The organism is Providencia sp. PROV202 (assembly GCF_028479565.1).
GTDB classification, from domain to species: Bacteria; Pseudomonadota; Gammaproteobacteria; order Enterobacterales; family Enterobacteriaceae; genus Providencia; species Providencia zhijiangensis.
Window position 1 is genome coordinate 230,686 of sequence record NZ_JAMPNV010000005.1, and the last position, 57,671, is coordinate 288,356.

At 43.5% G+C, this 57,671-nt stretch carries 52 protein-coding genes and 3 tRNA genes (2 of these 55 only partly in view); 14 read left to right on the top strand and 41 right to left on the bottom strand.

Annotation, left to right across the window (positions count from 1 at the left end; genetic code table 11):
* Positions 1–758, bottom strand: the beginning of a protein-coding gene (pgtB, locus tag PR799_RS03875) for a two-component system sensor histidine kinase PgtB (protein WP_154628655.1). 1,249 nt of this gene lie to the left of the window's left edge; only the first 758 of its 2,007 coding nucleotides appear in the window; its start codon is at positions 756–758; the stop codon falls past the left edge of the window.
* A complete protein-coding gene (locus PR799_RS03880; protein WP_272521326.1) occupies positions 755–1,984 on the bottom strand; it encodes an ABC transporter substrate-binding protein in 1,230 nt (409 codons plus the stop codon). The genes pgtB and PR799_RS03880 overlap by 4 nt, the downstream gene beginning before the upstream one ends.
* A 400-nt stretch (positions 1,985–2,384) precedes the next feature.
* On the opposite strand from PR799_RS03880, the gene pgtP reads away from it, so the two are divergent.
* On the top strand, positions 2,385–3,764 hold the full coding sequence (pgtP, locus tag PR799_RS03885; RefSeq protein WP_132494322.1) for a phosphoglycerate transporter PgtP: 1,380 nt from the start codon (positions 2,385–2,387) through the stop codon (positions 3,762–3,764).
* Between the two features lie 69 nt (positions 3,765–3,833).
* Here the strand turns inward: pgtP and uvrB are convergent, their stop codons facing one another.
* From uvrB to bioB, 5 genes are all read right to left on the bottom strand, one after another.
* A complete protein-coding gene (gene uvrB / locus PR799_RS03890) occupies positions 3,834–5,852 on the bottom strand; it encodes an excinuclease ABC subunit UvrB (protein ID WP_272521296.1) in 2,019 nt (672 codons plus the stop codon).
* Positions 5,853–6,476: 624 nt separating this feature from the next.
* Positions 6,477–7,151: a dethiobiotin synthase gene (bioD, locus tag PR799_RS03895; protein ID WP_272521297.1), complete on the bottom strand. Its 675-nt coding sequence runs from the start codon at positions 7,149–7,151 to the stop codon at positions 6,477–6,479.
* A complete protein-coding gene (gene bioC, locus PR799_RS03900; protein WP_272521298.1) occupies positions 7,144–7,959 on the bottom strand; it encodes a malonyl-ACP O-methyltransferase BioC in 816 nt (271 codons plus the stop codon). The genes bioD and bioC overlap by 8 nt, the downstream gene beginning before the upstream one ends.
* Positions 7,937–9,094 (bottom strand): 8-amino-7-oxononanoate synthase, encoded by a 1,158-nt coding sequence (gene bioF / locus PR799_RS03905; protein WP_272521299.1) that lies wholly within the window; start codon positions 9,092–9,094, stop codon positions 7,937–7,939. The genes bioC and bioF overlap by 23 nt, the downstream gene beginning before the upstream one ends.
* Entirely contained in the window at positions 9,094–10,131 is a 1,038-nt protein-coding gene (gene bioB / locus PR799_RS03910) for a biotin synthase BioB (RefSeq protein WP_272521300.1), read from the bottom strand. The genes bioF and bioB overlap by 1 nt, the downstream gene beginning before the upstream one ends.
* Positions 10,132–10,224: 93 nt before the next feature.
* Here bioB and bioA point away from each other — a divergent pair, with 93 nt between their 5' ends.
* Entirely contained in the window at positions 10,225–11,496 is a 1,272-nt protein-coding gene (bioA, locus tag PR799_RS03915) for an adenosylmethionine--8-amino-7-oxononanoate transaminase (RefSeq protein WP_272521301.1), read from the top strand.
* 47 nt (positions 11,497–11,543) lie between these two features.
* Here bioA and pgl read toward each other — a convergent pair whose 3' ends face one another.
* Positions 11,544–12,524 carry a 6-phosphogluconolactonase gene (gene pgl / locus PR799_RS03920; RefSeq protein ID WP_272521302.1) on the bottom strand — a complete coding sequence of 327 codons (981 nt, stop codon included), beginning with the start codon at positions 12,522–12,524 and terminating at the stop codon, positions 11,544–11,546.
* A gap of 213 nt (positions 12,525–12,737) precedes the next feature.
* Here pgl and PR799_RS03925 point away from each other — a divergent pair, with 213 nt between their 5' ends.
* A complete protein-coding gene (locus PR799_RS03925; RefSeq protein WP_154628661.1) occupies positions 12,738–13,556 on the top strand; it encodes a pyridoxal phosphatase in 819 nt (272 codons plus the stop codon).
* A gap of 162 nt (positions 13,557–13,718) precedes the next feature.
* On the opposite strand, the gene modC is transcribed toward PR799_RS03925, so the two are convergent.
* Genes modC through modA form a run of 3 tightly spaced genes read right to left on the bottom strand, consistent with a single transcriptional unit; the run spans position 13,719 to position 16,276 of the window.
* Positions 13,719–14,786: a molybdenum ABC transporter ATP-binding protein ModC gene (modC, locus tag PR799_RS03930; protein WP_154628663.1), complete on the bottom strand. Its 1,068-nt coding sequence runs from the start codon at positions 14,784–14,786 to the stop codon at positions 13,719–13,721.
* A gap of 1 nt (position 14,787) precedes the next feature.
* Positions 14,788–15,477: a molybdate ABC transporter permease subunit gene (gene modB, locus PR799_RS03935; protein ID WP_272521327.1), complete on the bottom strand. Its 690-nt coding sequence runs from the start codon at positions 15,475–15,477 to the stop codon at positions 14,788–14,790.
* A gap of 22 nt (positions 15,478–15,499) precedes the next feature.
* On the bottom strand, positions 15,500–16,276 hold the full coding sequence (modA, locus tag PR799_RS03940) for a molybdate ABC transporter substrate-binding protein (protein WP_036950547.1): 777 nt from the start codon (positions 16,274–16,276) through the stop codon (positions 15,500–15,502).
* Positions 16,277–16,539: 263 nt separating this feature from the next.
* Between modA and PR799_RS03945 the strand changes: the two genes are divergently transcribed.
* Positions 16,540–17,595: an ElaD/SseL family deubiquitinase gene (locus PR799_RS03945; protein ID WP_272521303.1), complete on the top strand. Its 1,056-nt coding sequence runs from the start codon at positions 16,540–16,542 to the stop codon at positions 17,593–17,595.
* 82 nt (positions 17,596–17,677) lie between these two features.
* Here PR799_RS03945 and PR799_RS03950 read toward each other — a convergent pair whose 3' ends face one another.
* Positions 17,678–17,830 carry an AcrZ family multidrug efflux pump-associated protein gene (locus PR799_RS03950; RefSeq protein WP_036950553.1) on the bottom strand — a complete coding sequence of 51 codons (153 nt, stop codon included), beginning with the start codon at positions 17,828–17,830 and terminating at the stop codon, positions 17,678–17,680.
* A 190-nt stretch (positions 17,831–18,020) separates the two neighbouring features.
* On the opposite strand from PR799_RS03950, the gene modE reads away from it, so the two are divergent.
* The 4 genes from modE to PR799_RS03970 all read left to right on the top strand — a co-directional run bounded on the left by modE (position 18,021) and on the right by PR799_RS03970 (position 22,464).
* On the top strand, positions 18,021–18,809 hold the full coding sequence (gene modE, locus PR799_RS03955) for a molybdenum-dependent transcriptional regulator (RefSeq protein ID WP_272521304.1): 789 nt from the start codon (positions 18,021–18,023) through the stop codon (positions 18,807–18,809).
* Positions 18,810–18,942: 133 nt separating this feature from the next.
* On the top strand, positions 18,943–20,421 hold the full coding sequence (gene modF, locus PR799_RS03960) for a molybdate ABC transporter ATP-binding protein ModF (RefSeq protein ID WP_272521305.1): 1,479 nt from the start codon (positions 18,943–18,945) through the stop codon (positions 20,419–20,421).
* A 373-nt stretch (positions 20,422–20,794) separates the two neighbouring features.
* Complete coding sequence (gene gpmA, locus PR799_RS03965) at positions 20,795–21,547, top strand: 2,3-diphosphoglycerate-dependent phosphoglycerate mutase (RefSeq protein ID WP_006660200.1); 753 nt, start codon at positions 20,795–20,797, stop codon at positions 21,545–21,547.
* Between the two features lie 176 nt (positions 21,548–21,723).
* A complete protein-coding gene (locus PR799_RS03970) occupies positions 21,724–22,464 on the top strand; it encodes a hypothetical protein (protein ID WP_272521306.1) in 741 nt (246 codons plus the stop codon).
* Between the two features lie 69 nt (positions 22,465–22,533).
* Here PR799_RS03970 and aroG read toward each other — a convergent pair whose 3' ends face one another.
* The 3 genes from aroG to nadA form a co-directional block, all read right to left on the bottom strand.
* On the bottom strand, positions 22,534–23,589 hold the full coding sequence (gene aroG, locus PR799_RS03975; protein WP_272521307.1) for a 3-deoxy-7-phosphoheptulonate synthase AroG: 1,056 nt from the start codon (positions 23,587–23,589) through the stop codon (positions 22,534–22,536).
* 332 nt (positions 23,590–23,921) lie between these two features.
* Entirely contained in the window at positions 23,922–24,644 is a 723-nt protein-coding gene (pnuC, locus tag PR799_RS03980) for a nicotinamide riboside transporter PnuC (RefSeq protein ID WP_272521308.1), read from the bottom strand.
* Positions 24,645–24,739: 95 nt separating this feature from the next.
* Positions 24,740–25,780 carry a quinolinate synthase NadA gene (gene nadA / locus PR799_RS03985; protein WP_272521309.1) on the bottom strand — a complete coding sequence of 347 codons (1,041 nt, stop codon included), beginning with the start codon at positions 25,778–25,780 and terminating at the stop codon, positions 24,740–24,742.
* 239 nt (positions 25,781–26,019) lie between these two features.
* On the opposite strand from nadA, the gene PR799_RS03990 reads away from it, so the two are divergent.
* Positions 26,020–26,895 (top strand): aminoglycoside 6-adenylyltransferase, encoded by an 876-nt coding sequence (locus tag PR799_RS03990; RefSeq protein WP_272521310.1) that lies wholly within the window; start codon positions 26,020–26,022, stop codon positions 26,893–26,895.
* A gap of 146 nt (positions 26,896–27,041) precedes the next feature.
* Here the strand turns inward: PR799_RS03990 and PR799_RS03995 are convergent.
* The 22 genes from PR799_RS03995 to sdhC all read right to left on the bottom strand — a co-directional run bounded on the left by PR799_RS03995 (position 27,042) and on the right by sdhC (position 47,134).
* A tRNA-Lys gene (locus tag PR799_RS03995) sits at positions 27,042–27,117 on the bottom strand.
* A 34-nt stretch (positions 27,118–27,151) separates the two neighbouring features.
* Positions 27,152–27,227 (bottom strand) — tRNA-Lys (locus tag PR799_RS04000).
* A 171-nt stretch (positions 27,228–27,398) separates the two neighbouring features.
* Positions 27,399–27,474, bottom strand: a tRNA-Lys gene (locus tag PR799_RS04005).
* 205 nt (positions 27,475–27,679) lie between these two features.
* The gene (cpoB, locus tag PR799_RS04010; protein WP_154628673.1) at positions 27,680–28,462 is read right to left on the bottom strand and encodes a cell division protein CpoB; all 783 of its coding nucleotides are present in this window, start codon (positions 28,460–28,462) and stop codon (positions 27,680–27,682) included.
* Between the two features lie 22 nt (positions 28,463–28,484).
* Positions 28,485–28,982, bottom strand: a complete 498-nt coding sequence (gene pal / locus PR799_RS04015) for a peptidoglycan-associated lipoprotein Pal (RefSeq protein ID WP_006660438.1) — start codon at positions 28,980–28,982, stop codon at positions 28,485–28,487.
* Between the two features lie 43 nt (positions 28,983–29,025).
* Positions 29,026–30,318 (bottom strand): Tol-Pal system beta propeller repeat protein TolB, encoded by a 1,293-nt coding sequence (tolB, locus tag PR799_RS04020; RefSeq protein ID WP_036947763.1) that lies wholly within the window; start codon positions 30,316–30,318, stop codon positions 29,026–29,028.
* 144 nt (positions 30,319–30,462) lie between these two features.
* A complete protein-coding gene (tolA, locus tag PR799_RS04025; RefSeq protein ID WP_272521311.1) occupies positions 30,463–31,605 on the bottom strand; it encodes a cell envelope integrity protein TolA in 1,143 nt (380 codons plus the stop codon).
* Positions 31,606–31,675: 70 nt separating this feature from the next.
* The gene (gene tolR, locus PR799_RS04030) at positions 31,676–32,101 is read right to left on the bottom strand and encodes a colicin uptake protein TolR (RefSeq protein WP_154628674.1); all 426 of its coding nucleotides are present in this window, start codon (positions 32,099–32,101) and stop codon (positions 31,676–31,678) included.
* A gap of 18 nt (positions 32,102–32,119) precedes the next feature.
* Positions 32,120–32,803: a Tol-Pal system protein TolQ gene (tolQ, locus tag PR799_RS04035; protein WP_036947783.1), complete on the bottom strand. Its 684-nt coding sequence runs from the start codon at positions 32,801–32,803 to the stop codon at positions 32,120–32,122.
* On the bottom strand, positions 32,800–33,195 hold the full coding sequence (ybgC, locus tag PR799_RS04040; RefSeq protein WP_154628675.1) for a tol-pal system-associated acyl-CoA thioesterase: 396 nt from the start codon (positions 33,193–33,195) through the stop codon (positions 32,800–32,802). Before ybgC ends, tolQ begins: the two co-directional genes overlap by 4 nt.
* A 134-nt stretch (positions 33,196–33,329) precedes the next feature.
* A complete protein-coding gene (gene ybgE, locus PR799_RS04045) occupies positions 33,330–33,617 on the bottom strand; it encodes a cyd operon protein YbgE (protein ID WP_132494279.1) in 288 nt (95 codons plus the stop codon).
* Between the two features lie 5 nt (positions 33,618–33,622).
* Complete coding sequence (gene cydX, locus PR799_RS04050; protein WP_006660445.1) at positions 33,623–33,745, bottom strand: cytochrome bd-I oxidase subunit CydX; 123 nt, start codon at positions 33,743–33,745, stop codon at positions 33,623–33,625.
* Between the two features lie 12 nt (positions 33,746–33,757).
* Positions 33,758–34,897 (bottom strand): cytochrome d ubiquinol oxidase subunit II, encoded by a 1,140-nt coding sequence (gene cydB, locus PR799_RS04055; RefSeq protein WP_154604645.1) that lies wholly within the window; start codon positions 34,895–34,897, stop codon positions 33,758–33,760.
* Positions 34,898–34,911: 14 nt separating this feature from the next.
* Complete coding sequence (gene cydA, locus PR799_RS04060; RefSeq protein WP_154604644.1) at positions 34,912–36,480, bottom strand: cytochrome ubiquinol oxidase subunit I; 1,569 nt, start codon at positions 36,478–36,480, stop codon at positions 34,912–34,914.
* An 826-nt stretch (positions 36,481–37,306) separates the two neighbouring features.
* Positions 37,307–38,179, bottom strand: coding sequence for a succinate--CoA ligase subunit alpha (sucD, locus tag PR799_RS04065; RefSeq protein WP_036947794.1), 873 nt, complete (start codon positions 38,177–38,179; stop codon positions 37,307–37,309).
* Positions 38,179–39,345 carry an ADP-forming succinate--CoA ligase subunit beta gene (gene sucC / locus PR799_RS04070; RefSeq protein ID WP_154604643.1) on the bottom strand — a complete coding sequence of 389 codons (1,167 nt, stop codon included), beginning with the start codon at positions 39,343–39,345 and terminating at the stop codon, positions 38,179–38,181. The genes sucD and sucC overlap by 1 nt, the downstream gene beginning before the upstream one ends.
* A gap of 132 nt (positions 39,346–39,477) precedes the next feature.
* Positions 39,478–40,686, bottom strand: a complete 1,209-nt coding sequence (odhB, locus tag PR799_RS04075; RefSeq protein ID WP_036947796.1) for a 2-oxoglutarate dehydrogenase complex dihydrolipoyllysine-residue succinyltransferase — start codon at positions 40,684–40,686, stop codon at positions 39,478–39,480.
* Positions 40,687–40,700: 14 nt separating this feature from the next.
* Positions 40,701–43,508, bottom strand: coding sequence for a 2-oxoglutarate dehydrogenase E1 component (gene sucA / locus PR799_RS04080; protein ID WP_154639005.1), 2,808 nt, complete (start codon positions 43,506–43,508; stop codon positions 40,701–40,703).
* Positions 43,509–43,886: 378 nt separating this feature from the next.
* Positions 43,887–44,603 (bottom strand): succinate dehydrogenase iron-sulfur subunit, encoded by a 717-nt coding sequence (locus tag PR799_RS04085; RefSeq protein ID WP_036947808.1) that lies wholly within the window; start codon positions 44,601–44,603, stop codon positions 43,887–43,889.
* Positions 44,604–44,638: 35 nt separating this feature from the next.
* Positions 44,639–46,405 carry a succinate dehydrogenase flavoprotein subunit gene (gene sdhA, locus PR799_RS04090; RefSeq protein ID WP_108479381.1) on the bottom strand — a complete coding sequence of 589 codons (1,767 nt, stop codon included), beginning with the start codon at positions 46,403–46,405 and terminating at the stop codon, positions 44,639–44,641.
* A gap of 1 nt (position 46,406) precedes the next feature.
* Complete coding sequence (sdhD, locus tag PR799_RS04095) at positions 46,407–46,751, bottom strand: succinate dehydrogenase membrane anchor subunit (RefSeq protein WP_036947812.1); 345 nt, start codon at positions 46,749–46,751, stop codon at positions 46,407–46,409.
* Positions 46,745–47,134 carry a succinate dehydrogenase cytochrome b556 subunit gene (sdhC, locus tag PR799_RS04100; protein ID WP_004909059.1) on the bottom strand — a complete coding sequence of 130 codons (390 nt, stop codon included), beginning with the start codon at positions 47,132–47,134 and terminating at the stop codon, positions 46,745–46,747. The genes sdhD and sdhC overlap by 7 nt, the downstream gene beginning before the upstream one ends.
* Before the next feature lie 652 nt (positions 47,135–47,786).
* On the opposite strand from sdhC, the gene PR799_RS04105 reads away from it, so the two are divergent.
* Positions 47,787–49,073, top strand: coding sequence for a citrate synthase (locus PR799_RS04105; protein ID WP_224060449.1), 1,287 nt, complete (start codon positions 47,787–47,789; stop codon positions 49,071–49,073).
* A gap of 68 nt (positions 49,074–49,141) precedes the next feature.
* On the opposite strand, the gene PR799_RS04110 is transcribed toward PR799_RS04105, so the two are convergent.
* Positions 49,142–49,918: an AraC family transcriptional regulator gene (locus tag PR799_RS04110; protein ID WP_154628678.1), complete on the bottom strand. Its 777-nt coding sequence runs from the start codon at positions 49,916–49,918 to the stop codon at positions 49,142–49,144.
* Between the two features lie 110 nt (positions 49,919–50,028).
* Between PR799_RS04110 and PR799_RS04115 the strand changes: the two genes are divergently transcribed.
* Positions 50,029–51,153, top strand: a complete 1,125-nt coding sequence (locus PR799_RS04115; RefSeq protein WP_154628679.1) for an MFS transporter — start codon at positions 50,029–50,031, stop codon at positions 51,151–51,153.
* 207 nt (positions 51,154–51,360) lie between these two features.
* Here the strand turns inward: PR799_RS04115 and PR799_RS04120 are convergent, their stop codons facing one another.
* The 3 genes from PR799_RS04120 to PR799_RS04130 all read right to left on the bottom strand — a co-directional run bounded on the left by PR799_RS04120 (position 51,361) and on the right by PR799_RS04130 (position 54,281).
* On the bottom strand, positions 51,361–52,104 hold the full coding sequence (locus PR799_RS04120) for a type 2 GTP cyclohydrolase I (RefSeq protein ID WP_154628680.1): 744 nt from the start codon (positions 52,102–52,104) through the stop codon (positions 51,361–51,363).
* A gap of 193 nt (positions 52,105–52,297) precedes the next feature.
* A complete protein-coding gene (locus PR799_RS04125; protein ID WP_272521312.1) occupies positions 52,298–53,794 on the bottom strand; it encodes a C69 family dipeptidase in 1,497 nt (498 codons plus the stop codon).
* 280 nt (positions 53,795–54,074) lie between these two features.
* Positions 54,075–54,281 (bottom strand): YbfA family protein, encoded by a 207-nt coding sequence (locus tag PR799_RS04130; protein WP_006660462.1) that lies wholly within the window; start codon positions 54,279–54,281, stop codon positions 54,075–54,077.
* A 451-nt stretch (positions 54,282–54,732) separates the two neighbouring features.
* Here PR799_RS04130 and kdpF point away from each other — a divergent pair, with 451 nt between their 5' ends.
* The 3 genes in view from kdpF to kdpB are tightly spaced (at most 13 nt apart) and all read left to right on the top strand, a layout consistent with a single transcriptional unit that may run on beyond the window.
* The gene (gene kdpF, locus PR799_RS04135; protein WP_071524944.1) at positions 54,733–54,822 is read left to right on the top strand and encodes a K(+)-transporting ATPase subunit F; all 90 of its coding nucleotides are present in this window, start codon (positions 54,733–54,735) and stop codon (positions 54,820–54,822) included.
* A 1-nt stretch (position 54,823) separates the two neighbouring features.
* Complete coding sequence (kdpA, locus tag PR799_RS04140; RefSeq protein WP_272521313.1) at positions 54,824–56,527, top strand: potassium-transporting ATPase subunit KdpA; 1,704 nt, start codon at positions 54,824–54,826, stop codon at positions 56,525–56,527.
* Between the two features lie 13 nt (positions 56,528–56,540).
* Positions 56,541–57,671 carry the 5' portion of a potassium-transporting ATPase subunit KdpB gene (gene kdpB / locus PR799_RS04145; protein WP_154628684.1) on the top strand. It continues 933 nt past the right edge of the window, so 1,131 of the gene's 2,064 nt are visible here — the first part of the coding sequence; it begins with the start codon at positions 56,541–56,543; the stop codon falls past the right edge of the window.

The following is a 57,671-nucleotide window of genomic DNA, read 5'->3' on the forward strand; positions in this document are numbered from 1 at the left end:
GTGGCTAAGTTCGTTTTTAAGTATCCTAAATAGCGGGCATAACCGTTAACATCGATGGGGTCATCAAAAGCATTATCCCCTTGAATATCCTTCAAGCGCCCCGTCAAAATATTGGTGATCTGCTCTTCCAAACGCGCCAATGTATAAATAAGCTGCAACTCTCCTTGCACGTTACGTAACCGACTTTGTAACCCTTTCGCTTGAAGAGGATCTTGCTCAATTTTATCCAGTAAAGAGCCTTGTTGTAGGCTGATATCTTGCGATAATGAGTTGAGTTCCGTACTAAAATCGTCATGTAACCAGTTGATCCGAGAAGATAATGTATTAATTTTTTCCCGTGCTAAAAACAGGGCATACAGTGCCTTATCCAATCGCTGCAAAAGATCCTGGCTTTGCGACAAAATCAAGGAAATCTGCTGTTGATCCTGCCCATTTAATTGTTGGTTAAACGCAGCGATTTGCGCCAAATGTGCAGTGATCTGATTGCGTAGTTGTAATCTCGTCGCTGTATTTGGCGCTTTTAAAAATTCGTTCAATTCATTGACTAAGGTATTTAGCTGCCCTTCAATCAAAAATGAAGCCTGCATTTTAGGAAAATAGTCCCCAAGCGCGTAGCGGATCTGCTTATTTTGCTCTTGCCATGCATATAAGCTGACGCAACTGACGATCAGTGTCATCAAGGCGCCCGCGATAAAGGCTCCACGTAAAATAGCCGTAATGCTGAAGCGCCCCATCAATTTCACTATCGATGTTTTCATTTAATTGCTTCCAATACACTGATGGCTTGACGTTGCTGTTCCTGAAAGAAATGCTGCCAGCGCATATATTCCTCTTCCGCTTTGCGATTATCTTCAAAACGCGAATAATAAGCAGGATCTTCGCTTTCTTTTGCACTGACTGGCATCGCCGTCAGTAACGCTCGAACGTCTGGTAAAGGGTGCTTTAGCTTAGCTTCAGCCATATATACAGCACGCCAAGCATCTTTCGATTCCGTTAAACGAAACGTGATTGCCGCATCAAATAGTTGTTGAACTAATCGCTGGCGCTTTAATACCAAATGGACATCTAACGGTTTAGGAGAACCTAATAGTTGGTTTTGCTGCGCTTTTCGAGGGTTATCATCCTCAAGAGGCGTAACTGGATATTTTCCTGTGCTGCTGTCTGCAAACACTTTTTGCCCTTGTTCACTGAGTAAAAAATCAATCAGTTTTCGCGCTTTTTCTGGCGCTAAACTATGGCGAGTGATCGCAATAAACGTCGGCGATGTAGCTGAATCAGGCAGATAGTGAAACTCGAGTTCAGGATCCGCTAATAGCACATTCGCGTAGTTATCAATAATCGGTGCAGCCCCGCCTAGCCCCACTTTGATTTTATCGGCTACGCCAAAACTGCGTGATGAAACAGTGGCTAAATTCCCTGACATTCCCAGCAAAATGCGCCATCCATCTTCCCACCCCCGCTGCTGTAATAACGACTCAATCATTAAATGATAGGTATCAGAACGAGATGGGCTGCTTATCAATAACGAGCCTTGATATTGGCTATTTGTCAGGTCATCCCATGTCTTGGGAATGGGTAATTTGTTTTGCTCCATCCACTTTCGGTTAGTCAAAATGCCATATCCGGAAAATGCCACCGCAGCAACGGAACCTTTTAAGGATTCAGGAATTAAGCGCTGGGAATATTCAGGAATATCCGGCAATACACTCAACCGATTATGCTGCTGCAAATGGTGCATCAGCATCGGCGAGGAGGTCAGGATTAAATCGACATTTTCCAAGGCATCAGTATCTAACAAACGCTCTAATGAGGCACTGGTTCGGTTAATCGTGCGGATAGGTATCGCATCCACTCGCGCATTCCAATTCGTGACTATCGCTTGTGTCGCTTCGGGTGAGAATGTTGTCGCTATCACCAATTCATCATTTTTCGCATGGCTAATTCCCACGCTGTTTAGCAAAAAAATAAAAAAACAGAGCCGCATTATCAGTGGACGAATTGGTGTTATTAGTCTCATGAGCGTAGTCATCCCCTGGGTAGATGTGATTCATATCAAAGAAAGTAACAATAGTGTGAGTTTGTCAAAAAGTGCATTTGAGACAAATTTTACCCTTTTCGGATTTATGGGCACACGACAAAACTTACCCGCTTTATTCTCATTGTTACGCGATTAAATCAACCCTTAGTTGTTCATTCTTTGAAATCCATTCCCGTTAATTTATGAATGGGTCAATTTGACTCGTCACTATACAAAATTGGGTCAATTTTGACCCAAATCCTTCATATTGCGATATTTTTTCAACAAGAACATGATGAGCCTGTCAGAAATAAAACGACAAAAAACATCAGGGAATTTCTTTTTACTCTATTTCACAGGTGAACCTATGCTGTCATTTTTAACGCCAGCCACGGCAAAAAAACAAATTGCACCAGAAAAAGTTCCTGCCGCCTATAAACGCTATCGTGTTCAAGCACTGCTCAGCGTTTTCTTAGGCTATTTGGCTTACTATATTGTTCGTAACAACTTCACGCTCTCTACCCCGTATTTGAAAGAAAACTTAGATTTAAGTACGACTCAAATTGGTCTATTAACCAGCTGTATGCTAATTGCTTACGGGATCAGCAAAGGGGTGATGAGTAGCCTTGCCGATAAAGCTAGCCCAAAAGCATTTATGGCATTTGGTTTGATCCTGTGTGCCATCGTCAACTTCGGAATGGGGTTTAGTAACGCATTCTGGTTATTCGTTGGTTTTGTAGTGCTTAATGGTATGTTCCAAGGCATGGGTGTGGGTCCGTCATTTATCACCATTGCAAACTGGTTCCCGCGTCGTGAACGTGGTCGTATCGGTGCATTCTGGAATATTTCTCATAACGTGGGTGGAGGGATTGTTGCCCCAATCGTCGGTGCTGCTTTCGCCGTATTAGGAACAGAGCACTGGCAAAGTGCGAGTTACATGGTTCCCGCTTGTATTGCGATTTTATTTGCAGGGGTTGTGTTGGTATTAGGTAAAGGTTCCCCAAAACAAGAAGGTTTACCTGCACTTGACCAAATGATGCCAGAAGAAAAAGTGATCCTGACTTCGGCGCAAAAAGAGCAATCACCAGAGAATATGAGCGCCTTCCAAATTTTCTGTACCTATGTACTGAAAAATAAAAATGCGTGGTATATCTCTTTTGTTGACGTCTTTGTGTATATGGTGCGTTTTGGCGTGATCAGCTGGCTACCAATTTACCTGCTGACCGAGAAAAACTTCTCTAAAGATCAGATGAGCGTGGCATTTTTATTCTTCGAATGGGCGGCGATTCCATCCACTTTATTAGCGGGTTGGTTAACAGACAAACTGTTTAAAGGTCGTAGAATGCCGTTAGCTATTGTCTGTATGACACTGATTTTCTTCTGCCTCATCGGTTACTGGCAAAGCCAATCATTAGCTGTCGTCACCTTCTTTGCAGCAGTAGTTGGTTGCTTAATCTATGTGCCTCAGTTCTTAGCGTCAGTACAAACAATGGAAATCGTGCCAAGCTTCGCAGTTGGTTCAGCCGTCGGCTTACGTGGTTTTATGAGCTATATCCTTGGCGCAACTTTAGGTACTAGCTTATTTGGTTTCGTGGTTGACCGTATGGGCTGGCATGCCGGTTTCTATCTGCTGTTAGGAGGCATTGTTTGCTGCATTATCTTTTGTGTACTGTCTCACTTAGGTGCATTAGAACTTGAGCGTAACCGCCAATCGGTAATAGCAAAAGGCCAGTTAGCTAACGCGTAATCTCAGTCAGAATAAATAAGGTAGAGCGCAAGTATTTTGCTGAGCTCTACCTTTACTATTCATTGTTAATTACGAATTGGCGATAAATTGGTTTCGTAGTGTTTGTAACTCATCTCGCACTCGCGCCGCAGCTTCGAATTCCAAGTCTTGAGCATGCTTGTACATTTGTGCTTCAAGCTGAGAAATACGCTGCTCCAGCTCTTTCGTTGACATGGATTGGACATTAAGCAGAGATTCATCTTTGATGCTCTCTTTACCGCGCCCTTTCCCTTTACCACCCACTTTGTGACCAATCTGGAGGATATCCCCCACTTTCTTGTTCAAGCCTTTAGGCGTGATCCCATGGGCTTCATTAAACGCCATCTGTTTGGCACGACGTCGTTCTGTCTCAGCAATTGCTTTTTCCATGGAGTTAGTGATCCTATCCCCATACAAAATGGCTTTACCGTTCAAGTTACGCGCTGCACGACCGATGGTTTGGATCAGTGAACGCTCTGAACGTAAGAAACCTTCTTTATCAGCATCAAGGATAGCCACCAGCGAAACCTCTGGCATATCCAAACCTTCTCGCAATAAGTTGATCCCAACCAGTACATCAAACTCGCCGAGGCGTAAATCACGAATAATTTCGACACGCTCAACCGTATCAATATCCGAGTGCAAATAACGCACACGCTCCCCATGCTCTTCTAAATATTCGGTGAGATCTTCCGCCATGCGCTTGGTTAAGGTGGTGACCAGCACACGCTCCTGTTTCTGGACGCGAATACGAATTTCGGATAGCAAATCATCCACCTGCCTAGCCACCGGGCGTACTTCAATCAGCGGATCAAGCAGCCCTGTCGGTCTAACTACCTGCTCAATCACTTCCTGTCCTGATTTATCCAACTCGTAATTACCCGGTGTCGCAGAGACATAGATAGTTTGAGGCGCTAAAGCTTCAAATTCTTCAAAACGCATTGGGCGGTTATCAAGGGCAGAAGGCAGCCGGAAACCATACTCTACGAGAGTCTCTTTACGAGAACGGTCACCTTTATACATCGCACCAATTTGAGGGATGGTTACGTGAGACTCATCCACAACCAGCAATCCATCAGCGGGCAAATAATCAAATAATGTTGGTGGTGGCTCGCCCGGAGCACGACCCGAAAGATAACGTGAATAGTTTTCAATGCCGGAGCAGTAGCCCAGCTCATTCATCATTTCCAAATCAAATTGGGTGCGCTGAGTGATCCGCTGCTCTTCCAGTAGCTTATGATTCTCTAACAACACTTTTCGCCTATCAGCTAACTCGACTTTGATATTTTCCATCGCCTCAAGAATTCGTTCTCTTGGCGTCACATAGTGAGTTTTAGGGTACACGGTAAAGCGTGGTACTCGATGTTGAATAGCTCCGGTTAACGGGTCGAACAACGATAATCGCTCCACTTCGTCATCAAAAAGTTCAACTCTTAATGCATATTCATCAGATTCTGCAGGGAAGATATCGATCACTTCACCACGAACACGGAAAGTCCCTCGCGTAAACGCTTGGTCATTACGGGTATATTGCAAGTCTGCGAGGCGGCGCAAAATAGAGCGCTGGTCAATGATCATGCCGTCAGTCAAGTGCAGCATCATTTTCAAATAACTGTCCGGATCGCCCAACCCATAAATTGCAGAGACCGATGCCACTACAATAACATCACGGCGCTCAAGTAAAGCTTTGGTTGCAGACAAACGCATCTGCTCGATATGTTCGTTTACCGAAGCATCTTTCTCAATAAAGGTATCAGAGCTGGGAACATACGCTTCAGGCTGATAATAGTCGTAGTAAGAAACAAAATACTCCACTGCGTTCTCAGGAAAGAAGGCTTTCATTTCGCTGTAGAGTTGCGCAGCCAAGGTTTTGTTATGCGCCATCAACATCGTTGGGCGATTTTCTTGAGCGATAACGTTAGCAATTGTAAATGTTTTACCTGACCCCGTAACCCCTAACAAGGTTTGATGAGCAAGACCATCTTCTAACCCTTCTCTTAATTTACGAATCGCCTCAGGCTGATCGCCTCCCGGCTGAAAATCAGAATACAGTTTAAAATCCTTGCTCATAGTTATGCCTCTTTAATAATCTCTCGCCTATGATACTGGATAAAAAACCAGCTTCAAGTACTGGCGATAAATTTCCTTTTTATGAGGTTGAAATCTGTTTACGAAAATGTTATCCCCAAAATAAAACTTGACCTTTTCGAAAGTGGATATTTTATGCTTTTAGACTTTTTGGCTTTAACGCAAATCTAAATAGAACGCTTGCTTTTATTTAACTATTTGTATTTAAATGAAATTATATAAAAGCCCAGAATCACATCAAATAAAGGCAAAGCCGCTTGTCACCTAGCATCAGAATGGTTTTTGAATGTTAATTCACAAGGTTATCCACAGAAATAGTGGATAACTCTGGAAGCCCTTCCGCCTCATGCACTCCCGTAACATGCTCATTTTACGGTTTGGCGATAAAATGACAGAAATATGGCGAAATGGTGAAAGTGTTTTTACTCTCCATTCGCGACAAAAGAAAAATATTCTGTTTTTTTACGGAAACTACTTAGTATTTTCCCGATGAAACTTGACAAAAAAAGGATCATTAACGTTAAAAAAGATCGGCAAAAATAAGTCAAAGGCGTATTCCCGCCATACCTAATTGTATAGCGGGTTTATGACGATTTTTAAGGGATCTTAAAGGAAGGAAAGGTCTAAATATTGCCCTAAACAATCGGTAGATTGGCTTTCGATATGCGGGATGATCCCTAAGCATGGCGCACCTATCATACGCTTCAATGCAGTGAGATATTCTTGTTGATATGTGCCCGCAGGTTCCACTTCATTCGCAACCCAGCCAACTAAAGATAACCCAGAGGCTTTCACAGCTTGCGCGGTTAATACCGCATGGTTAATACATCCAAGCTTCACACCAACCACCAAAATCACGGGTAACTGCAGCTCAACCACCCAATCTGCATAGGTTTGTTCGGCAGATAATGGGGTATACCAGCCGCCAGCACCTTCCACTAGTACCCATTCAGCCTGCTTCTGTAACTGTTTTAGCCCTTGAGTCATCACAGAAAATTCAATGGGCTGACCCGTTTTTTCACTCACAATGTGTGGTGACGTTGGCGCTTCAAAAATGATGGGATTGATTTGCTCATAAGGCACGCTAATGCGGCTATTCGCTTGAAGCTGTAGTGCATCACTATTACGCAAACCTTGTGCCGTCATTTCGCTACCTGAAGCAACTGGCTTATACCCTACGGTTTTCAGCCCTTGCAGATTAGCCGCTTGTAACAATGCACAACTCGACATCGTTTTGCCGATTTCAGTATCGGTTCCGGTTACAAAATACGTTTTAGTCACGATAAATAATTCCAAATACAGTTTGATAGGTTAATGGCAGCCCTTTCTCGGTATTTGGGTATACCTCGATTAGTTGCTGCAAACGCTGACGTGTCATCAGCCCCGGTTGGCGACCAGCAGTTAAGTGAGTTGCGCCGATTCCCTTCACCGAATTAAGCAATTCAATGAGGTTAGAAAAATAGAGCGTATCCGCTTGTTGATAAAGTTGGCTACGCCACGCCTGACAGCTCTTAACAATCTTTGAGTAGGGTAAAAAACGGTTAACATGAGGGGAATCATCTAACGCTTTCCAAGCCACCGAGAGTTCACCAAGGGAGTGCTCCGCTAATGTGGTGAACCCGATAACGCCACCTGGCTTGGTCACACGATATAGCTCGCTTAGAACATGAGATAGATCATCGCACCACTGAATGGCTAAATTCGAAAATACCCAATCAAAACTGGCATCCTCAAAAGGAAGCGCGTCCATATCCCCACAGACATAACGGTGTGCCGCTTGCTTGTTTCGCGCGACATCTAGCATGCCGGCAGAGAGGTCAAGCGCCGTCACATGCGCTCCCCTCTGTTTGATAATTTGGCTAAAAAATCCTGTCCCACAGCCCGCATCTAATACCTGTAGAGAAAACATAGGCGTCTCTATTGTCTCGTGGCTTTCTAACAAGCCAAGCAGCCGCTTACCGCTATTTTGTTGATAGCTAGCCAGAGAATCATAGCGTGAGGCTGCACGCCCAAATGCGGAAGCTATCTTGGTTTTTTCTCGAATATTTCGCGATAAACTCGCCTCATCATGATACAAAGACAAACTCATTGAGAGCCTCCAATAATTTGTCGATATCGTCTTGCTGATGAGCGGCGCTTAATGTCATGCGTAATCTGGCACTCCCTGGAGGAACCGTTGGCGGTCTAATTGCTTGAACCCAAATGCCTTTCTCACGCAAGAATTGTGATAACTGCAAACTCTTTTCATTATCCCCGACAATCAGCGGTTGGATAGCCGTATTTGAATCCACCAACTGCATATCCGGTAAATTAAGCTGGCGCCTAAAATAGCGAATATTGCGCTGTAATTGAGCCCGTTCCTCGTCCGCTTGTTGAATTTTTTCTATCGCCGCCGAGATAGCGACGGCTTGAGCCGGAGGCATTGAGGTGCTGTAAATAAGATGGCGAGCCGCTTGAATTAAAAAGGCCGCAGTACGTTCATCACACAACACCGCAGCCCCGCTAACGCCAACGGCTTTACCAAACGTAGCCACAAGAATCTCGGGCTTAATACCGTATGCATCACAGCTACCACGCCCTTGTTGACCCCAGATCCCAAGTCCATGAGCATCATCGACCATTAACCATGCATCGTGGGCGTGAGCCAGTGTTTGCAGTTCATCAAGTGGCGCACTATCCCCATCCATGCTGAACACCCCTTCCGTCACCACTAACGTTTTCGCTTCATGGGGTTTACTAATTAACTTTTCGAGGGAATCAACGTTATTGTGACCAAAGCGCCGTAACTGGGCTTGGGAATGCATAGCCCCTTCTAACAAAGAAGCATGGCTGAGTTTATCAGCCAGAATACGGTCTTCCGCCATCATTAACGCAGTGATCACGGCATGGTTAGCGGCAAAGCCGGAGATAAACAAAATGGCACGTGGATAACCCAACCAATCAGCCAGTTTCTGCTCCGCTTGGTGATGAGCGCGAGTGAACCCCGTGATATGCCCAGAGCCACCACTTCCAACCCCATACTCTTGCGCACCTTGCTGCCAAGCACGGATAATGTCGGAGTGTTGGCTAAGCCCTAAATAATCATTCGACGAAAAATTCAGGTAGCTTTTGCCTTGAAAATGGAGTTCCCGCCCAGCGCTTTTTTCAATACATCTGCGCTCACGCCATGCAGAAGCGTCTTTACGCTTCTGCAATTGGCTATCGATAAACGATGCCCAGCCCATCAGACTGCCGCGTTATAAAATTGCGCATTGTCCGCGGTTAACAGCGTTTCTGCCAATTTAGCTGCTTGCAGATCTTCCGCGTCTTCCATTTCAATACGCTCAGGGTTGATATTCAGCTTTTTAAACAGCGCAATATCTTTATTTTCATCAGGGTTTGGCGTGGTTAACAGTTTGCAGCCATAGAAAACAGAGTTCGCACCCGCCATAAAGCACAACGCTTGGGTTTGCTCGTTCATATGCTCGCGCCCTGCGGATAAACGCACATAGGAGCTTGGCATCATAATCCGCGCTACAGCAATAGTACGAATAAAATCAAATGGATCGACATCGTCGTTATCTGCCATTGGCGTGCCTTCAACCTTCATCAACATATTGATAGGCACACTTTCTGGTGGTTTTGGTAAGTTCGCCAGCTGCACGAGTAATGCCGCACGGTCACTGACTTTTTCACCTAGGCCCAAAATGCCACCTGAACAGACTTTAATTCCCGCATTACGCACATTATCCAGCGTATCTAAACGGTCTTGGTAAGTTCGCGTGGTGATAATATTGCCGTAATATTCCGGTGAGGTATCAAGGTTATGGTTATAGTAATCCAACCCCGCATCCGCTAAGCGACCTGCTTGCGAATCATCAATCATCCCCAGCGTCATGCACGTTTCCATTCCTAGCGCTTTCACTTCCTTGACCATCATTTCAAGGTAAGGCATATCACGCTCTTTCGGATTACGCCATGCTGCGCCCATACAGAAACGCGTGGAACCCGCATTTTTGGCTTTTTTCGCCGATTCAACCACTTGCTGGACTTCCATCAAGCGCTCAGTTTCTAAGCCCGTTTTATACCGCGCACTTTGAGCGCAATACTTACAATCTTCAGGACATGCCCCTGTTTTGATAGATAGCAGCGTGCTCACTTGCACTTGTTGCGGGTCAAAATGTTGGCGATGTACTTGCTGTGCTTGAAATAGTAATTCGAAAAACGGCATTGAAAACAGTTCGTTAGCTTGTTTTATTGTCCACTGTTTTAGTTGGCTCACGGGAACTCTCCAGTTGAAAAAGTTGTTGCCAGTTTAAATATTGCGATTATCATGTCAACTAAATGATCTAAAAAAAGTTGACGAAAGATAATTATGGACAGCTGTGATATTGCTTTTGATGCCAAGCACATTTGGCATCCTTACACCTCAATGAGCCACCCTATTCCTGCCTACCCAATCGTTGCCGCAGAAGGTGCTGAGCTGATTATGGAAGATGGTAGAAGGCTGGTGGATGGAATGTCATCATGGTGGGCAACCATTCATGGCTATAATCACCCGGTACTCAATCAAGCGGTCACTGACCAACTGGCGAAAATGTCCCACGTGATGTTCGGGGGTATTACCCATCCCCCCGCCATTGCATTATGCAAACAACTGGTTGCCATCACCCCTGAGCCATTAGAGTGTGTTTTCCTTGCAGATTCTGGCTCCGTCGCCGTAGAAGTTTCCTTAAAAATGGCGCTACAATACTGGCAAGCTCGCGGTGAAAAGCGCCAGCGCATTCTCACTTTACGTCATGGTTATCATGGCGATACTTTTGGTGCGATGGCGGTGTGTGATCCTGACAACTCCATGCACGGTTTATACAAAGGTTATTTGCCGCCTCATATTTTTGTCGATGCGCCTCAATGTGGTTTCCATGATGAATGGAATGAAAATGATCTTCAGCCACTCAAGTGTCAACTTGCCGAGAATCATCAAGACATTGCCGCGATCATCCTAGAACCCATCGTTCAAGGTGCGGGCGGAATGCGTTTTTATCATCCTAATTACCTCAAAGGCGTTCGTGAGCTTTGTGACCATTACGGATTACTGCTCATTGCAGATGAAATCGCCACTGGCTTTGGTCGTACCGGAAAGTTATTTGCTTGCCAGCATGCGGAAATTTCACCTGATATCATGTGCCTAGGTAAAGGTTTGACGGGGGGATATATGACCCTCTCGGCCACCATTGCCACTCGCCATGTCGCGGAAACCATCAGTAATGGGGAAGCAGGCTGCTTTATGCACGGACCGACCTTTATGGGGAACCCATTGGCCTGCGCCGTTGCCAATGCCAGTTTGAAATTATTGCTAGAAAGCCCATGGCAAGAGACTGTTGCCAACATTGAGCAGCGACTGAAAACGGAGTTACTTCCCCTTGCCCGTTATTCCAGTGTTCAAAATGTTCGGGTGCTAGGCACTATTGGTGTGATTGAGATGAAACAACCAGTCAATACGGCCGAATTGCAGAAAATTTTTGTGGCTGAAGGGGTATGGGTACGCCCATTTGGTAAGCTTATTTATGTGATGCCGCCGTATATTATTACCCCAGAGCAGCTGAGTAAAATAACTCAAGCAATGGAAAAAGTGCTTACCGCGTAATGAAACCTGTCGCTGGGTTATTCACACAGCGGCAGGCTTATCAACAATTAACGGAATGTCACCCACATACAGCCCGCAGAGGCTTTATAACGCGCTAATTCAGTTAATTTTCCAGTGATAGAGTCAATCTCTGACACTGAAATATGATCGGATTTTTGTCCACTCGACACCAAGAAACGCCCTGATGGGTCAATATTAAAACCACGAGGCTGCGCTTGTGTTGGGTAGCGTCCGACTAAACTTAACTCGCGCCCATTCTCAGACACTTGATAGTGAGCTAAGTAACTTTCTGAGCGTTCACTCGCATATAAATGACGACCATTTGGCGTGATATGAATATCCGCCGCCCAACGCTGGCTCTGATTACCTGCAGGGTACAACGCTATATTCTGCATTTCACGGTAACGCGTAAATTTATGGTAAACGTTGATCGTGGAATCTAGTTCATTCAAGCAATAAATCACTTTTTCTTGAGGGTGTTGCGCTAAATGACGAGGGCCTGCTTTCGATGCTGTCGTGATTTGATCCGCTGTGGCTTCAGTTAAATAGCCATTTTCTGTCAGATCAAACAGGCGAATATGATCTTCGCCTAGGCATGGCACCCACAGCTGCTGATTATCAGCGTCCATATGGGATGAATGCGGATGGCGCAATCCTTCGATCACTTGAATTGGTGCTCCTGCAACCCCGTCACAGCCAATCGGTAATACCGCTAAATTGTGCTGGTGATAAGAAGGGACAAACAGGAATTTACCGCTATTATCCAGCGATAAATGCACAGGTTTTCCTGGTACGCAGGTTTGTGCTTTAAAACGTAATGTACCTTGAGGTTCAATATCATAGGTCACAACGCTCAAGTGAGGACCAACTCCGATATACAGATGCTTTTTATCGTGGCTCACCACCATTGGCTGTACTTGCCCTGGCGTACTCACGGTTTGCAGTAGTGAGAGTTCACCCACTTGATTCATCGCCCAAACGTGAATTTGTTGGGTTTCTGGGCTGGCAACATAAACAACCTGATCCATCCTGACTCCTTGATTGATAGTAAAATCATCGAATGAAATGATTGACTGACTATACCGAAAAAAAATCAAATTGCCGCTAAAAAACCAAATTACGGCTAAAAACCCAATAACCACTAAAAACCAGCTCCGCACAGTTTAGTGTATAAACACTAATCAACTTCAGTTATCATAAAGCCCTAAAATGAATCCGAAAAAAATCATATGGAGTCGTTTATGTCATACCGTGTTATTGCCCTTGATCTCGATGGAACGCTACTTGATCACCAGAAAAAAATTCTGCCCGAATCTTTAGAAGTCCTGAATGAAGCCCGTCGACAAGGGGTAAAAGTCATCATTGTGACAGGTCGCCACCATGTGGCCATTCATCCGTTTTATCAGACACTTGACTTAGATACCCCTGCAATTTGCTGTAACGGTACCTATCTGTATGACTATTTAGGTAAAAAAGTCCTTAAATCCAACCCAATGACGGTGGATTCCGCTGCTTTACTGATTGAAAAACTGCGCGGCTCTGATATTCAACATTTAATGTATGTTGATAATGCGATGCTGTATCACACGAAAACTGAAGGTGTGACGCGGACATTAAATTGGGCGCAATCTTTACCTCAGCACCAGCGCCCAACTTTCGAATTTATCGAAGATTTCGCTCATGCACTCAACCAATATGAGTACATTTGGAAATTCGCTGTCACCTCACCAGACCATCAACGCCTGCACGATATTGTTCGTGAAATTGAATCAGAATTAGACTTGGATTGCGAATGGTCGTGGGAAGATCAGGTGGATGTGGGTCGCAAAGGCAATAGCAAAGGTCAGCGCCTGAAAGAATGGGTCGAAGCCCAAGGTATGAGTATGAATGATGTGGTTGCTTTCGGCGATAATTTCAATGATTTAAGTATGCTAACAACCGCAGGCCTCGGGGTTGCTATGGGCAACGCCGTTGATGAAATCAAACAGCAAGCGAAGCTAGTCACTCGCGTGAATACCGAACCGGGTATCGCCGAAGTGATCCGTAAATATGTTTTGTAAGAAGTACTGTCGCATAGATAAATACATAACTCAGAGCAGGCTCTAAGTTATTCGCATTGCAGCTAGGCGACAAATTCACTCATCCCTAGGAGCATACACAAGTATGTGACTAGGGTGAGTTAATGAAGGCAACAACGCTGCGGTGTGAAGAACAACGAGCCTTTAGAATGTTTTAGAAAGGGATGCCGACTTAACCTGCGCAAACACCTTCCGTCCTTTACGAATCGAAAGTTCATCCCTAGCCCAGCGCGTGATCCTTGCCCATAAATAGTGCTCATCCCCCAAATCTAACTTCACATCCACTTGCTCGCCATCCTCTATCCATTCCACCACTTCCGCAGAAAGAATATTACGAATACTGCTCACTGAAGGTTTTTCAAGCACTAACGAGACATCAGAGGCATCAATGCGTAACCGCAACGCACTGTTTTTATCTACATCGACGCGGGGGATCCACAACTTTTGATTGCCAACCATTACCGCCGTCATCTGATAATCAGGGTGCTGGCTATGCACTTCCACACTCAACACGCTACTCAAGGTTTCTTGCTGTAACCAAGGGCGCAATGCGCTACTTGCCCATACCTCTTCTAGGGGGCCAAACGCCTTCACTTTACCTTGCGCCATGACGATAACTTTATCCGCCAAACGCAGGATTTCATCGAGGCTATGACTGACATACAAAATCGGGATTTTAACGTCTTGGGAGAGCTTTTCTAAGTAAGGCAATAATTCACGCTTGCGAGGAAGATCAAGAGAAGCTAATGGCTCGTCCATCAGCAAAATTTCAGGCGCTGTTAATAATGCGCGCCCAATTGCCACTCGCTGTTTTTCCCCACCGGATAGGGTCATTGGGAAACGATTTAGTAATTTTTCAATCCCCAACAATTCAACGATATCGTCGAATCGCTCTTTCATTTGCGGCGCCATACCGTAACGTAAATTACTTTTTACGCGGTAGTGGGGAAATAACCGAGCATCTTGGAAAACATAGCCAATATGGCGCTTTTCAGGGGGCAAGCAGATCCCTTTTTCGATATCCACCAGCGTGCGTCCATTTAGAACGATACGCCCTTTATTTGGCTTAGTTAATCCGCCTATCACGTTGATTAGTGATGTTTTTCCCGCACCGGATAATCCAAAAACTGCCGTGATGCTCTCCGTGGGTAACTGGGTATTCACTTCCATTTGTAAATCACCCAATCTTTGAGCGAAATTTAGTTCTAACATATTAGTCTACCCCCAGACGCTTCTTGCCCCAACGGGTCAGCCATTCTGAAATTAATAACGAAATTAAGGCTAAGACAATCGCAATAATACACAGACGCGCCGCATCAGTTTCTGCTCCCGGCGTTTCTATCAACGTATACATAGCAAGTGGGATTGTCTGAGTTTCCCCTGGAATATTAGACACAAACGTAATAGTTGCCCCAAATTCGCCAAGAGAACGTGCAAACGCTAAAACCGTACCGACGATAATTCCCGGTAACGATAATGGAATGGTGATCGTGAAAAAAACTCTTAATGGGCTCGCACCAAGGGTTCGTGCGGCTTGTTCCAGCTTTTTATCTACGGCTTCTAGCGCTAAGCGTATCGCTCTCACCATTAATGGAAATGCGACCACCGCCGATGCTAATGCAGCACCTCGCCAACTGAATGTAAAACTGAAACCAAACCAGTCATACAGCCATTCGCCAATAAATCCTCGCTTACCCATACTGACGAGAAGCAAATACCCCACTACCACTGGCGGTAGCACCAGTGGTAAGTGGATAATACTGTCGAGCAATGTTTTGCCAGGAAAATGGCAGCGGACTAATACCCAAGCCATCAAAATACCAAACGGTAAGCTAAATAGCACCGCCACGCTGGAAACTTTTAAACTGAGGTAAATCGCTTCCCATTCATAAGGACTTAACATCTGCAACGATATGATCTCTTAATTATTTTTGATTTGGAGTGAAGCCGTAACGCTTGAATATTTCTGAAGCCGCGGGGGTTTTCAGGTATTCATAGTAGTCACGGGTCGCTTTATTATCCTGATCTTTCACAATTCCCATTGGATATTCAACAGGTTTATGAGTGTCAGCAGGGAAAATACCCACTACTTTTACTTTTTGGCTTGCAACAGCATCAGAGCCGTACACAATACCTAATGGTGCTTCTTGACGCTCAACTAGCGCCATGCCGCTACGTACGTTGTTAGTACGAGCTAATAATGGGTCAACTGTTTCCCAAGCCCCTAAATAGGTCAATGCTTCTTTCGCATAGATCCCAACAGGAACGTGGTCAGGGTCACCGACTGCTAAACGGCCACCATCTAACAGTTTTTTCCAATCGGTCTGTTTGTTAATTTCCACTTTATCGATTTTTGAATCTTTCGGTGCAATCAACACTAACTCGTTACCTAATAAAGTATAACGGGTATCTTTAACCATCAGATTTTTATCAATCGCAAAGTCCATCCACTGCTGGTCAGCAGAGATAAACATGTTTGCCGGTGCACCTTGCTCAATCTGGCGAGCCAGCGTTGAAGAAGAAGCATAAGAAGCCACCACTTCAACATTCGTTTCTTTCTTATATTGTTCTGAAATTTCATTCAGTGCATTAGTCAGTGACGCTGCTGCAAACACGGTAATTTTTTCAGCCGCGAAGCTATTACCTGCCATAGTCAGTGTTAACGTGGCACCCGCAACCAGAGATATCAAACCTTTTTTCATGTTAATCCACCATTGTATTATTTAACACGCTATATATATCAAGATACAGCGTTAACTTAAAGTCAAACAATACATAAAGGTGTGCTAGCTCAAGAACTCATCCACTTTTTCTCAATGGGATACTTATCATGCTCATTACACCGCAGGATTTTTGGGTCTGAGCATCATCGCTTTTATATAGCCTTACATATATTTCCTTTGTAATTTTATCGGCACAAATCATTTACATTTGAATGTTTAATTCAATTTTTTTGCCATGCGTCATGAAAAAAGGAAAAGGTATGATTCCCACACAGGTAGTACGTGCTCCAACCCAAAATAATTACATAAGCGGATTAACGACCAAACAATTTAATCGATTATTTGATGAAGAGGTCAATCCAGAAACGTTGGATGTTTTGGGAAAACAGGCCGGAAATGGAAATTTAAACAGCATTGAGTTACTGCACAATATCGCCCTACGCCAAGACCCTTCAGGAAAAAAAGCCGAAAATATCCTATTCGATTTATTCAGTGGTAAACAGCCAGCAAAGAAAGGGATTGATAAGGAAATCCAGAAAACCAGTGAGGCGTTATACCAATTATTTAACGACAAAAAACTTGCAAACCACTTTGACGATTCAAAGCTAAAAAAACCGTCTAAGCTCCTCTATATTATTGGTTCATCCATAAAGAATCTCATGGATAAGATTAGGTTAAGCTCCTTGTTATTCAAAGATGATAAAACTGGATCAACACTTTGGGATACAAATAGAATGGTCACCAGCGATGAAATTAATTCAGCGAATAAAGTCCTCAACGCCTTACCATCTAATGTAACCATCAATAGCGCAATGCCTCTTACTCTAAGTGGGTTAGATTTTTTGAAGGAAAATATTGAACAAAAAGAGAAAAATTCGCAGGGATTGAATCAACTTGAATTATTCCCCATCAATGTCCACGAACATTGGATTTTTCTTGCACTTTATCGAGATCAATTGACACAGAAAACCGATAGTGTGGTATTCAATTCATTCACTGAACTCACGCCCGAAATTCGTGAACAACTCATGGATGCCGCTCAAGTTGTTGGGGCTGGTGATAATATGACCTTTATTGATGGGGATATTCAACAATACGTGCCAAATGGTTGTGGGCTATTTGTTCTTGAAGCAATCAAAAAATTAACTGAGAACACACAACAAGATCCAATAGAGATCCTCAAAGCATTCCATGAAGATTTCCCAGAAAAATCCATTGAAGAACAGCAGCAATTTAATATTCAGAACCGCAGGGAACTGTTTTCAAACTACTACGATGATCAACATCATTTATTTTAAAGCGCTTTTCTAAAACGAAAAGCCCCTTGACTGCATGCACAATCAAGGGGCTAGGATTAATTCGAGCTAAGCTCGCTATGTATTACTTATTTTCAGTATTATGGTGATGCGGAACATGCGCTTTAGACAATAGGTTAAAGAATGAACCTAAGCCATAGATCAGACCCATGATCAATACCATTACAACCGGAACCATTAACAGGGCAAAGCCCAAACTTTTGATAAGTTCTAACATCTAAGCCTCTTCAGTGATACTGTGCTCACCAGCATTCTGATACGCTGACGAGGGAAAAATCGATATAACAAAAATAATAACGCACAATAGCATTATATTGCATACTATTTTAGACAAATTATTATACTAGCAAGATACTAAACGTGCTTTTTGCCTTTGCCGCCACAATCCTAGCAGGGAGATCTTAACAATGCAGGCCGAAATCTTACTTACATTGAAGCTACAGGGAAGTTTATTTGCCGACCCTCGCCGAATTGCTCTACTAAAACAAATAAAAGCAACAGGGTCAATTAGCCAAGGTGCTAAACTTGCGGGGATCAGCTATAAAAGTGCGTGGGATGCCATCAATGAAATGAACCAACTCACCGATGACATTCTGTTAGATAGATCAACCGGAGGCAAAGGTGGTGGCGGAACCACGCTCACCCAGTACGGGGAAAGATTAATCCAGCTCTATGATTTACTGGGGCAAATTCAACAAAAAGCTTTTGATGTGCTCAAAGATGATAGCCTTCCCCTTGATAGCCTGCTCGCTGCAATTTCTCGTTTTTCATTGCAAACCAGTGCCCGCAACCAGTTTTTCGGCACTCTGATTGCACGAGATCACAACCATGTTTTACAGCACGTTCAAGTAAAACTGGCCGACAAGAAAACCGTCATTAACGCCGCACTCACCGAATCTAGCGCTAACCGCCTTGGCTTAGTTGAAGGGAAAGAAGTCCTCGCCTTGATTAAAGCACCATGGGTAAAACTGACCAAGAAACCAAGCGAAACCCATTTTGATAATCAACTCTCAGGCACCGTTTCAACCCTCGAAAGAGGCCCTGAAAACAGCGAAATCCTTGTCACTTTAGCGGGTGGAGAAACACTCTGCTCCACCTTATCAAATCAAGAAGTTGATGCGTTAAAGCTGGCGATTAACGACTCAATTACAGCATTATTTAATGCTGACCAAGTGATTATCGCTACACTTTGCTAGATTTTTAGGGGTTAACGCCCCTAATATTGCCCCTGATTCACTATTTTTTAGCTTCCTCCCATGTCAGCTTATTGACTTTACTTGTAAACCTGATTATTTGTGGTAGCAGGCAGGTCAATGATAAGGAAGCTAAATGAGCTCGATAACAATACAAAATGGGTGCTTTAAACTGAGCGAAACCCAAACGCTCGATATTCCTCATCTCGAAATCCATTCGGGTGAAAGCTGGGCTTTTATTGGTGCCAATGGTAGCGGAAAGTCATCGCTAGCACGCGTACTCTCTGGGGAGTTGCAATCCCTTTCCGGTATCACCCAAAGCGGCTTCAAATCCCCTATTCGCCTCTCTTTTGAGCAGCTACAAAAAATCATCGCAGAAGAGTGGCAACGTAATAACACCGACTTACTCAGTGACGATGAAGAAGATACTGGCTTTACTGCCGCGGAGATTATTCAACTTCATCATAAAGATAATGAATTGTGCTTAGAGCTTGCGGCTAAATTTGGTATCAGCGATTTGCTATCACGTCGCTTTAAATACCTGTCCACGGGGGAAACTCGCAAAGTCCTACTGTGCCAGACGTTGATGGGATCTCCAGATTTACTGATCCTCGATGAACCCTTTGATGGCTTAGATATTTATTCACGAAGCAACCTTAGCGAACTGCTCTTTAGCCTGCATGATAAAGGACTCACCGTCGTATTGGTGCTCAACCGCTTTGATGCGATCCCCGATTTTGTTGAGCACATTGGTGTTGTCGCTGACTGTAAACTCACGCTAAGTGGCGATAGAGAGTCAGTGCTTGCTAACACGCTGATCCACCAGCTACAGCACAGCGAAAAAATCAAGCAACTCACTATTCCTGAACAAGAAGACCCAACTCTTGAAGAGACGCTTGATAAAGAGACACCACGTATTGTTTTAAATAATGGCGTCGTTAGCTACAACGATAAACCCATTTTGCATGGGCTAAGCTGGCAAGTTAATCCCGGAGAACACTGGCAGATCATTGGTGAAAATGGTGCAGGTAAATCCACACTATTAAGCCTGATCACCGGAGACCATCCTCAAGGTTATAGTAATGATTTAACCTTGTTTGGACGCCGTCGCGGCAGCGGAGAAACGATTTGGGATATTAAGCGCCACATTGGCTATGTCAGTAACAGTATTCATCAAGAATATCGTGTGGCAACCAGTGTACTCAACGTAATTATTTCCGGTTTCCATGACTCCATTGGTCTGTATCAAACACCTTCAGACCGCCAAGTTCAGTTAGCTTATGAATGGCTAGCACTACTTGGATTTGCGCCACAAACGGCTCAACAACCATTTCATAGCTTATCGTGGGGTCAACAGCGATTAATTCTGATTGCTCGCGCTTTGGTTAAACACCCTACCATGCTTATTTTGGATGAACCTCTTCAAGGGCTTGATGGGCTAAATCGCCTGCTGGTTCTGCGTTTTATCGATATTATGCTTAGCCGAGGAAATACTCAGCTATTGTTTGTTTCACATCACCAAGAAGATGCTCCATCGTGCATTACCCATCGACTGAAATTTGTTCCTGATGGGGATAAATACCACTACGATATTGAAGTCGTATCAGAACTATAACCCCGTTATCTTGCTGGTAAGTATTTACTTACCAGCATCATTTATTGCCGCTTATCAAATTCCCCAATAAATTAATCCAGCACATATTATTATTGAATTTTTCACTTGCTGTATCGATTCACTTAGGGTTAAATCTATGCCATACCTTCTGATTTACTGAGCCAGTGACACGGTGTTAAAACACCTAATAAACTAAATCGTTTCGCCTAAACTTAAGTTAAATTAAAATTACTAATCCCTAGATATTATTGATTTTTTTGACTTAAAACTGAGAAAACGTCATGTTGTCACTAGCGTTCGGGGCGACTATCCCTATAATGTAGGTCAGCAATAATTCATTTCTAATTTGAATGTACTGATAGGAGTTTTAGCTATGGCTGTAACTAAACTGGTTTTAGTAAGACACGGTGAGAGTGAGTGGAACAAAGAAAACCGCTTCACCGGTTGGACTGATGTAGAACTGTCAGAAAAAGGTCGTGAAGAAGCCAAAAATGCAGGTCAACTGCTGAAAAAAGAAGGCTTTGTTTTTGATTTCGCTTATACCTCCGTTCTAAAACGTGCTATCCACACCTTATGGAACATTCTGGATCAAGTTGAACAGCAATGGCTGCCAGTTGAAAAAAGCTGGAAACTAAACGAGCGTCACTACGGTGCACTGCAAGGTTTAGATAAATCAGAAACTGCTGCAAAATACGGTGATGAGCAAGTAAAACTGTGGCGTCGTGGTTTTGCTATCACTCCACCAGACCTGACTAAAGATGATGAGCGTTTCCCTGGTCATGACCCACGTTACGCAAACTTGAAACCATCTGAACTGCCAGTCACTGAAAGCTTAGCAACCACTATCGACCGTGTTGTTCCTTACTGGGAAGAAGTGATTAAACCACGTGTTGAAAAAGGCGAGAAAGTGATCATCGCAGCTCACGGTAACTCACTGCGTGCACTGGTTAAATACTTGGACAACATGGGCGAAGAAGAGATTCTGAACCTGAACATCCCAACAGCAGTGCCACTGGTTTATGAGTTCGATGAAAACATGAAACCAATCAAACACTACTACTTGGGTAACCAAGATGAAATCGCAGCAAAACAAGCCGCGGTTGCAAACCAAGGTAAAGCGAAGTAATTACTAACTTTTCTTTATGCCTATTGAGGGTTAAGCCAATGGCTTAACCCTTTTTTATTGGCATTTTTCTTTATTTTTCGAGTTTGATTATAAAATCCATCACCTCGGAGTGTCGAAAATACCGATAACCGACTATCATAGGGAAAAATTCACTGAAAGGTTGATAAATCAAGAAAATGAATAAGTTTAATCTTTATGTCTGGGTGGGGTTAATCCTCAGCGCCAGTATTTTAGGTGCGCTACTTTATATGTTACAAACGGGGGAAATGACCCTTGAAGGACCTGCGGGGAGTGCAAACCCTGAGCTGATGAAAACATTGATGATTATTGCGTGTGTCAGCTTCCCACTGCAAATCGTCAGTATGATGGTACTCAATTATAAACCTACATTCGCCATTGTTCTTGCGGTGGTCAGTAGTGTCGCGCTCATGCCAATTACTATTGTATTTGCGATGGGGATGGTCTTTTCTGCCATTCGCTGGCGTTACCATCAACTCACGCCATTTGATACCACTATCAATGTCCCTTTCGATGTCAGTATCCCAATGAATAAACGCAGCAATACAATGATGGTATTCCCGATTGCGATTTTAGGTATCATACTGATTGTATTAAGCCAAAGCCTAGGAATGTTTTTATTCGTATTCGCTGTTTTCTTAGGTTTCTTTGGTAAAAAAGCCAGTGCCACTACCTATTTAGCGATTAAAGATAACCATTTTTATATTCGCCCGAATATCTTTGCTTATTGTTACCGTATTCCACTCAAGGATGTGTTCTACGTAAAAAGCGAGAAAGGAAAATTATTTTTCACAGCTAAAGTGGAAGGTTCTAATATTCAGCTCTCTGCTAATCCTACAAATATGGCACCTGAAGATCAGGCAAGCATTGAAAAATTATTAAGCCGAGTGCAGAAATAATCACAAAAAAAGCCAGTTCCTAAATTAACGAACTGGCTTTTTTCATATTTTAAACGAGTTTTTTATTAATTACTTTTGGCGACGTGCAATCACTGCATCGGATAACTGTCGTAAAACTTTTTCCGTATCATCCCAGCCAATACATGCATCCGTGACACTTTTGCCGTAAACCAAAGGCTCGCCAGATTCTAAATTCTGGTTACCTTCAACTAAGTGACTTTCAATCATCACGCCCGTAATTGAGCGATCGCCATTGCTCAGCTGTGCGCTAACATCCGTTGCAACTTCCATCTGTTTTTCAAATTTCTTGCTGCTGTTAGCATGGCTAAAATCGATCATAATGCTTGGGATAAGCCCTGCGTTCGTCAGCCCTTCACGCACCTCTTTAACATGTTCAGCGCTGTAATTTGGCGTTTTACCACCACGTAAAATAATATGGCAGTCAGGGTTTCCGCTGGTATTCACGATAGCTGAATGACCCCATTTAGTGACCGATAAGAAACTGTGCGCTGAACGCGCGGAATTAATCGCATCAATCGCAATTTTAATCGTGCCATCGGTACCATTTTTAAAACCAACCGGGCAAGACAAGCCAGACGCTAACTCTCGGTGGATTTGTGATTCAGTTGTACGCGCACCAATGGCGCCCCAGCTCATTAAATCCGCCACATATTGTGGGCTGATCACATCGAGGAATTCACCTGCCGTTGGTAAGCCCTGGTCGTTGATCGTTAACAGCAGCTCGCGCGCAATACGTAAGCCTTCGTTAATATCAAAACTATGATCCATATGAGGATCGTTAATTAATCCTTTCCAACCAACGGTAGTACGCGGTTTTTCAAAATAAACTCGCATCACGATTTCTAAAGAACCTTTTAACTCTTCGCGTAATTTTTTCAAGCGCTCAGCATACTCTAAAGCCGCTTTTGTATCGTGAATAGAACATGGACCAATAACAACCACAAGACGGTCATCTTTTCCTACTAGGATATTATGAATAGCATGACGAGCTTCATGAACGGTAAACGCCGCTTTATCGGTTGCTGGAAATTTTTCGAGCAGTGCAATAGGGGGTAATAATTCTTTGATTTGTTTTATTCTGACGTCATCGTTCTGATAGTTCATACTGGTATATCCAATGTTTATTATTTTTCCTAAAGTTGAGTTACATACCTTTTTGAGTCTCAATAGCTAACAATTAACTTAAAATGCGACAGGTATCGAATTTTCAATCTAACTGTTCCCTAGCCATCTGTAAACAGCCAAAATGGCAAGATAATCACTCATTATTCCGCTTCTGATTATAAAATGAGGTGAAACAGTGATATCTAGCACAATAGCTAAACAGTTGAGGGATAATACAGAGTAAAAATATAAAGAAACGGCCAAATAACGATGATGTTACTTTAGCCGTTTTTTGCATTTTTTCCTATTGAGTAATTGACTCAATAAGAAGTTTAGTCACGAGATAACGCCGTTGAGCCATTTTCTTTCGCGGATTTGATCCACAGCCGAGAACCATTCAATGCAATACCAAGCAGAATTAAATATTCCAGTGACATTGCATAAACGCCTTGGATAAAGAAAATCACAATGCTAATAACGTTAATCACCACCCAGAGTAGCCAGTTCTCAACATACTTGCGGGTCATTAAAATCATCGCAACCACAGATAACACTGTCATTGTGGAATCCCAGAATGGGAAAGCATCTGGGTCTATTGTTGGTAAAGTTAAATTAGCACCAAAGAGGTTTAATAATTCAACGGCCCAAGTCGCAAGGCGTCCAAATACTGCATCAATATTAAAAGTGAGGAAAATAATAGCTAAAACCGAAATGACCAGTGTCGTTAACGCTTTCGGCAGGCTTAGCCAGCGGATCTTCAACTCGACCTCTTGAGAGTTTGATACGCGACTCCACGCATACCAACCATAAATATTGGCGCCGAAGAAAAATACCTGTAAAAGCAAATTAGCGTATAACTGAATTTGGAAAAAAATCACTGCGAATAAGGTCACGTTAATGAGACCAAATAAGTAGTTGATGGTTTTTTCAAAGCTTGCCAATAGAATGCACAATAAACCCGCTATTGTGCCAACAGCTTCAATATACGAAAGGTCATAAATAGTTCCCCATACAGGGATCTGCACTAACGTATTTGCGGTGCTAAAAAACTCCATTTTCAAATCCTATTTATCATTCATCGTTAAAATAGCATTGCTCATCAATATCACACGGTTAACTTATTTGAAATTAAACCGCACATTTTTGGTTGTTATTTTAGACTTTCTGCAAACTTTAACATTTTATCCAATGGTAATAGGGCTTTTTCACGTAGCTGTGCGTCTACACGGATTTGATGCTCGATACCATTACCTTCTAAAGCCGCTGTAATCGCCTGTAAGCCATTCATCGCCATCCACGGGCAATGAGCACAAGTTCGGCATGTTGCCCCCTCACCTGCCGTTGGAGCGATATACAGTGACTTATCTGGACATGCTTGCTGCATTTTATAAAAAATACCTTTATCGGTCGCCACTATCATGGATGGGTTAGGCAACGTTTGTGCAGCTTTAATCAGTTGGCTAGTTGAACCGACCGCATCCGCTAAATCCACAATGGCTTGGGGGGACTCAGGATGAACCAGTACCGCCGCTTCAGGGTACATGGCTTTCATTTTCTCTAATGATTGAGTCTTAAATTCATCATGAACGATACAAGCCCCTTGCCAGCACAGAATATCCGCACCGGTTTGTTGTTGAACATAGCGCCCTAAGTGCTTATCCGGCGCCCAAATGATCTTTTCTCCGAGGCTATCTAAGTGTTCAATCAACTCCACAGCAATACTGGATGTCACGACCCAATCTGCGCGGGCTTTTACCGCGGCTGACGTGTTCGCATACACCACCACAGTTCTGTCAGGATGGGCATCACAGAAGCGAGCAAATTCTTCATCAGGGCAGCCAATATCCAGCGAACATTGCGCATCAAGTGTTGGCATCAAGACATTTTTTTCTGGGCTTAGGATTTTGGCTGTTTCCCCCATAAATCGTACCCCAGCAACAACCAGGGTTGATGCATCATGTCGAGCGCCAAAACGCGCCATTTCAAGGGAGTCGGCAACACAGCCGCCAGTTTCTTCGGCTAATGCTTGTATTTCAGGATCGGTATAGTAATGGGCGACAATCACCGCATTTTTTTCGACCAATAATTGCTTAATACGCTCACGGTAAAACGCTTTCTGATCGGTATTTAACGGTGCTGGTTTAGGAGGAAAAGGATAAACAGCATGGTCAAAATCGATAAACTCGCTCATTTCTTGCCTCTGTTTAGCAGAAAGTTATTTTATGCCTAAAAATATCCATAAAACCCCTAATTCCGCATATTTTTGTTTTATATACTAAACAAGATACGCTTATTTGGCCAAGATGTCTCCAACCTTTTCACCTATGAGCGAATGATTTTACCGTAGCGCCCTTTTTCACGATTTGTTTTTCGCTTTTCTCCTCATTTGTCGGTATCTTAGCGGCTTCTGTTAACTCCAATAGGCTAGTTATGGAATCACCTGCAACGCTATTAAATAAAATAATTTCTATTTCATTACTCGAACCTAGAATTGAAGCCGTCATACTGACGGGCTCTAGAGGGCGAGAATTAGACATCGATGGCTATTCAGACATTGATATTGAGCTCATTGGCCATGGTGTGACTGCACTTTTCAATGATAAGCAATGGGTTAGCCTTATTGCCACTCCATTAATCGCATTACATTTAGAAAATGGTGGTGAAAATGAGCCAGAAAATCCCACCTGTTTAGTGATTTATGAAGAAGGACGCAAAGTTGATTTTACATTTGCAGAACCTTCTCGATTACTCAAAATGCAGCAACAAGGGTTAGATAGTACTTACTCACGTGGTTTTATGGTGCTATTAGATAAAACTGGGATCACAGATGCATTACCGTCACCTAAGCCTAGTGTATTAAAGCCCGCGCCGTTGAGTGAGCATCAGTTTAATGAGCTGGTTACGGATTTTTGGTTTGAAGCTCACCAAGTGGCAATTGCATTAACGCGTAATGAGCTATGGAGCGCTTGGTCAAGAAGTACTGACATGAAACGTTTCTTTCTCAGCTTACTTGAGCAAACTGTTGCTCATGGAAATAAACAACACGATGTTTGGTATAACGGTAAACATTACCAACAATGGATGCCAGAGCATGTTATTCAAGCCACTGAAACGATTTTTGACTGCGGTACTGCGCAAAAAGCTGCATTATCTCTACATTGCTTGATGGGTCATTTTATGGAAGCGATGACTGAGGCCATTAAACTGTTTGGTTATCAAGATAACCGAGCGGTGGGTTTAAAGGTGCAAGAAATCGTTATCGGGATCTTAAAGGATAATGGGTTAATTCCTGAAAATCTGGAATAAATGGTATTAGGCTGGCGAGGGAATGCTGGTTTTTTGGGATGAAAGTTGAGTGTTGGTATTAGCGTAAATTGCTCTTCGACTAAATTAGGAATAGTTGGAGTTAAGAGTGAATGCTAATGGGATTTTATTGAAGGAATTTTTTGAGATGGTGGGTCGTGCAGGATTCGAACCTGCGACCAATTGATTAAAAGTCAACTGCTCTACCAACTGAGCTAACGACCCATCTGAACTACTTGAATTGTTTACTGCTTTTAGATGGTGGGTCGTGCAGGATTCGAACCTGCGACCAATTGATTAAAAGTCAACTGCTCTACCAACTGAGCTAACGACCCATCTAATTTCTTGATTTTCTGTACTAATATAATATCGAGAACGTACAGGATTCTTCGACCTTCGGTCTCACCCTACGGGCTGAACCTGCAACCATCTTATTAACAGTTAACAATTCTACCAACTGAGCTAACGACCCATCTGAACTGCTTGAATTGTTTACTGCTTTTAGATGGTGGGTCGTGCAGGATTCGAACCTGCGACCAATTGATTAAAAGTCAACTGCTCTACCAACTGAGCTAACGACCCATCTAAATGTTTTTAGAATCAATGTTTAATCGATTCTTGCTGATATGACTCGGATTTATCAATCCGCGCTTTCTCGTATCAACGGCGGCTTATATTACTGATTTCTGACGAGGGTGCAATGGTTTTTTTTAAAAAAAAGATTAAGTGCACATTAAACATACGGATAACCCCGAAATATTCGGCTACATCGCTTCGGGGTTATCAATTACAGTGTACTGAGCTTCTTCTCTGCAAGTTTTGCACCAGAACTATTTGGGTATTGTTGTAATACCTGCTGGTAAACAGCCTTCGCTTTATCTTTCTGTCCCTTATCTTGCATGATCAAGCCCACTTTAAATAAGGCTTCACTGCTTTTTTGAGACTTCGGATACTGCTTAACTACAGTCGCAAAGTAGAATGCGGCGTCATCCTTGCTACCTTTGTTGTAGTTTAACTGTCCTAGCCAATAGTTGGCATTCGATTGATACCCAGATTTTGGATATGCTTTGATAAACCCTTGCAATGCACCAATCGCTTCATCAATCTGTGCTTTGGACTTACTTTCCATCGCCAGTTTAACGGCTGCGTTGTAATCATCTTTTTCATTACCACCGGAGCTTGCGGCTGGCGTATCTGAAGAAGGTGATTGCGCATTTGATGCACTAGTATCAGTTGCATCTGAAGAGCTTGAAGAATCACCACCACTCGCTTTGTCTAATTGCATGTACAAATCTTTTTGGCGCTCAACAACCTGATTCAATTTGTATTCACTTTCTTGAATCTGCCCACGTAACATATCAATATCACGTTGATTATCGGCTAATTGCTGCTGGATTTGATAAATAATTTGACCTTGAGAGCTAACAGCTGTCTCAAGTTGAGTGAGGCGGTCTGCGGAAGAACCCGATCCGACATTGTTGATTGGCGCTTGGGCAATAGCGGCCCAAGGGGCCGCTACGCCAACCAATAACGACAGACCAACTAGTAATTGTCTGAAGTTACTGTTCATAATAGATAATTTCGCTTATCTATTAGTATGCAATGACTGCACGACGGTTTTTCGCGTAGTCTGCTTCAGTGTGACCTAACACAGCTGGTTTTTCTTTACCGTAAGAAACCAGTGAAACTTGGTCACCTGAAACGCCTTTGCTTTGCAGATACATTTTAACTGCGTTAGCACGACGCTCGCCCAGTGCGATGTTGTATTCTGGAGTACCGCGCTCATCCGCATGACCTTCAACAACAACACGTACAGATGGGTTGCTACGCAGGAATGCTGCGTGTGCATCTAACATTTCAGCATACTCTGGAGATACGTTGTATTTATCGAAACCAAAGTAAACAGTGTTGTTCTGTTGCAGTTGTTCCATTTGCTGACGTGCCAGCTCTTCCGCAGACAGACCAGTGTTAGTTTGATTCATAGAAGAATCGTCACCAGTTTGGTCGTTGTTTTTGTTAGAGCTACAAGCTGCGACTGCCATGATTGGTAATGCGATCATCAGCCCTTTAAGCACTTTATTCAGTTGCATCGTTTTGATCCTTAATATTTTTGCCACACATTATTATTATGCATCACAGATACGGCGACCAGGCAGGGAATTTAACCTGTCCATCGGTTGCCGGAAGACGCGCTTTGAAACGCCCGTCGGTCGAAACTAGCTGCAATATAGTCCCCAAGCCTTGAGAGGAGCTATAAATTACCATAGTGCCGTTAGGTGCGATACTCGGCGTTTCATCTAGAAACGTTGACGTTAAATATTCAACGTTACCCGTTGCCAGATCCTGTTTGGCGATATGCTGCTGACCGCCCCCGGAGCTGACCATCACTAAGAAAGTTCCATCCGGGCTTACATCAGCATCCTGATTTTGCGATCCTTCATAGGAAACACGCACAGGACTACCACCATTAATATTCATTTTATAAATCTGCGGACGTCCTGCCTGATCAGAGGTATAAACTAAAGTTTGGCTATCCGGCATCCAGCTTGGTTCAGTATTGTTACTACGACCATCTGTTACTTGACGAATTTGACCACTACCTAAGTCCATCACATATAAATTCAGGCTGCCTGTCTTAGACAGAGCAAAAGCTAGTTTAGTCCCATCTGGTGAGAATGCAGGTGCCCCATTATGACGTGGGAATGATGCGACCTGACGAACAGCACCACTTGATAGAGTCTGAATAACTAGCGCAGAACTACCACTTTCAAACGTTACGTACGCAATCTTTTGGCCATCTGGTGACCAAGCTGGCGACATTAAAGGTTCTGGCGAACGGTGAACCGTAAATTGGTTAAAACCGTCATAGTCAGAAACTCGTAATTCAAACGGATATTGACCGCCGTTGGTCTTCACCACGTAAGCAATACGCGTACGGAAAGCACCACGGATACCAGTCAATTTCTCAAATACTTCATCACTTGCAGTATGCGCTGCATAGCGTAACCAATCTTTGGTCACTTTAAACTGGTTTTGCGCTAAAACTGCACCAGGGTTAGCGGCAACATCCACTAACTGATAGCTAACAACAAAGCTACCATCAGCTGCTGGTTGAACTTGACCAACAACAACCGCGTTAATACCTAACGCAGTCCAAGCCTCTGGCGTCACTTCTGAAGCCGTGCCTGGTTGCTGAGGCATGCGACTTGGTTCAATAGGGTTAAATTTACCGCTATTGCGTAAATCAGCACCAACAATTCCGCCTACTTCTTGTGGTGGTGCACCTGCGCCAGCCCATTTAAATGGGACAACGCCGATTGGCTGAGCTGAGTTAACACCTTCAGTAATCTCAATACGGATCTCTGCCTGAGCAACGGTAGCCCATAGCATTAAGAACCCGAGAACTATTTTAAACGCATGCTTCATCCTAATCTCCCTTACTGCGATATTCACCACCGCAATAATTCGCTGAATTTTAACAAAGGTATACTAACAAAACTAGATAGCACACAAACTATTTATTACATTGCCTCAAAATTTACAATACAGACTGCTCTGACTTATTGAAAATCAAGGCTTAAATACCAATGTGCTACCCGATTTATTAAACGTATCATAGACCTCTCTGCTAGGTGGTTTTGGCATAGTCGCAAGTTTTGCTGCTCTCATTGCCGCTTCACATAACGCAGGATCATTTGCTGGATTATTTTTCGGTGAAATATTCACCAACAATCCATCTGGTGCTAACTTCAATTGCAATTCACAAGTACGTCCACGATAACTTTCTGAATCATAGAATTTACTTTGAACTGCAGCCTTTATTTTACCGGCATAGCTATCAACATCAGCATTTGATGCGCCTGATTTTTTACCACCACCGCTACCCGCAGCCGTTTGTCCACCTTGCTTGCTTGGTCCTGATGCAGTTAAATCACCCAGCAAATCATCAACCGATGATGCGCTTTTCGCAGCTTCAGCTTTGGCTTTCGCAGCTTTTGCTTTAGCTTCTTTGTCCGCTTTTTCTTTAGCTTCTTTATCTGCCTTAGCTTTAGCTTCTTTTTCAGCTTTTGCTTTAGCATCAGCATCCGCTTTGGCTTTAGCTTCTTTGTCTGCTTTAGCTTTAGCGTCCGCTTCCGCTTTTTCTTTAGCTTCTTTTTCTGCCTTAGCCTTAGCAGCTTCAGCTTCTTTCTTAGCTTGTGCGTCAGCTTTTTCTTTCGCTGCCGCTTGTTCTTTCACGAGTTTTTCTTTTTCAGCTTTGGCTTGAGCAGCGGCTTCTTCCGCTATTTTTTGCTCTTCCTTCGCTTTTTTAGCCGCGTCTAAGGCTTGTTTTTTCTGCTCTTCAGCTTGTTTCTGCTGCTGTTCCGTTTCTCGCTGAGTTTGAATCCGTTCTTCTTCAAGTTTTTGCAGACGTTTTTGTTCCTGCTCTTGCTTTTCTCTTAGCTCAGCATCTTGTTTTTGTTGCTGTTCTTTACGCTCTTTAGCGGCTTGTTGGGCGCTTTTTTGCTGCTGTTGAGATTGATTATATTGCTCAACAACTGCACCAGGGTCGACCATCACTGCATCAATGACAGTCCCCTCTTCCCCACCGCCGCCAAGTTGGACGACAGTCACTAAAGAGCCTATAACAATTAAAGCGACCAGTAAGATGTGCAATCCAATTGACACCATTAATGAGCGCTTCAAGTCATCCTGTTTCTCTTTTGTCTTTCCCACTCTGGTTTCCAAAAAAAGAATCGATTCTTTTCAATTATATCTGCGCCGCTCTCAAAGTGGCGTCAGCAAATTAAATAGGTTGAGTCATCAAACCAACAGATTTGATCCCAGCACTGTGTAACATATTCAGCGCCTTAATGACTTCGTCATAAGGAACTTCTTTCGCACCACCAATTAGAAAAATCGTTTTCGGATTTTTTTCTAACTGCTCTTTTGCGACCGCTGAAATTTGTTCAGGTGGCAGTAATTCCATGCGCTCACCATCGACCAATAAATTATATTGATCAACACCCGCCACTTCTAAAATAACGGGGGGATTATCACTGGATGAGACGGTTTGGGTATCTGTTGCATCCGGCAAGTCAACTTCCACGCTCTGAGAAATAATGGGTGCCGTTGCCATGAAAATCAGCAAAAGCACCAACAATACGTCCAGTAATGGAACAATGTTGATTTCGGATTTTAGCTCACGTCTGCGTCTACTATTGCGCGCCATTCGCTTTTCTCCCTCGTCTTATTTCTTATCAGCCGAGAATGCTTGACGATGCAAGATAGCGAGGAATTCTTCCATAAAGTTATCGTAGCTTTGCTCAAGTTTATTCACACGTAAGTTTAAACGGTTGTATGCCATAACAGCTGGGATTGCAGCGAATAGACCGATTGCTGTTGCGATCAGAGCTTCCGCAATACCCGGAGCAACCATTTGCAATGTTGCTTGTTTTACCGCACCCAGTGCGATAAATGCGTGCATGATCCCCCAAACGGTACCAAACAGACCGATATAAGGGCTAATTGACCCTACGGTACCTAAAAATGGGATATGCGACTCAACGGATTCCAACTCACGGTTCATGGAAATACGCATAGCACGAGATGCACCAGTAACTACCGCATCTGGCGCATGAATATTAGCTTGATGTAAGCGAACAAACTCTTTGAAGCCAGAGTAAAAAATTTGCTCTGCACCACCTAATGCATCACGGCGAGCTTGGCTTTCTTTATATAAGCGGGACAGCTCAATACCTGACCAGAATTTATCTTCAAATGCTTCCGCTTCGCGCGTGGCGGCATTTAAAACTTTAGTTCTCTGGATAATAATCGCCCACGATGCAATAGAAAAACCGATCAAAACGAACATAATCAGCTGAACCAATAGGCTCGCTTTTAGGAATAAATCCAAGATATTCATGTCAGTCACTGCTTAAACTCCGCGACAATAGACTTAGGAAGCGCTTTCGGCTTCATTTTAGATGTGTCCACACAAGCAATTAGGGCTGTTGCCCCACAAAGCAAGTTACCTTGCAAATCAACTAACCTTTGCTGAAAGAGTAAAGAAGCGCGTTTAATTTCAACAATTTCCGTTTCCACTTCCAGCAGGTCATCTAACCGAGCGCCCTTAATAAAATCAATTGTCATACTACGAACGACAAAACCAAGGTTCTCAGCGAGTAAACTTTGTTGGTTAATACCTTTATTCCGCAACATTTCCGTTCTTGCCCGCTCAAAAAAAGCCAGATAACGAGCATGGTATACAACTCCGCCCGCATCTGTATCTTCATAATACACGCGAACAGGCCAGCGAAATAACATAAAAAACCACTCCGTCTTAGGTTAAATTAATTAACGGTGTCACTATACGCAAGACAGTGCCGCTTTGGAATCACTTTGCAGGTAAAGATATCAAAAATAATTGCGGGTCGCATGACCCACAATCTGAATTTAGATTAACTAAAGACTTTTACAAGTCCCCAGATAAGAATGATGGCGGCAGGTAATGGATGGAACAGCACTCGCCACGTCAATTTGTTAGGTAGGAAACCCACTCCAAAAATGATGGCGCTGCAAGTTGCCCATATCATGAGAAGACCTTGCCAGATTGGAAATGCACTGGTATTGGCTGCAAACAGGGAAGGATCCCACATTACTGCACCAGCGGTTACTAAAGCTAATATAAGGATAAGGGCCCTTATCGGGCCCTTTCCTAATAGCTGATAGGATTTATCCATCAGCATACTATTTACTCACCATCTTTAGCTGTTTTAGCTTCTTTTGCACTTTCAGAGTGCTCAAGGGCTAATGCTGCAATCACTGCAAAACTACAAGCTAACAGAGTGCCGAGGATCCAGGCGAAATACCACATATGTTATGCTCCTTAATACAGTGAATGCTTGTTGCTTTCGATGAAGTTTTTGTCCAAACGACCAAACATTTTGTAGTAACACCACGCGGTGTAGCACAGGATGATTGGAACAAAAATGATAGCAACAACAGTCATAACTTGCAGAGTGAACAGGCTAGATGTCGCATCCCACATGGTCAAACTTGCATTTGGCATGATGCTTGAAGGCATGACGAATGGGAACATTGCAACACCACATGTCAAGATAATGCACGCGATAGTCAATGATGAGAACAGGAACGCCCAACCATTTTTATCTGCTTTAGTTGCAATCATCGTTAACAGTGGTAATGCCAGACCCAGGCCAGGTAAAGCCCACAGGATTGGATACGTATTAAAGTTAGTTAACCATGCACCAGAAACAACTTCTACAGTTTTGTTCAGTGGGTTAGACGGGCTTAATGTATCAATCGTTGAAGTCACAACATAACCATCGATACCCATCACTAACCATACGCCAGCACCAGCAAAAGCAGCTAAAGTGATAAACGCACAGATGTAAGTTGCTTTACGGGTACGTAAGTGCAGTTCGCCAGTTGTACGCATTTGCAAATAAGTTGCACCTTGGGTAACAATCATCATTAAACCGACAACACCAGCTAACAGACCGTATGGGTTCAGCAGACCAAACAGGTTACCTGTATAAGTCAGATACTGCTGGTTATCGATTTGCAGTGGAACACCCAGTAACAGGTTACCAAACGCAACACCGATAACTAACGGAGGCACGAAACCACCGATAAACAGACCCCAGTCCCACATGCTACGCCATTTTGGGTTCTCCAGTTTAGAACGGTAGTCGAAACCAACCGGACGGAAGAACAATGCAGCTAATACCAAAATCATAGCGACATAGAAGCCAGAGAATGAAGCAGCATAAACCTGAGGCCATGCAGCGAACATTGCACCACCCGCTGTGATTAACCAAACTTGGTTACCATCCCAGTGCGGTGCTACTGAGTTAATCATAACGCGGCGTTCAGTATCTGTTTTACCTAAGATAGGTAATAAGAAGCCTACGCCCATGTCAAAGCCATCCGTGACGGCAAATCCAATCAGCAGTACGCCGATAAGGATCCACCACACAAATCGAAGAACTTCATAATCAAACATAAGTGGACTCCTGTTTACTGAACGTCGTGTGCTGAACTATTTTTCTGTTCAAAATGGTAACGACCGGTTTTCAGGCTGCTAGGCCCTTTGCGAGCGAATTTGAACATTAAGAACATTTCGGCAATCAAGAACAGTGTATACAGACCACAGATCAGAGCCATAGAGAAGATCAGGTCTTGTGGGGTTAAGTTAGAGTGTGCGACCGAAACCGGTAACACTTCACCAATTGCCCACGGTTGACGACCATACTCAGCCACGAACCAGCCTGATTCAATAGCAATCCATGGTAATGGAATACCAAACAGAGCCAGACGAAGCAGCAGTTTGCTCTTACCAATACGGTTACGAACAACTGACAGGAATGACCAACCGATGATTAACAGTAACGCGAAGCCGACTGCAACCATGATACGGAATGCCCAGAACAGTGGTGCAACATTAGGAATACTGTCTTTAACCGCTTTCTGAATTTGTTCTTCTGTCGCATCAACAACGTTTGGTGTGTATTGTTTTAACAGAAGACCATAGCCAAGGTCTTTTTTACTTGCTTCGAACGCAGCACGCAGTTCTGGGCTCTTATCACCAGCTAACAGCTGTTGTAATTGACCATAAGAAACCATACCGTTACGGATACGGACTTCGTGTTGCTTCATCAGATCTTTCAGACCTAATACTGGCGTGTCGATAGAACGCGTTGCAATAATACCCATCGCCCATGGAATTGAGATAGAGAATGTATTCTCTTGTTTCTCATTGCTTGGGAATGCGATTAGGTTAAATGCAGCTGGAGGCGCATGGGTTTCCCACTCTGCTTCAACAGCGGCCAGCTTCGTTTTCTGCACGTCACCCATTTCGTAACCTGATTCATCACCAAGAACGATAACAGAAAGAACGGCAGCCATACCAAAGCTTGCAGCAATTGCAAAAGAGCGCTTAGCGAATGCCAAGTCACGACCTTTAAGCATATAGTAAGAGCTGATACCCAGAATGAACATGGCACCAGTACAATAACCAGCAGCAACTGTGTGAACGAATTTAACTTGCGCAACAGGGTTCAGGACTAGCTCAGAGAAGCTAACCATTTCCATACGCATTGTTTCGTAGTTGAAGTCTGCAGCGATAGGGTTTTGCATCCAACCGTTCGCAACCAGAATCCACAGCGCAGAGAAGTTAGAACCTAAAGCCACTAACCAAGTCACCGCAAGGTGCTGAGTTTTGCTTAAACGATCCCAACCGAAGAAGAATAAACCAACAAAGGTAGATTCTAAGAAGAATGCCATCAGACCTTCGATTGCCAGAGGCGCACCGAAGATATCTCCAACATAGTGGGCGTAGTATGACCAGTTAGTCCCGAATTGGAACTCCATAGTCAGACCAGTCGCAACACCCAGAGCGAAGTTAATACCAAATAACTTGCCCCAGAACTTAGTCATATCTTTATAAATTTGTTTACCAGACAGCACATATACCGTCTCCATAATCGCAAGCAAAAACGCCATACCGAGCGTTAATGGAACGAACAGGAAGTGATACATCGCAGTTAAGGCAAACTGTAATCGTGACAGTTCGACAATATCAAACATCTTGACTCCTTGCTCCTAGCAGGAAGACACCGACTTGCGGCAACCCAGCTTCCAGTGTTAAACAGGAAAGCCTCTTAACTACCAGCAAAAAATGCCTCAAAACAACAAATAATTAACAAAAGTAAAAGAAAAAACCTACCATAATAATAGTACGCTTATCTTCACATACAATAAACTTCTTTTACGTGATTCAGATTTGAATTCTGAAGTTATATCAATAATTATACCCTTTAATAGAAAAATGAGTATTTGATCGAGCACCAATTTAAGCAATTTGAGCAAATAAAGCTAGTGGTAATAAATTGATTTACGTCAATTTTTTCTCACTTGTTAATTGATTGCGTCCCGATTCAAATAATAGTTAGCCAGTTGTTAACTATCTGTTATTTTAATTGATATAGGTTTTTTTACTTTTTTAATAAGATTAAAACAAAATGATAACTTTTGTTTTTTTCAATCTAAAAAAGAATGTTTATTTATAATAGCAGCCCATTTCTAAATTATTACTTTATTTATTAATAAAGATAATTATCGTAGAAAAAGCTCTATATTCAGTTAATCAAAATAATTTCAAAATAAAAAATTGATCTAATATCAAATTAGACTTTTTTCATTTTGTGCTATTTCATATTCAATAATAAACTTACTCAAAACTTACTATTTATGCTGATTTATTTTGGTATTACTCATTAAAAATCCTACCTTTTAAGCTTTTAGTAGGAATGACATGAAATAAGTACAATCATTAGCCATAAAAAAACCCGTACTTCCTAGAAAGCACGGGCTTCGTCTCTTACGTTATACGAGCTATAAGCTCATATTGCGCTTATTTGTTTAGCATAGACTTCACAGCATCGCCGATATCAGCCAAGCTACGTACAGTTTTCACGCCAGCGGCTTCTAAAGCAGCAAATTTCTCGTCGGCAGTACCTTTACCACCAGCGATAATTGCACCAGCATGTCCCATACGCTTACCTTTAGGTGCAGTCACACCCGCGATATAGCCAACAACAGGCTTAGTAACGTGTTCTTTGATGTATGCAGCCGCTTCTTCTTCCGCGTTACCACCGATTTCACCGATCATCACGATCGCTTCAGTTTGTGGGTCTTCTTGGAATAATTTCAGGATATCGATAAAGTTTGAACCAGGAATTGGGTCACCACCGATACCAACACAAGTAGATTGGCCTAAACCTGCATCCGTTGTTTGTTTTACCGCTTCATAAGTCAGTGTACCTGAGCGTGAAACAATACCAACTTTACCTGGCATATGAATGTGGCCAGGTTGGATACCGATTTTGCACTCGCCCGGAGTGATAACACCTGGGCAGTTAGGGCCAATCATACGAACGCCAGCTTCGTCTAATTTCACTTTAACAGTCAGCATATCCAGTGTTGGAATACCTTCTGTGATAGTGATGATCAGTTTGATACCTGCATCAATCGCTTCAAGGATAGAATCCTTACAAAATGGTGCTGGCACGTAGATAACAGATGCTGTTGCACCCGTTGCTTCTACTGCTTCACGCACAGTGTTAAATACCGGTAAACCTAGGTGAGTTGTACCACCTTTACCTGGCGTTACACCGCCAACCATTTTTGTACCGTAAGCAATAGCTTGTTCGGAGTGGAAAGTACCTTGACCGCCAGTGAATCCTTGGCAAATTACTTTGGTGTTTTTATCGATTAAAATAGACATTATTTAGCCTCCGCCGCTGCTACTGCTTTCTTAGCTGCATCTGTCAGGCTGTTTGCAGCGATAATATTTAAGCCGCTGTCTGCCAGTTTTTTCGCACCTAACTCTGCATTGTTACCTTCTAAACGTACAACTACTGGTACATTCACGCCAACTTCTTCTACTGCACCAATGATGCCGTCTGCAATCAGGTCACAGCGAACGATACCACCAAAAATGTTTACGAATACAGCTTTAACGCTCTTATCTGAAAGAATGATTTTAAACGCTTCAGTTACGCGCTCTTTGGTTGCACCGCCACCAACGTCAAGGAAGTTAGCTGGCGCACCGCCGTGCAGTTTAACGATATCCATGGTACCCATTGCAAGGCCCGCACCGTTAACCATACAACCGATGTTACCATCCAGAGCAACGTAGTTAAGTTCCCATTTAGCTGCTTGAGCTTCACGCGCATCTTCTTGAGATGGATCGTGCATTTCACGCATTTCAGCTTGACGATACAGAGCGTTGCTATCCACGCCTAATTTACCGTCTAAGCAAACTAAATCGCCTTCAGTATTGATAACTAATGGGTTAACTTCGATCAGCGCTAAATCGCGCTCTAAGAACATGGTCGCTAAGCCCATGAAGATTTTAGCGAATTGGCTAACTTGTTTGCCAGTTAAGCCTAATTTGAATGCGAGTTCACGACCTTGATATGGCATTGGGCCAGTCAGTGGATCGATAACAGCTTTGTGGATCAGATCTGGTGTTTCTTCAGCAACTTTTTCAATTTCAACGCCGCCTTCCGTTGAAGCCATGAATACAACACGACGTGTACCACGGTCAACGACTGCACCTAAATACAGTTCTTTAGCGATGTCAGTCGCGCTTTCAACCAAAATTTGGTTAACCGGCTGACCATTTGCATCAGTTTGGTAAGTAACCAGATTCTTACCTAACCATTTCTCAGCAAATTCACGGATGTCATTGATATCTTTTGTAACTTTTACGCCGCCAGCTTTACCACGTCCACCTGCGTGAACTTGGCATTTGATAACCCATGGACCATTACCGATTTTTTTCGCCGCAGCTACTGCTTCTTCTACTGATGAACAGGCATAACCAGTTGGTGCTGGTAAACCATAGCGTGTAAAAAGCTGTTTTGCCTGATACTCGTGTAAATTCATGATGTTCTATCCATAATTGAGTCTGGAGGAGCGTTTATCGCCCCTTGCAATTGTTACAGATTTAGCAGCCAGCGAACTGGCTGCATCGGTTACCTCAGACCGGACAGGTTGTCCCCCTGCCCTGTTATGTTTCTATACGTCTAGCAGTAAACGAGTTGGATCTTCCAACATATCTTTGATAGCCACTAAGAAGCCAACTGATTCACGACCATCAATTAAACGGTGGTCATAAGACAGTGCTAAATACATCATTGGAAGAATTTCTACCTTACCATTAACAGCCATTGGGCGGTCTTTGATGGCATGCATGCCTAAGATTGCGCTTTGTGGTGGGTTAATGATTGGAGTAGACATCAGAGAACCGAACACACCACCGTTAGTGATAGTGAAGTTACCGCCACTTAAATCTTCAACAGTTAATTTACCGTCGCGACCTTTGACAGCCAGCTCTTTAATATTTTTCTCAATATCAGCCATGCTCATTGCATCCACATCACGCAGAACTGGTGTTACCAGGCCACGCGGTGTTGATACCGCAATACTAATATCGAAATAGTTATGGTAAACCACGTCAGAACCATCGATAGAAGCGTTCACTTCTGGATAGCGTTTCAGTGCTTCAACCGCCGCCTTAATGTAGAAAGACATAAAGCCTAAACGTACACCATGACGTTTTTCGAATGCTTCACCGTACTGTGCACGCAGGTCTTTGATAGGCTGCATGTTGATTTCGTTGAAAGTTGTTAACATCGCCGTGCTGTTTTTCGCTTCCAACAGACGTTCTGCAATACGTTTACGCAGACGAGTCATCGGAACACGTTTTTCACTACGGTGAGCTAATGGTGCTTGAGCTGCTGCTGGTGCTTGAGCCGCAGGTGCCGCTGCAGGCTTAGCTGCTAAATGTTTTTCAACATCTTCACGAGTCAGACGACCACCAACACCAGTCCCTTTGATATCAGCAGGGTTCAGGTTGTGCTCAGCGACCAGACGACGAATCGCTGGGCTCAGTGCATCGTTGCTTTCTTCTTCTAAGCTCGCCGTTTGGCGTGCTGCTGGTGCAGGTGCTGCTTCTTTAACTTCAGCAGGGATACCTGTGCTATCGCCTAAACGAATGCGACCTAGTAACTGTTTAGATAAAACAGTTGCGCCTTCTTCTTCAATAATGGCTTCCAGAACACCTGCTTCACTTGCAGGAACTTCAAGAACAACTTTGTCTGTTTCGATCTCAACCAGAACTTCGTCACGCTGAACACTGTCACCTGGTTTTTTATGCCATGTGGCAACCGCTGCATCAGCGACGGATTCAGGAAGATCGGGAACAAGAATTTCTACGCTACTCATTTTCTATCCTTTAATTATGCAATGTTCAAAGCGTCATTAACCAGGGCTGCTTGTTGTTCCTGGTGAACGGAGGTATAACCAACTGCTGGAGAAGAAGAAGCTGCTCGACCCGCATAACGTAAAGTTGCGCCTGCTGGGATAGCTTCATGGAAATTGTGCTGGCTGCAATACCAAGCACCTTGGTTCAGTGGCTCTTCTTGGCACCAAACGAAATCTTTCACATGAGCATACTGAGCGAATACTTTTTGGATATCTTCGCGTGGGAACGGATACAGCTGTTCAATACGCACGATAGCCACATCTTTTTGCTCTTTCTTACGACGTTGTTCTAATAAATCGTAATAAACTTTACCGGAACACATAACGACGCGTTTCACATCTTTCGGATTAATTTCGTCAATTTCACCGATAACTGGTTGGAATGAACCATTCGCCAGCTCATCCATGCTAGAAACTGCTAATGGATGACGTAACAGTGACTTAGGTGACATAACAATCAGAGGACGACGCATATCGCGCAGTGCTTGACGGCGTAACATGTGGTAAACCTGAGCTGGTGTTGATGGCACGCACACTTGCATGTTTTGATCCGCACACAGTTGCAGGTAACGCTCTAAACGCGCAGAGGAGTGCTCTGGGCCCTGACCTTCATAACCATGAGGCAGTAACATGACCAGACCACACATACGACCCCATTTTTGCTCACCTGAGCTAATGAATTGGTCGATAACAACTTGCGCACAGTTAGCAAAGTCACCGAACTGAGCTTCCCAAATAGTCAGTGCGCGCGGTTCAGTTGTTGCATAGCCATACTCAAATGCCAATACTGCGTTTTCAGTCAGAACAGAATCCCAAACGTTGAATACGCCTTGACCACTATGAACATTTTGCAGAGGCACGTACACAGAACCATTGGTTTGGTTGTGAACAACTGCATGACGGTGGAAGAACGTACCACGACCCGCATCTTCACCAGATAAACGGATTGGAATACCTTCATCGACTAACGTACCGTAAGCCAGAGTTTCTGCGGCACCCCAATCGAGTAATTTTTCGCCTTTCGCCATTTCAGCGCGGTCAGAATAAATTTTCTCAACACGAGATTGCGCAACGATGCCTTCAGGGATCGTGCTCAGCTTAGTTGCTAACTCAGTTAAACGTTTAATATCGTAGTTAGATTTGTATTGCTCATTCCACTCATGGTTTAAGTACGGTTCCCATGTGTAAGAATGCAGACCCATTTCACGATATTCTTCAACAACACAGTCACCACGGTCTAACGCGTCACGATACAAGTTAACCATTTCAGTGACTTCATTCGCAGAAACCACGCCAGCTTCGATTAAACGGTCTGCGTAGATTTTACGTGGAGTTGGATGCTGTTTGATTTTTTGGTACATGATTGGCTGAGTTGCACTTGGCTCATCAGCTTCGTTGTGGCCATGACGGCGGTAACACACTAAGTCGATCATAACATCGCGCTTAAAGGTGTTACGGAAATCTAAGGCTAAGCGAGTCACAAATGCGACCGCTTCAGGGTCATCAGCATTAACGTGGAAAATAGGTGCCTGCACCATTTTCACGATATCAGTACAGTATTCTGTTGAACGCGTGTCTTTCGGGTTTGAGGTTGTGAAACCAACTTGGTTGTTGATAACGATACGCATGGTACCGCCAACTTCATAACCACGAGCCTGAGACATGTTCAGGGTTTCTTGTACAACACCTTGGCCAGTTACCGCTGAGTCACCGTGAATGGTGATTGGCAGAACCATGTTGCTGCGACCTTCGTCCAGACGGTCACGGCGAGCACGTACAGAACCGATAACCACAGGGCTTACGATTTCTAAGTGTGATGGGTTAAATGCCAGTGCTAAGTGAACACGGGAACCCGCAGTTTCGAAATCAGAAGAGAAACCTTGGTGATATTTAACGTCACCAGCACTTGAATGGTCTTTATGCTTACCAGCAAATTCATCAAATAATTCAGCCGGTTTTTTACCCAGAATGTTGATCAGGACGTTTAGGCGGCCACGGTGCGCCATACCAAGCACCACTTCACGGGTGTCTTGTTTGCCTGCATGATGGATAAGATCCTTCAGCATAGGGATCAGCGCATCACCACCTTCTAAAGAGAAACGTTTTGCACCTGGGAATTTTGCACCAAGGTAACGCTCAAGACCTTCCGCTGCTGTTAATTCAGCTAAGAAGCGACGCTTTTCTTCTTTAGAAAATTGCTGCGCAACATTCACAGATTCTAAACGTTGTTGAATCCAACGTTTTTCTTCTGTGTTAGTAATGTGCATATATTCCGCACCAATGGAGCCGCAATAGATGCGTTTCAGGTGGTCATATAGCTCGCTGAGTTTCATGGTTTCTTTGCCAATTGCAAATGAACCCACGTTGAAAGTTTCGTCGAAATCTTCTTTGGTTAGGTTATGGAATGTAGGGTCCAGATCTGGAACGGCTTCGCGTTTCCAAAGTCCTAACGGGTCGAGATTTGCATTTTGATGTCCGCGGAAGCGGAAGGCATTGATAAGCTGCAAAACTTTAACTTGTTTTGCGTCGATCGTTGGATCGCTAACAGAGGTGTGGTAACGGGTAGAATCTTTTGCTAAGCGACGGAAGTATTCTCGTGCTTGCGAGTGTAATTGCTCACCGCTATTACCCGCTCCAGGTAGTTGCTGGAAGATTTCTCTCCATTCGACATCTACGGAATTAGGGTCAGTCAGATAATCTTCATAGAGCTGTTCTATATAAGACTGGTTCGCGCCTGCCAGAAAGCTTGAATCCAGCCAGTCCTTCATTACGCCGTTCTGCATTGTGATCCCTTAAGCTTTATAAGCTTTAGTTTTCGCCGTGGTTAACTAATCGCCGCATTTAAGCGACCTCGATAAAGGTTCTCTTGGACGTGCTTTTTGCATGTTCTCACTTTGGGAGTCCCTCTTATCAATTAAGGGTTTCCCTTTTAAGGAACCTTTAAAAACTGTCTACGGTTTTTAAAGGTTCCTTGCTTTCGCAAGTGTCTTCATCTGGTTTTGCAGTTGGCTTTTTACTTTCACTTTTTGACTTTTTACTTTACGTTTCAGTGATTCGATTTAAGACTTGTGTTTACTTTACGCTTATTTTTTACTTTAAGTACGTATTTTGTGCTATCTGAATTTAGCCTACGGCACCTAAGCGCCGCAGGCTGTATCGATTTAGGCGCTATGTTTCAATAACATAGACTTAATATGACCGATAGCTTTCGTTGGATTTAGTCCTTTAGGGCATACATTGACACAATTCATGATGCTATGACAGCGGAAAACACTAAAAGCGTCGTTCAGATCATCTAATCGTGAATCTGTTTCAGTATCGCGACTATCAATTAAGAATCTATATGCAGCTAGTAGACCTGCTGGACCGATAAATTTGTCCGGATTCCACCAGAAGGATGGGCATGAAGTTGAACAGCATGCACACAGAATACACTCGTAAAGACCATCAAGTTTTTCACGTTGTTCTGGTAGCTGTAAGTTTTCACGCGCCGGCGGATTCTTATTATCATTAAGAAGATACGGACGAATTTTTTCGTATTGAGTATAAAATTGTGTCATGTCGATGATCAGGTCACGAATCACTGGCAGACCTGGTAATGGACGGATCACAATTTTTTTACCACTACGGGTTAAAGCAGACAATGGCGTGATACAAGCCAGTCCGTTTTTACCGTTCATGTTCAGACCATCAGAACCACACACACCTTCACGGCAAGAACGACGGAATGAGAGTGTTGGATCTTGTTCTTTTAACTGAATTAACGCATCCAGCAGCATCATGTCACGCCCTTCTTTCACTTCAAGGGTGTAATCTTGCATGCGTGGCGCATTGTCTACATCAGGATTATAACGATAAATCGAAAATTCTAGTTTCATAGTTTATTTCTCCGCAACTGGATTAACACCACGCATTAATAAGTACGAATCTTCGGTGGGAAGGCTTCACGCAACTTAGGTTGCATGTTCACTTCACGACGAGTCATCGTTTCAGATTGCGGTAGATATAATGAGTGACATAACCAATTTGCATCATCACGATCTGGGAAGTCAAAGCGGCTATGAGCACCACGGCTCTCTGTACGGAAGTTTGCAGCTTGTGCCGTTGCATAAGCAGTTTCCATCAGGTTATCCAGCTCTAAACATTCGATACGTTGGGTATTGAACTCAGTTGAAGTGTCATCCAGACGCGCATTTTTCAGACGTTCACGGATTTCTTTCAGCTCTTCTAAGCCCTTCGCCATTGCATCCCCTTCACGGAATACGGAGAAGTTGTTCTGCATACAAGATTGCAGTGCTTTACGGATATCAGTTGGATCTTCACCCGTACGCGCATTTTCCCAACGATTGAAACGAGCCATTGCTGCATCGATGTCTGATTCAGATGCATCACGCATTGGACCTTGTTCCATGATGGATTCATTCAAGTGTAAACCAGCAGAACGACCAAATACCACGAGGTCAAGCAGGGAGTTACCGCCTAAACGGTTAGCGCCATGTACAGATACACAAGCAATCTCACCTACAGCAAACAGACCCGGAATCACTTCGTCTTCGCCTTTTTCGTTATAGCGAATCGCTTGACCCGTCACTTTAGTTGGAATACCACCCATCATATAGTGACACGTTGGGATAACTGGAATTGGCTCTTTAACTGGGTCAACGTGGGCAAAGGTACGAGATAATTCAAGGATACCCGGTAAGCGAGATTCCAGAACGTCTTTTCCTAAGTGATCCAGTTTCAGTTTCGCGTGTGGACCCCATGGGCCATCACAACCACGACCTTCACGGATTTCAATCATGATTGAACGTGCAACAACGTCGCGACCTGCAAGGTCTTTCGCGTTTGGTGCATAACGCTCCATGAAGCGCTCACCATCTTTATTCAGCAGGTAACCGCCTTCACCACGACAACCTTCTGTGACCAGAACACCTGCGCCAGCGATACCCGTTGGGTGGAATTGCCACATTTCCATATCTTGTAATGGAACACCAGCACGCACAGCCATACCAACACCGTCACCCGTATTGATGTGTGCGTTAGTGGTGGATTGGTAAATACGGCCTGCACCGCCCGTTGCTAAGATGGTTGCTTTCGCTTTGAAGTAAACCAACTCGCCCGTTTCCATGCAGATTGCAGTACAACCTACGATATCGCCATCTTGGTTTTTCACTAAATCCAGTGCATACCATTCAGAAAAAATCGTAGTGTGGTTTTTTAAGTTTTGCTGATACAGAGTATGTAACAGTGCGTGACCAGTACGGTCCGCTGCCGCAGCAGTACGTGCCGCTTGCTCGCCACCGAAATTCTTAGACTGACCACCGAATGGACGTTGATAAATACGGCCATCATCAAGACGAGAGAAAGGCAATCCCATATGTTCTAATTCAAGGATAGCTTCCGGTCCTGTTTTACACATGTATTCGATAGCGTCTTGGTCACCGATATAGTCGGAACCTTTAACAGTATCGTACATATGCCATTCCCAGTTGTCAGGGTGTGTGTTACCGAGTGCAACAGTGATACCACCTTGCGCTGACACAGTATGAGAACGAGTTGGAAATACTTTAGATAACAAAGCACAAGATAGGCCTTGTTGAGAAATTTGTAGTGCTGCGCGCATACCTGCACCGCCCGCACCGATAACGATAGCGTCAAACTCTCTGATTGGCAGATTCATTTTATGCACCCCACACAACAATTGTTCCGTAAATTAAGTAAGCCAGCAAACCAACCACGATGGCCAGTTGCAGCACTAGACGAATCGCCAGTGGCTTAACATAGTCAGTCAGTACTTGCCACATACCAATCCAGGCATGCACAAGAATCGAGAACAATGTGAGGATAGTGAATACTTTGGTCACAGAGGAGGCAAAGAAGCCACGCCATACTTCATAGGTAATATCATTAATCGCTACGAAGCCAACAATGTAGAGTACGTAGAGGACGATAACGATCGCCGAACCACGGATTAACAGCCAGTCCTGGATACCAGTACGGCCTAAAGCTGATGCATTACTTACCATACTAAGATCCCCGCCAGAATTGCCAGAATTACAGTAATTACAAATGTAATTTTTGCGGATGAGTTGCCCGCAGCAAGGGTTTCATCAACACAACCGAAATCCATCAGCATATGACGAATACCACCACAAATGTGGTAAGCCAGCGCTGTTAAGATCCCCCAAAGAATGAACTTAGCAAAAAAGCCAGTCATTATTTCAGACGCGTATTGAAAACCTTCTGGAGAGGAGAGAGAAGTCCCTAGCAACCAAAGCAGAATACCAACTGCGATGAGAGTAATGACGCCAGAGACACGGTGCAAGATCGAAGATATTGCAGTAATCGGAAAGTGAATCGTCTGCAAATCAAGGTTGACAGGTCTTTGTTTTTTCACAATTTTGCCCACACAGCTCTTTATTATTTTCCATCCTCCGGACCTGGGGTGGAAATCAGACAGCGACAGGGGTACAAAATGCAACTTAACACAAACTTTAATCCATCATGTTTGAATAAAGTTGCATACTGATCACGCTGGGAACTCCTACTCAGGGTAATCCGGAGACCTGGCGCCAGTATAAAGTCTTCACATTGCTATTACAATTCCCACACAAAAGGTTTGGAGACATTTAGCCCGAACAGTGAGAAGGATCACGATTTAAACATTTTATATAAATGTGCTTATCTTATTTGACAATGATTCAACATTTATCTTACATATATGCCTGACAGATTTATCTGAATACGTTACGGATGACCCAAAGTCGTGTAGTAATGTGAATGAGTATGCAAGTATAAACAAAAGTTATGAAAGTTGTTTCCCTTACCACAAATAATGATATTGTAGAGAAAACAACAAAAAAAGAACATAACGCCCTATACACTCGCAAACAACCTAACCACATTGTTATCGGTATTGATATTGGTTGCCGGATTTCAAGGTTTTATGTGATATCCCGCTGATTTTCTCAACACACCGATAGAACAATGCACAAAGACGCAGTATAACGCTGAGTTCTGGGTTGTTGAGTGTGGATTATCAAGCGCTAAGGAGACCGTAAATGGCTGATAACAAAGCTAAGATAATGACTGGAAGTAAAGGTGATTTCGAACTAGACATCCTAAGCCCGACCATTGGCCAAGATGTTATCGATGTACGAGCTTTAGGTTCTAAAGGGTTCTTCACATACGACCCCGGTTTTACTTCTACCGCATCCTGTGAGTCAAAAATTACCTATATCGATGGTGATAAAGGCGTTCTACTCCACCGTGGTTTCCCAATTGATCAACTCGCCACTCAAGCCTCATACCTTGAAGTCTGTTATATCCTGTTATACGGCGAAGCACCAACCCAAGAACAGTACAATACATTTAAAAATACGGTGACTCGCCACACCATGATCCATGAGCAAATCACTCGTATGCTTAATGGTTTCCGTCGTGATTCTCACCCAATGGCAGTTCTGTGTGGGGTAACAGGTGCTCTAGCGGCGTTCTACCACGATGCATTAGACGTTAATAACCCTCGCCACCGTGAAATCACCGCTTACCGTCTGCTGTCTAAAATGCCGACCGTTGCAGCGATGTGTTACAAATACTCTATCGGACAACCTTTTGTTTATCCTCGTAATAATTTATCTTACGCGGGTAACTTCTTGCATATGATGTTCTCGACCCCATGTGAAGAATATGTGGTTAACCCAGTACTTGAGCGCGCAATGGACCGTATTTTGATCCTGCACGCTGACCACGAACAAAACGCATCAACCTCAACAGTCCGTACCGCAGGTTCTTCCGGCGCTAACCCATTTGCGTGCATTGCAGCAGGTATCGCATCTCTGTGGGGGCCAGCTCATGGTGGTGCTAACGAAGCCTGCTTACGTATGCTTGAAGAAATTCAAACTGTTGAGCACATCCCAGCATTTATCGAACGTGCGAAAGATAAGAACGACTCTTTCCGCCTAATGGGCTTCGGTCACCGCGTTTATAAAAACCATGACCCGCGCGCTACCGTTATGCGTGAAACTTGCCATGAAGTCCTGAACGAGCTAGGTCTCAATGACAGCCTGCTTGAAGTGGCAATGGAATTAGAACGCATCGCGCTGAACGACCCGTACTTCATTGAGAAGAAACTGTACCCTAACGTTGACTTCTACTCAGGTATCATCCTGAAAGCAATGGGTATTCCATCTTCAATGTTCACGGTTATCTTCGCGATTGCACGTACCATTGGTTGGATTGCACATTGGAACGAAATGCACGATGAAGGTCTGAAAATTGCACGTCCTCGCCAACTGTACACTGGCTACGACAGACGTGAATTCAGCTCTGAGTTAGACAAAAAATAATTTAACTCACTCATCACTAAAGCCTCGAAGATTCGGGGCTTTTTAATTTCTAACATTCTATTTTTATTCTATTTTTTTAGTCTTGATTCGCCGCTGTATTCCCGAGGTGTCATCCCGCTCATTTTGCGGAAAAAACTAATAAATGCGCTGTCACTGGCTAAACCTAACTCTTGAGTAATAAATCCGTAAGTTTTCTCCTGCGCTAATAGCTCTATCCCTTTGATAAACCGCCATTGTTGACGCCACGCTTGATAGCTCATTCCTGTCTCTTTTAGAAAAACTCGAGTAATAGTTTTCTCACTGGCACCAACCGTTTGAGCTAATTGGTTCAAAGGTGGAGGAAGTCGTTCTAGATCAAGGGACTTAAAGCGCCGGTCCTGAGGTAAAGAAAGTAGCGTAGGCTCCGCGGTTGCACATTGTAATTCATCAATAAAAACAGGCAGTAACCTTGCTAGTCGCCCTTCTCGCCAGTCACTCTCAAAAGGCGCCACCGCGATGCGTTCCAGCAACTCTCGAAGCAAAGGAGAGATACTTAAAATAGACACCTGGCCAGATATTTGCTGCGCATATTCTTGGCTTAGGTAAACAGACCGATACCCTACCGAAGCACGCATTTGTGCTCGATGCTGTGTAAATGGCGGGATCCACGCGACTCTCCCCGGTGGTAGTAACGAAATTTCATTCTGTAAACTAATACGAATGCATCCTTGTTGTGTAAATAACAACTGCCCCATTTCATGGGTATGCGCCCCTGAGTCATGTTGCCCCATTTGGGCTGCAATCCCCAATACGGGGGCATCATACCAGTGAGTTTGAAACTCATCCGTCTGTAATAACCACGCCATAAATGTCTCTTTTTTGATATTTATTGTCTTTATTATTGTAATAAGACAAACAAAAAGCCACTAAACTTTGTGCCATTCCACATACTTTGAAAATAAATAGGTAAATCAGTATGGAACGCGTACTTTCTTTATCACTGGCGATCGCCCTAATGATGTTTCCGCAAATTGTCGAAACCATTTATAGCCCAGCGTTAACGGACATTGCGGCTGCATTTCAGGTGAATGCCGAGCAAGCTTCTCAAACGCTCTCGCTCTATTTCTTTGCTTTCGCTTTTGGTGTCGTATTTTGGGGCAGAATGTGCGATGTCATCGGTCGTCGTCCCACTATTTTGCTGGGGCTATTTCTATATGGTATTGCCTCTGTAAGCGCGCTTTTTGTCTCGTATTTCTATGGGTTACTGCTACTGCGTATGTTATCTGCGTTTGGTGCTGCAGTTGGCTCTATTGGCACACAAACCATGATGCGAGACAGTTTCCAAGGTCATACGTTAGCCAAAGTTTTCTCGGTGATGGGCATCGCCTTAGCAATCAGCCCCGCACTTGGGATGATTTTCGGTGCCAGCTTAGTTTGGCTAGGTAGTTACCGAGCCGTTTTTATGGGTTTAGCGTTGTTAGCTGCCATACTTTTGTTATGGTCATGTTATAAGCTTCCTGAGACCAAACCACAGAACGTGATCAAAACCCCATTTTTAACCACGTTTTTACACATGTTAGGGGATAAACGAATTCTCCAAAATGTGATGTTGATTGCATTTTTCAACATTAATTTATTCAGTTATTACCAGCTTGGCCCCTTTATTTTTGAGCAATTAGCGTTCAACCAACAACAATTTGGTCTGACTGGTATTTTATTAGCATTAGGTGTCGGTCTCGGTTCGCTGATTAATCACGTATTGTTGGCGAAAAAATGGTCAGCAGAAAAGCTCGTCAAACTGGCAAGTGGCGTTTCTTTAATCAGCGGCGGCTTAGTTTATCTATTACAAGGTAATATATTATTTGTGTTGCCGATAATGGGCGTTGTGGTGGGCTATGGGGTCGCGATCCCGAATATTTTGGCGCATGCTCTGAATCATTATCAAGACAGAAAAGGCACCGCTGGCGCAATTTTAGGTTTGTTTTACTATTTAGGATTAGCGCTCGGATTAATGGCCGCCGGCGAGGTTCAAAACCTAGGATTAGTGCTCATCACGTCAAGCCTAATACTGCTCCTTACCGCACTAAAATACCGAACTTAGTTCGTTTTTTATCTTCAAACATATAGAAAATACAAGGAGATATTCTCTATATTTGAAATCATTTTCTAAAGATTTCACGATAATTTTCTAAATAGTTCATGCTGTGGCAAGGCGGTGAACAAAGACAGCTTGGGGAGCATACACAAGTATGTGACCCAAGTGGCTGCGTGAAACCAACACAGCCACAGCGTGAAATATGACGAAAATTTAGGCTGGGTTATCGATATCGATGAAGGTAGCATCCACCTCATGATTATCATTCAACCACTCCGTCAACGCCTTAATCCCATAACGCTCTGTTGCGTGGTGCCCTGCACTGTAGAAGTGGATCCCCATTTCTCTTGCGATATGAATGGTTTGCTCTGACACTTCCCCTGTCACAAACGCATCTACACCAAATTCTGCCGCTTGCATAATAAAGCCCTGGCCACCGCCAGTACACCATGCAATTTGACGAATTTCTTCTTTGGCGTTGTCACCACAATGCAATACTTTACGCCCTAAGCGTTTTTCTAAACGCTCGGTTAATTCCGCGGGAGTAATGGGTTGGTCGAAAAAGCCAAATGGCATCAGTGGCTCAATGTTGCCATTGACTTGTACCCCCATAATGTGAGCCAGTTGTGCATTGTTACCTAATACTGGGTGAGCATCTAATGGTAGGTGATAACCGTACAGGTTAATGTCATTCGCCAACAATGTTTTTAGGCGATTTCTTTTCATGCCTTTGATAATGGCTGGTTCGTTTTTCCAAAAGTAGCCATGATGCACAATCACCGCATCGGCATTGAGTCTGACCGCTTCATCCAATAATGCTTGGCAAGCCGTCACGCCTGTCACAATTTTTTTAACGTGAGGGCGACCCTCTACTTGTAATCCATTTGGAGCATAGTCTTGGATTTCACTGACTTTCAGCTCGTCGTTAATCAGCTCTTCTAACTTAAAATTATGCATAATCGTATCCTTTACCTACTGAATTCCTACTTATTCATATTCAATTAGCATAAACGTAAATGATATTTTTTTCTGCTGTATTTATTGGCAAACTCACACAAGCGAAGAACTCAGTCAAATTTGAAAGAGAGATAATTAAACAAAAAGGCTCCCCACTGAGAGCCTTCTTGAGTTTACAAAATTGCGACTATTATTAGTCTTTCTTCGATTTATTCGCAAAGAAAATATCAGATTGAATGTCTTCAGTTCGAATAGTGAAAAGTTGGTTAGTTAAATCCTCAGTGAGCTTCTCGGCACTTGCCATCACATCCAGATTAAACTTGTTAAGCATTTTATTGGCGGCGGCTTTATCGGTTTTCGCCATTTTTAAGTAATTCACTTCCATGGCTTTTTGCTCTAACGCCGTTTTCGCTTCCCACTCTTGATAGGCTTTTTTAACAATAGGTGCAAGTTTAGGGTAGTCCGTCATGACTAATGTTTGTAACTTACGGTATTTCCAATAAATAGAATCGCTGTCTGCTTTGTCTGTCCCAATACCATAATGTTTTGGATAAGCTTCTAACCCACTGTAGAAAGGAACAAACGCGGTCAAGTCCGCCATTCCTAGACCAACATATGTCACTTCACCAATTTCTTGCGGTAGCTCTGGGCGTACTTGCATCACATGCGCTTCATAAGTTCTAAACACGCTGATTGGTCGCCATGGCTCTTTTCCGTTTAAGCCATTGGTATATGGGTCATGTTCCGTGCCTTCAAAGTGATTACGTAACATGGCTTTCGCTTCTTCAACAGAAATTTTTTTCTCTGGCGTTAAGAATGGTACAAAATTTCTTCCATCTGCAATATCTTGTTTTAACGACGGATTAAACTGCTGCTGAATGATCCAAACCCGCGGATCGTTATAATCACGGTCTCGCTCATCATCACGCGTATAGGCTTTAGAAAAATTGAATGCGCCATCTTTAGCTGGGTTGTATAAACCCTTTTCTACTGCAAATTCAACCAGGTTTTTAGAACCTAGCATATCGGGATTATTCACCTCAAACGCTTGTAAACGCCCCTGATTACCCGTTGCAAAGTATTTATCTTTTGCAATTTTTTGAGCCATCCATTGATGACCCGTTCCCGTTTCTAAATACCACAGTTCATTTTTATCGACGACAGCAACACCAAAGCCTTCACCAGCACCTTGGGTTTCAATAATATTACCTAAAATCTCCACCGCTTCACGGGCTGTTTTTGCGCGGGAAAGAAGTACATCTGGAATATCATCTTCGGTAATTCCAGTTTCTTCAACATAGGGATCAAACGCTAATGCTTTAGGAGATGCAAATATAGATTCAGTACCACTGACTCCGACACCTAATTCATTAAATCCAGTCGCACCATGTAATTGTGTTTTCCAATTTGGCACAGTTGTATATCGCAATGAATTTTTTGGTAATGGGTAGGTAAAATTATTAGCACCATTATGTTCTTTTGTACTGTATATTCCGGATTGATTTTTCTTTGCTGGATGAATGACAAAATGCTGAGCTTTTAATGCGCTGCTATCAGCGCTTCTCGCGATAATTAACGAGCCATCATTCGTGGCTTCACTCCCCGCAAGCAGAGTGGTACAAGCCAATCCCGATGATATTAATGCGATATTAATTGACAATGCGATAACACATTTTTTAAATAGAATCATGATATTCCTCATTTGCTATTTATAATTAAATATCTTTTGAATTTTAATAAAATAAAATCTAATTTTATTGGGAGTGGATATTAGCAATGAGATAAAGATAATTACCGTGATTCACTTCTCAGTGTCAAATAAGTTAATTTATTTAAATTCCAAATTAAATAACATGACTTTAATTTAAATAACATTGAAGTATGGGAATTAATTATTATGATTTTTATATAAAAAAATCCCCACAATTAAATTATTGCAGGGATATCTTTTTAGTGAATTGAATCACTGATTAACGATGGCTTTCCATCGTCACTTCTGAGCTGGCCAACCACACAGGCTTGTCGCTCGTTTTAGCCCAGACTTTATGCAGGTAGCTATAAAATCTTGCTCTTTTTGGGTAAAAAACCATAACCGGAAACGCAATAATGCCAGCTGTTACAGCAGCAGTGCGGCGTAAAAGTACCTGATTACGGGAATATTCTTGATATGTGGACATCGATATCCTCCTTCAGTAGCCACTTAATTTTGCCGATTCCAGTTTTGCTCTTTACTTCTATTCCACTTGATTCACGTTTAACTCAATTCGCATTGAGCGTAAATCACCAAAGAGGCACTAAAATCGAACACCAAGGTTAATCTTCATTAACGGAATCTATAATAACGCAATTTGTGTAATTAAACTACTCATCTGACCACTTAAATATAAAATAAATTAACTTTTTGACTCAGTTTCGTTGTTTTATTACGAAATGTAGCAAGATACCGTATAAAACAAACAAATAAATCACATCTCATTAACAAACTATACTTAGATAATTTCTTCATCATCACGAAGCGATTTTAATTGGGCATTTTTATACTATTTTTACACCCCACCTGGTTTTTTTATCAGCTTCTTTACAAGCAAATGCCTAACCTAGCGCAATGGAAATAATAAGGAGATAACAATGTCACTACTTTCCATTTCTGGGGCAGTTCTTGTTGTTGTACTGCTGGTTTATCTGATTTATGCCCTGCTCAACGCGGAGAATTTCTGATATGGCCACCTATGCGTTTTTATTGATCGCCAGTTTTTTACTGGTTCTTATGCTGTTAGCAAAACCACTCGGCAACTTTATTGCTTATCTGATTGATGGTGATATGCCGCGTACTATTGCCAAAAGTGAATCGGTATTCTGGCGATTAAGCGGAATCAAACAAGTGGGGCGCGATCTCCCTGAGATGAATTACTGGCAATATGCCATCGCCATTTTGCTATTTAACTTACTGGGTTTTGGCTTACTATTCGTTATTTTAATGTGCCAAGGCTCATTACCGCTCAACCCCCAACATTATCCGGGAATGAGCTGGGACTTAGCTTTCAACACAGCCATTAGTTTTGTGGCCAATACCAACTGGCAATCTTATAGCGGGGAAAATACCCTAAGTTACCTGAGCCAAATGGTCGGGTTAACCGTACAAAACTTCCTTTCAGCAGCCACAGGGATCGCCGTCGTGTTTGCACTTATTCGTGCATTCTCACGCCACGGCAGCAAAACTATTGGTAATGCTTGGGTTGATTTAGCACGTATCACGCTGTATCTCCTGCTGCCATTATCCATTATTTTTGCTTTATTCTTTGTCAGCCAAGGGGTTATTCAAAACTTCTCCCCTTATGTTTTGAGTAACAACCTTGATAGTGCGCCACAACTGTTACCAATGGGACCAGTTGCGTCCCAAGAAGCCATCAAATTATTGGGAACTAACGGTGGTGGATTCTTTGGTGCTAACTCATCTCACCCATTTGAAAACCCAACGGCATTAAGCAACTTTGTTCAAATGTTGGCAATTTTCCTTATTCCAACTGCACTTTGCTTTGCATTTGGCCGTACCGTCAGTGATAACAAACAAGGTCACGCCCTGCTCTGGGCAATGGCGATTATTTTCGTGATTGCCGCCGCCGTTGTGATCCATGAAGAATATGTCGGCAACCCATTCTTAGGCGAGTTGCACGCAAGCAGCACCGCTAACCTTGAAGGGAAAGAGAACCGCTTTGGTACATTAGGATCTGCGCTATATGCCGTTGTCACCACCGCGGCATCTTGTGGTGCAGTCAACTCAATGCACGATTCTTACACTGCATTAGGTGGCATGGTCCCTATGTGGCTAATGCAAATTGGTGAAGTGGTCTTTGGGGGCGTCGGTTCAGGTTTATACGGCATGTTACTGTTTGTTTTACTTGCCGTGTTCTTAGCGGGATTGATGATTGGCCGTACTCCTGAATACCTCGGTAAAAAAATCGAAGTACGTGAAATGAAAATGGTGGCACTGGCCATCCTTGTCACGCCAACTTTAGTGCTACTTGGCACCACGATTTCACTGATGACCGAAGCAGGACGCGCCGGCATTCTTAACCCGGGCGCTCACGGATTTAGCGAAGTGCTATACGCCTTTTCATCCGCCGCTAATAACAACGGCAGCGCCTTTGCAGGATTAAGCGCGAACACGCCGTATTACAACGTGATGCTGGCATTAGCTATGTTCCTTGGGCGTTTCGGTGTGATTTTCCCAGTATTAGCGATTGCAGGCTCTATGGCCGTAAAAAAACCACAAGCCGCCAGCCTTGCAACATTGCCGACACACGGTCCACTGTTTATCGGTTTATTAATCATGACTGTTCTTCTCATTGGTGCACTGACTTTTGTCCCTGCGCTTGCGTTAGGGCCAATCGCAGAACATCTGCAAATTTGGTTAGCGGCATAATGAGGGTGAAAAAATGAAAAATCAAAAAACACAATTATTTGATAGCAAACTGGTTCGCCAATCGACAATTGATGCCATTAAAAAACTGACACCACAAGCACAATGGCGTAACCCAGTTATGTTCGTGGTTTACATCGGCAGTATTATTACGACTTTATTATGGATAGCGATGGTCGCTGGCTACAGTGAAGGCAACGCTTGGTTTAGTGGCATGGTCACTTTATGGCTATGGTTCACTGTGCTATTTGCCAACTTTGCAGAAGCTTTAGCGGAAGGTCGTAGTAAAGCGCAAGCTCAGAGTTTAAAAGGCGTAAAACAGCAAAGCCGAGCAACCAAGCTGGCGACTGCCTCTCTCGATGCACCGCAAGAAATGGTTAGTTCAGACCAACTGCGTAAAGGCGATATCGTCCTGATCCGCGCAGGGGAAACCATCCCTTGTGATGGTGAAGTGATTGAAGGTGGCGCCTCCGTAGATGAAAGTGCGATCACCGGTGAATCCGCACCCGTGATCCGTGAATCCGGTGGAGACTTTTCATCGGTCACGGGGGGAACTCGCGTACTCTCTGACTGGCTGATCGTCGAATGTACGGTTAACCCGGGCGAAACATTCTTAGACCGCATGATCTCCATGGTGGAAGGCGCACAACGCCGTAAAACCCCCAATGAAATCGCGCTCACTATCTTATTAACCGCACTGACCATTATCTTTGTTTTAGTCTGTGCAACGTTATATCCATTCACCTTGTTTGCTACTGAATACGCGGGTGCAGGTGGCGCAGTCTCTATCATTGTGTTGATTGCGTTACTTATCTGTCTAATCCCAACCACCATTGGCGGGCTACTATCTTCCATTGGGGTTGCCGGAATGAGCCGTATGCTGGGTGCCAACGTGATTGCCACCAGCGGGCGCGCCGTGGAAGCAGCGGGAGACGTTGATGTCCTGTTACTGGACAAAACGGGCACCATCACCCTTGGAAATCGCCAAGCCTCTGAGTTTTTACCGTTGAATGGCATCACCGAGCAGCAACTGGCGGATGCGGCTCAACTCTCCTCTTTAGCGGATGAAACCCCTGAAGGGCGCAGTATTGTGGTACTCGCAAAACAGAAATTCAATTTACGCGAGCGCGACATTCACGCCATGAAC

What these genes read in the sequence shown, in the direction of transcription:
- PR799_RS03880 (WP_272521326.1), bottom strand. Translation starts at nt 1,984, where the DNA reads ATGCGGCTCTGTTTTTTTATTTTTTTGCTAAACAGCGTGGGAATTAGC.
- pgtP (WP_132494322.1), top strand. Translation starts at nt 2,385, where the DNA reads ATGCTGTCATTTTTAACGCCAGCCACGGCAAAAAAACAAATTGCACCA.
- uvrB (WP_272521296.1), bottom strand. Translation starts at nt 5,852, where the DNA reads ATGAGCAAGGATTTTAAACTGTATTCTGATTTTCAGCCGGGAGGCGAT.
- bioC (WP_272521298.1), bottom strand. Translation starts at nt 7,959, where the DNA reads ATGAGTTTGTCTTTGTATCATGATGAGGCGAGTTTATCGCGAAATATT.
- bioF (WP_272521299.1), bottom strand. Translation starts at nt 9,094, where the DNA reads ATGGGCTGGGCATCGTTTATCGATAGCCAATTGCAGAAGCGTAAAGAC.
- bioA (WP_272521301.1), top strand. Translation starts at nt 10,225, where the DNA reads ATGGACAGCTGTGATATTGCTTTTGATGCCAAGCACATTTGGCATCCT.
- pgl (WP_272521302.1), bottom strand. Translation starts at nt 12,524, where the DNA reads ATGGATCAGGTTGTTTATGTTGCCAGCCCAGAAACCCAACAAATTCAC.
- PR799_RS03925 (WP_154628661.1), top strand. Translation starts at nt 12,738, where the DNA reads ATGTCATACCGTGTTATTGCCCTTGATCTCGATGGAACGCTACTTGAT.
- modC (WP_154628663.1), bottom strand. Translation starts at nt 14,786, where the DNA reads ATGTTAGAACTAAATTTCGCTCAAAGATTGGGTGATTTACAAATGGAA.
- modB (WP_272521327.1), bottom strand. Translation starts at nt 15,477, where the DNA reads ATGTTAAGTCCTTATGAATGGGAAGCGATTTACCTCAGTTTAAAAGTT.
- modA (WP_036950547.1), bottom strand. Translation starts at nt 16,276, where the DNA reads ATGAAAAAAGGTTTGATATCTCTGGTTGCGGGTGCCACGTTAACACTG.
- PR799_RS03945 (WP_272521303.1), top strand. Translation starts at nt 16,540, where the DNA reads ATGAAAAAAGGAAAAGGTATGATTCCCACACAGGTAGTACGTGCTCCA.
- PR799_RS03950 (WP_036950553.1), bottom strand. Translation starts at nt 17,830, where the DNA reads ATGTTAGAACTTATCAAAAGTTTGGGCTTTGCCCTGTTAATGGTTCCG.
- modE (WP_272521304.1), top strand. Translation starts at nt 18,021, where the DNA reads ATGCAGGCCGAAATCTTACTTACATTGAAGCTACAGGGAAGTTTATTT.
- modF (WP_272521305.1), top strand. Translation starts at nt 18,943, where the DNA reads ATGAGCTCGATAACAATACAAAATGGGTGCTTTAAACTGAGCGAAACC.
- gpmA (WP_006660200.1), top strand. Translation starts at nt 20,795, where the DNA reads ATGGCTGTAACTAAACTGGTTTTAGTAAGACACGGTGAGAGTGAGTGG.
- PR799_RS03970 (WP_272521306.1), top strand. Translation starts at nt 21,724, where the DNA reads ATGAATAAGTTTAATCTTTATGTCTGGGTGGGGTTAATCCTCAGCGCC.
- aroG (WP_272521307.1), bottom strand. Translation starts at nt 23,589, where the DNA reads ATGAACTATCAGAACGATGACGTCAGAATAAAACAAATCAAAGAATTA.
- pnuC (WP_272521308.1), bottom strand. Translation starts at nt 24,644, where the DNA reads ATGGAGTTTTTTAGCACCGCAAATACGTTAGTGCAGATCCCTGTATGG.
- nadA (WP_272521309.1), bottom strand. Translation starts at nt 25,780, where the DNA reads ATGAGCGAGTTTATCGATTTTGACCATGCTGTTTATCCTTTTCCTCCT.
- PR799_RS03990 (WP_272521310.1), top strand. Translation starts at nt 26,020, where the DNA reads ATGGAATCACCTGCAACGCTATTAAATAAAATAATTTCTATTTCATTA.
- cpoB (WP_154628673.1), bottom strand. Translation starts at nt 28,462, where the DNA reads ATGAACAGTAACTTCAGACAATTACTAGTTGGTCTGTCGTTATTGGTT.
- pal (WP_006660438.1), bottom strand. Translation starts at nt 28,982, where the DNA reads ATGCAACTGAATAAAGTGCTTAAAGGGCTGATGATCGCATTACCAATC.
- tolB (WP_036947763.1), bottom strand. Translation starts at nt 30,318, where the DNA reads ATGAAGCATGCGTTTAAAATAGTTCTCGGGTTCTTAATGCTATGGGCT.
- tolR (WP_154628674.1), bottom strand. Translation starts at nt 32,101, where the DNA reads ATGGCGCGCAATAGTAGACGCAGACGTGAGCTAAAATCCGAAATCAAC.
- ybgC (WP_154628675.1), bottom strand. Translation starts at nt 33,195, where the DNA reads ATGTTATTTCGCTGGCCTGTTCGCGTGTATTATGAAGATACAGATGCG.
- ybgE (WP_132494279.1), bottom strand. Translation starts at nt 33,617, where the DNA reads ATGCTGATGGATAAATCCTATCAGCTATTAGGAAAGGGCCCGATAAGG.
- cydX (WP_006660445.1), bottom strand. Translation starts at nt 33,745, where the DNA reads ATGTGGTATTTCGCCTGGATCCTCGGCACTCTGTTAGCTTGTAGTTTT.
- cydB (WP_154604645.1), bottom strand. Translation starts at nt 34,897, where the DNA reads ATGTTTGATTATGAAGTTCTTCGATTTGTGTGGTGGATCCTTATCGGC.
- cydA (WP_154604644.1), bottom strand. Translation starts at nt 36,480, where the DNA reads ATGTTTGATATTGTCGAACTGTCACGATTACAGTTTGCCTTAACTGCG.
- sucD (WP_036947794.1), bottom strand. Translation starts at nt 38,179, where the DNA reads ATGTCTATTTTAATCGATAAAAACACCAAAGTAATTTGCCAAGGATTC.
- sucC (WP_154604643.1), bottom strand. Translation starts at nt 39,345, where the DNA reads ATGAATTTACACGAGTATCAGGCAAAACAGCTTTTTACACGCTATGGT.
- odhB (WP_036947796.1), bottom strand. Translation starts at nt 40,686, where the DNA reads ATGAGTAGCGTAGAAATTCTTGTTCCCGATCTTCCTGAATCCGTCGCT.
- sucA (WP_154639005.1), bottom strand. Translation starts at nt 43,508, where the DNA reads ATGCAGAACGGCGTAATGAAGGACTGGCTGGATTCAAGCTTTCTGGCA.
- PR799_RS04085 (WP_036947808.1), bottom strand. Translation starts at nt 44,603, where the DNA reads ATGAAACTAGAATTTTCGATTTATCGTTATAATCCTGATGTAGACAAT.
- sdhA (WP_108479381.1), bottom strand. Translation starts at nt 46,405, where the DNA reads ATGAATCTGCCAATCAGAGAGTTTGACGCTATCGTTATCGGTGCGGGC.
- sdhD (WP_036947812.1), bottom strand. Translation starts at nt 46,751, where the DNA reads ATGGTAAGTAATGCATCAGCTTTAGGCCGTACTGGTATCCAGGACTGG.
- PR799_RS04105 (WP_224060449.1), top strand. Translation starts at nt 47,787, where the DNA reads ATGGCTGATAACAAAGCTAAGATAATGACTGGAAGTAAAGGTGATTTC.
- PR799_RS04110 (WP_154628678.1), bottom strand. Translation starts at nt 49,918, where the DNA reads ATGGCGTGGTTATTACAGACGGATGAGTTTCAAACTCACTGGTATGAT.
- PR799_RS04115 (WP_154628679.1), top strand. Translation starts at nt 50,029, where the DNA reads ATGGAACGCGTACTTTCTTTATCACTGGCGATCGCCCTAATGATGTTT.
- PR799_RS04120 (WP_154628680.1), bottom strand. Translation starts at nt 52,104, where the DNA reads ATGCATAATTTTAAGTTAGAAGAGCTGATTAACGACGAGCTGAAAGTC.
- PR799_RS04125 (WP_272521312.1), bottom strand. Translation starts at nt 53,794, where the DNA reads ATGATTCTATTTAAAAAATGTGTTATCGCATTGTCAATTAATATCGCA.
- PR799_RS04130 (WP_006660462.1), bottom strand. Translation starts at nt 54,281, where the DNA reads ATGTCCACATATCAAGAATATTCCCGTAATCAGGTACTTTTACGCCGC.
- kdpF (WP_071524944.1), top strand. Translation starts at nt 54,733, where the DNA reads ATGTCACTACTTTCCATTTCTGGGGCAGTTCTTGTTGTTGTACTGCTG.
- kdpA (WP_272521313.1), top strand. Translation starts at nt 54,824, where the DNA reads ATGGCCACCTATGCGTTTTTATTGATCGCCAGTTTTTTACTGGTTCTT.